Annotated in this window: 43 protein-coding genes (2 of these 43 running past the window's edge); 17 read left to right on the forward strand and 26 right to left on the reverse strand. The window is 39.7% G+C overall.

Annotation, left to right across the window (positions count from 1 at the left end):
• Positions 1–534, forward strand: the 3' end of a protein-coding gene (locus ABFX33_RS20980) for a dicarboxylate/amino acid:cation symporter (RefSeq protein WP_346088035.1). It extends 726 nt beyond the left edge of the window; only the last 534 of its 1,260 coding nucleotides appear in the window; the start codon falls outside the window, past its left edge; its stop codon occupies positions 532–534.
• Here ABFX33_RS20980 and ABFX33_RS20985 read toward each other — a convergent pair.
• Positions 531–1,490 carry a lipid A-modifier LpxR family protein gene (locus ABFX33_RS20985; protein ID WP_346088037.1) on the reverse strand — a complete coding sequence of 320 codons (960 nt, stop codon included), beginning with the start codon at positions 1,488–1,490 and terminating at the stop codon, positions 531–533. The genes ABFX33_RS20980 and ABFX33_RS20985 overlap by 4 nt on opposite strands.
• 489 nt (positions 1,491–1,979) lie before the next feature.
• Here ABFX33_RS20985 and ABFX33_RS20990 point away from each other — a divergent pair, with 489 nt between their 5' ends.
• From ABFX33_RS20990 to ABFX33_RS21005, 4 genes are all read left to right on the forward strand, one after another.
• Positions 1,980–2,387 carry a cytochrome c maturation protein CcmE domain-containing protein gene (locus ABFX33_RS20990; RefSeq protein WP_120260530.1) on the forward strand — a complete coding sequence of 136 codons (408 nt, stop codon included), beginning with the start codon at positions 1,980–1,982 and terminating at the stop codon, positions 2,385–2,387.
• 20 nt (positions 2,388–2,407) lie between these two features.
• A complete protein-coding gene (locus ABFX33_RS20995; RefSeq protein ID WP_346088038.1) occupies positions 2,408–4,867 on the forward strand; it encodes a heme lyase CcmF/NrfE family subunit in 2,460 nt (819 codons plus the stop codon).
• A complete protein-coding gene (locus ABFX33_RS21000) occupies positions 4,867–5,628 on the forward strand; it encodes a Rossmann-like and DUF2520 domain-containing protein (protein WP_257087261.1) in 762 nt (253 codons plus the stop codon). The genes ABFX33_RS20995 and ABFX33_RS21000 overlap by 1 nt, the downstream gene beginning before the upstream one ends.
• Positions 5,629–5,814: 186 nt before the next feature.
• The gene (locus tag ABFX33_RS21005; RefSeq protein ID WP_120260122.1) at positions 5,815–7,371 is read left to right on the forward strand and encodes an FMN-binding glutamate synthase family protein; all 1,557 of its coding nucleotides are present in this window, start codon (positions 5,815–5,817) and stop codon (positions 7,369–7,371) included.
• A gap of 134 nt (positions 7,372–7,505) precedes the next feature.
• Here the strand turns inward: ABFX33_RS21005 and ABFX33_RS21010 are convergent, their stop codons facing one another.
• From ABFX33_RS21010 to ABFX33_RS21020, 3 genes are all read right to left on the reverse strand, one after another.
• Complete coding sequence (locus ABFX33_RS21010) at positions 7,506–7,949, reverse strand: MarR family winged helix-turn-helix transcriptional regulator (protein ID WP_257087260.1); 444 nt, start codon at positions 7,947–7,949, stop codon at positions 7,506–7,508.
• Positions 7,950–8,236: 287 nt separating this feature from the next.
• Positions 8,237–9,013 (reverse strand): amidohydrolase, encoded by a 777-nt coding sequence (locus ABFX33_RS21015; RefSeq protein ID WP_346088040.1) that lies wholly within the window; start codon positions 9,011–9,013, stop codon positions 8,237–8,239.
• Positions 9,014–9,095: 82 nt separating this feature from the next.
• On the reverse strand, positions 9,096–10,064 hold the full coding sequence (locus ABFX33_RS21020) for a polyprenyl synthetase family protein (protein WP_346088041.1): 969 nt from the start codon (positions 10,062–10,064) through the stop codon (positions 9,096–9,098).
• A gap of 110 nt (positions 10,065–10,174) precedes the next feature.
• Between ABFX33_RS21020 and ABFX33_RS21025 the strand changes: the two genes are divergently transcribed.
• Complete coding sequence (locus ABFX33_RS21025) at positions 10,175–11,344, forward strand: glycosyltransferase family 4 protein (protein WP_346088043.1); 1,170 nt, start codon at positions 10,175–10,177, stop codon at positions 11,342–11,344.
• Positions 11,341–11,670 carry an iron-sulfur cluster assembly protein gene (locus ABFX33_RS21030; protein ID WP_120260127.1) on the forward strand — a complete coding sequence of 110 codons (330 nt, stop codon included), beginning with the start codon at positions 11,341–11,343 and terminating at the stop codon, positions 11,668–11,670. The genes ABFX33_RS21025 and ABFX33_RS21030 overlap by 4 nt, the downstream gene beginning before the upstream one ends.
• Positions 11,671–11,790: 120 nt before the next feature.
• Here the strand turns inward: ABFX33_RS21030 and ABFX33_RS21035 are convergent, their stop codons facing one another.
• A complete protein-coding gene (locus tag ABFX33_RS21035; RefSeq protein WP_223581990.1) occupies positions 11,791–13,032 on the reverse strand; it encodes a cation:proton antiporter in 1,242 nt (413 codons plus the stop codon).
• A 3-nt stretch (positions 13,033–13,035) separates the two neighbouring features.
• Positions 13,036–13,515 carry a cation:proton antiporter regulatory subunit gene (locus tag ABFX33_RS21040; protein ID WP_077438826.1) on the reverse strand — a complete coding sequence of 160 codons (480 nt, stop codon included), beginning with the start codon at positions 13,513–13,515 and terminating at the stop codon, positions 13,036–13,038.
• A gap of 483 nt (positions 13,516–13,998) precedes the next feature.
• Between ABFX33_RS21040 and ABFX33_RS21045 the strand changes: the two genes are divergently transcribed.
• Together ABFX33_RS21045 and ABFX33_RS21050 are read left to right on the forward strand one after the other, a co-directional pair.
• Entirely contained in the window at positions 13,999–17,028 is a 3,030-nt protein-coding gene (locus ABFX33_RS21045; RefSeq protein WP_346088046.1) for a SusC/RagA family TonB-linked outer membrane protein, read from the forward strand.
• 13 nt (positions 17,029–17,041) lie between these two features.
• A complete protein-coding gene (locus tag ABFX33_RS21050; protein WP_346088048.1) occupies positions 17,042–18,664 on the forward strand; it encodes a RagB/SusD family nutrient uptake outer membrane protein in 1,623 nt (540 codons plus the stop codon).
• Between the two features lie 75 nt (positions 18,665–18,739).
• Here ABFX33_RS21050 and ABFX33_RS21055 read toward each other — a convergent pair whose 3' ends face one another.
• Positions 18,740–19,519 carry an MBL fold metallo-hydrolase gene (locus ABFX33_RS21055; RefSeq protein WP_346088049.1) on the reverse strand — a complete coding sequence of 260 codons (780 nt, stop codon included), beginning with the start codon at positions 19,517–19,519 and terminating at the stop codon, positions 18,740–18,742.
• A 114-nt stretch (positions 19,520–19,633) separates the two neighbouring features.
• Between ABFX33_RS21055 and recJ the strand changes: the two genes are divergently transcribed.
• From recJ to ABFX33_RS21075, 4 genes are all read left to right on the forward strand, one after another.
• Positions 19,634–21,334: a single-stranded-DNA-specific exonuclease RecJ gene (gene recJ / locus ABFX33_RS21060; protein WP_346088051.1), complete on the forward strand. Its 1,701-nt coding sequence runs from the start codon at positions 19,634–19,636 to the stop codon at positions 21,332–21,334.
• Between the two features lie 149 nt (positions 21,335–21,483).
• The gene (gene lptB, locus ABFX33_RS21065) at positions 21,484–22,218 is read left to right on the forward strand and encodes an LPS export ABC transporter ATP-binding protein (RefSeq protein WP_120260132.1); all 735 of its coding nucleotides are present in this window, start codon (positions 21,484–21,486) and stop codon (positions 22,216–22,218) included.
• 19 nt (positions 22,219–22,237) lie between these two features.
• Positions 22,238–23,752 carry a GH3 auxin-responsive promoter family protein gene (locus ABFX33_RS21070; RefSeq protein WP_346088053.1) on the forward strand — a complete coding sequence of 505 codons (1,515 nt, stop codon included), beginning with the start codon at positions 22,238–22,240 and terminating at the stop codon, positions 23,750–23,752.
• A 539-nt stretch (positions 23,753–24,291) separates the two neighbouring features.
• On the forward strand, positions 24,292–25,362 hold the full coding sequence (locus ABFX33_RS21075; protein ID WP_120260134.1) for a branched-chain amino acid aminotransferase: 1,071 nt from the start codon (positions 24,292–24,294) through the stop codon (positions 25,360–25,362).
• 140 nt (positions 25,363–25,502) lie between these two features.
• Here the strand turns inward: ABFX33_RS21075 and miaA are convergent, their stop codons facing one another.
• From miaA to pdxA, 4 genes are all read right to left on the reverse strand, one after another.
• Entirely contained in the window at positions 25,503–26,429 is a 927-nt protein-coding gene (gene miaA, locus ABFX33_RS21080; RefSeq protein ID WP_346088054.1) for a tRNA (adenosine(37)-N6)-dimethylallyltransferase MiaA, read from the reverse strand.
• Between the two features lie 45 nt (positions 26,430–26,474).
• Positions 26,475–27,065, reverse strand: coding sequence for an IS1096 element passenger TnpR family protein (locus ABFX33_RS21085; protein WP_346088056.1), 591 nt, complete (start codon positions 27,063–27,065; stop codon positions 26,475–26,477).
• 46 nt (positions 27,066–27,111) lie between these two features.
• Positions 27,112–28,545: a CCA tRNA nucleotidyltransferase gene (locus ABFX33_RS21090; protein ID WP_346088057.1), complete on the reverse strand. Its 1,434-nt coding sequence runs from the start codon at positions 28,543–28,545 to the stop codon at positions 27,112–27,114.
• Between the two features lie 238 nt (positions 28,546–28,783).
• Positions 28,784–29,839: a 4-hydroxythreonine-4-phosphate dehydrogenase PdxA gene (gene pdxA / locus ABFX33_RS21095; RefSeq protein WP_346088058.1), complete on the reverse strand. Its 1,056-nt coding sequence runs from the start codon at positions 29,837–29,839 to the stop codon at positions 28,784–28,786.
• Positions 29,840–30,005: 166 nt separating this feature from the next.
• Here pdxA and rsmA point away from each other — a divergent pair, with 166 nt between their 5' ends.
• Genes rsmA through ABFX33_RS21110 form a run of 3 tightly spaced genes read left to right on the forward strand, consistent with a single transcriptional unit; the run spans position 30,006 to position 32,899 of the window.
• Positions 30,006–30,785, forward strand: a complete 780-nt coding sequence (gene rsmA / locus ABFX33_RS21100) for a 16S rRNA (adenine(1518)-N(6)/adenine(1519)-N(6))-dimethyltransferase RsmA (protein WP_120260139.1) — start codon at positions 30,006–30,008, stop codon at positions 30,783–30,785.
• A 1-nt stretch (position 30,786) separates the two neighbouring features.
• Positions 30,787–31,965 carry an FAD-dependent monooxygenase gene (locus ABFX33_RS21105; protein WP_346088060.1) on the forward strand — a complete coding sequence of 393 codons (1,179 nt, stop codon included), beginning with the start codon at positions 30,787–30,789 and terminating at the stop codon, positions 31,963–31,965.
• Positions 31,955–32,899, forward strand: coding sequence for an NAD(P)-dependent oxidoreductase (locus ABFX33_RS21110; RefSeq protein ID WP_346088061.1), 945 nt, complete (start codon positions 31,955–31,957; stop codon positions 32,897–32,899). Before ABFX33_RS21105 ends, ABFX33_RS21110 begins: the two co-directional genes overlap by 11 nt.
• Before the next feature lie 46 nt (positions 32,900–32,945).
• On the opposite strand, the gene ABFX33_RS21115 is transcribed toward ABFX33_RS21110, so the two are convergent.
• On the reverse strand, positions 32,946–33,812 hold the full coding sequence (locus tag ABFX33_RS21115; RefSeq protein WP_346088062.1) for a UbiA prenyltransferase family protein: 867 nt from the start codon (positions 33,810–33,812) through the stop codon (positions 32,946–32,948).
• A gap of 185 nt (positions 33,813–33,997) precedes the next feature.
• On the opposite strand from ABFX33_RS21115, the gene acs reads away from it, so the two are divergent.
• Positions 33,998–35,914: an acetate--CoA ligase gene (gene acs, locus ABFX33_RS21120; protein ID WP_223581973.1), complete on the forward strand. Its 1,917-nt coding sequence runs from the start codon at positions 33,998–34,000 to the stop codon at positions 35,912–35,914.
• 69 nt (positions 35,915–35,983) lie between these two features.
• Here the strand turns inward: acs and ABFX33_RS21125 are convergent, their stop codons facing one another.
• The 14 genes from ABFX33_RS21125 to ABFX33_RS21190 all read right to left on the reverse strand — a co-directional run.
• Complete coding sequence (locus ABFX33_RS21125; RefSeq protein ID WP_223581971.1) at positions 35,984–37,267, reverse strand: HlyD family secretion protein; 1,284 nt, start codon at positions 37,265–37,267, stop codon at positions 35,984–35,986.
• A gap of 6 nt (positions 37,268–37,273) precedes the next feature.
• The gene (locus tag ABFX33_RS21130) at positions 37,274–39,460 is read right to left on the reverse strand and encodes a peptidase domain-containing ABC transporter (protein WP_346088063.1); all 2,187 of its coding nucleotides are present in this window, start codon (positions 39,458–39,460) and stop codon (positions 37,274–37,276) included.
• A 340-nt stretch (positions 39,461–39,800) separates the two neighbouring features.
• Complete coding sequence (locus ABFX33_RS21135; protein WP_346088064.1) at positions 39,801–40,796, reverse strand: energy transducer TonB; 996 nt, start codon at positions 40,794–40,796, stop codon at positions 39,801–39,803.
• Positions 40,797–41,110: 314 nt separating this feature from the next.
• Positions 41,111–41,542 (reverse strand): nuclear transport factor 2 family protein, encoded by a 432-nt coding sequence (locus ABFX33_RS21140; RefSeq protein ID WP_346088066.1) that lies wholly within the window; start codon positions 41,540–41,542, stop codon positions 41,111–41,113.
• A 1,402-nt stretch (positions 41,543–42,944) separates the two neighbouring features.
• Entirely contained in the window at positions 42,945–44,282 is a 1,338-nt protein-coding gene (locus ABFX33_RS21145; RefSeq protein ID WP_346088067.1) for a DUF4302 domain-containing protein, read from the reverse strand.
• Between the two features lies 1 nt (position 44,283).
• Positions 44,284–45,720, reverse strand: a complete 1,437-nt coding sequence (locus tag ABFX33_RS21150) for a substrate import-associated zinc metallohydrolase lipoprotein (protein ID WP_346088068.1) — start codon at positions 45,718–45,720, stop codon at positions 44,284–44,286.
• Positions 45,721–45,731: 11 nt separating this feature from the next.
• A complete protein-coding gene (locus tag ABFX33_RS21155) occupies positions 45,732–47,231 on the reverse strand; it encodes a RagB/SusD family nutrient uptake outer membrane protein (protein ID WP_346088070.1) in 1,500 nt (499 codons plus the stop codon).
• Between the two features lie 12 nt (positions 47,232–47,243).
• The gene (locus ABFX33_RS21160; protein ID WP_346088072.1) at positions 47,244–50,873 is read right to left on the reverse strand and encodes a SusC/RagA family TonB-linked outer membrane protein; all 3,630 of its coding nucleotides are present in this window, start codon (positions 50,871–50,873) and stop codon (positions 47,244–47,246) included.
• A gap of 251 nt (positions 50,874–51,124) precedes the next feature.
• Positions 51,125–52,282 carry a FecR family protein gene (locus ABFX33_RS21165; protein ID WP_346088074.1) on the reverse strand — a complete coding sequence of 386 codons (1,158 nt, stop codon included), beginning with the start codon at positions 52,280–52,282 and terminating at the stop codon, positions 51,125–51,127.
• Between the two features lie 46 nt (positions 52,283–52,328).
• Positions 52,329–52,856 carry an RNA polymerase sigma factor gene (locus ABFX33_RS21170; protein WP_259180179.1) on the reverse strand — a complete coding sequence of 176 codons (528 nt, stop codon included), beginning with the start codon at positions 52,854–52,856 and terminating at the stop codon, positions 52,329–52,331.
• A 383-nt stretch (positions 52,857–53,239) separates the two neighbouring features.
• Positions 53,240–54,529, reverse strand: coding sequence for a DUF4302 domain-containing protein (locus tag ABFX33_RS21175; protein WP_346088076.1), 1,290 nt, complete (start codon positions 54,527–54,529; stop codon positions 53,240–53,242).
• A gap of 6 nt (positions 54,530–54,535) precedes the next feature.
• On the reverse strand, positions 54,536–55,426 hold the full coding sequence (locus ABFX33_RS21180) for a zinc-binding metallopeptidase (RefSeq protein WP_346088077.1): 891 nt from the start codon (positions 55,424–55,426) through the stop codon (positions 54,536–54,538).
• A gap of 2 nt (positions 55,427–55,428) precedes the next feature.
• Positions 55,429–57,024, reverse strand: coding sequence for a RagB/SusD family nutrient uptake outer membrane protein (locus tag ABFX33_RS21185; RefSeq protein WP_346088079.1), 1,596 nt, complete (start codon positions 57,022–57,024; stop codon positions 55,429–55,431).
• A gap of 23 nt (positions 57,025–57,047) precedes the next feature.
• Positions 57,048–57,671, reverse strand: the final stretch of a protein-coding gene (locus tag ABFX33_RS21190) for a SusC/RagA family TonB-linked outer membrane protein (protein WP_346088080.1). Its footprint extends 2,982 nt past the window's final position; the window shows 624 of its 3,606 coding nt (coding positions 2,983–3,606); its start codon lies beyond the right edge, outside the window — the gene reads right to left on this strand; its stop codon occupies positions 57,048–57,050.

Here is a 57,671-nt window from a genome sequence, read left to right on the forward strand (position 1 = left end):
CTTGCATTCGGCATCAAAGGAGTCAAACGCTACTGGCAAAACAATATCCTCCCCTCGCTGACAGCACTGAGTAGCTGCAGCAGCCTCGCCACCATGCCGGCCAACTTACTGGCTGCAAAACAAATCGGCATACCCGATACTGTTGCAAGCGTGGTCATCCCTTTGGGCACAACGCTGCATAAACATGGCTCAGCCATTGCTTGTATTTTTAAAATTTATATCGCTTTACTGTTGAGTGGAAAGGATTTTTTTGATCCAACCAACCTGATCATGGCTGTAGGGATCACCTTATTGGTCAGCATCGTGGCCGGCGGAATTCCTAATGGGGGATATATCGGCGAAATGCTGATCATATCAGTTTATCAGATGCCCACAGAAGTCATTCCCTCCATTATGATTATTGCGACATTGGTAGATCCACTAGCCACCATGCTCAATGCCACTGGCGATACCGTTGCAGCCATGTTGACCACCAGGCTAATCGGACAGAGGCTCTCCGACACGGTCGCTGAAAAAACAGTTAGCAGTGGTTAAAACCGATAGGCAAAGAATAGCTGTCCATATTGATGCCGGTGAAACACCGACTTTAGTTCCTTGGAATTGAAAATATAATTAATACCATAATTGACCTTGTGATTGGACCAACTGAACCCTATTCGGTGGCTTAGCATCCAAGGTTCAATCTGGTATAATTCGCCTATAGGATCATCTTGCCCCAGCCCTCCTTGTATCGTTGAATTATAAAAGATCCGGGCCAAACTAGGTTGATAAACAAAGTACCATTCTTTGTCGTCATTACCTCTAGCCTTTGTCAAATGCCCATGTGTAAAGGTCGATGCATGGTACGATTTAAGTTTACCTGCACGGATAGGAATTCCGACCTCCATATTTGTATTGTTCATCCCCAGAGCACCTCTACCCATTATCCCGAGATCAAATGCTCCTGCTTGATCCCGATAAATTCCTTTCAAATATTTCGCCTGCAGATCTACACCAAAGGCATTGCGCAATGCGGTATCCCAGCCCGTAGCTTCATACATTCCAAAAAGATGGTGGATAAACTTTTGTGCACCTTCACCATAAGATCGGGAACCGATCTGTCCCAATTCGACTTTAAGTTCAATCACTTGATCGGCTTTCAAAAAACGAGTCCCTGAGGCGCTCAAATAAAGGTATCCTGCAAATGGTCTGTCATATTTCTTATTCTGTCTACGATAATCTATAATACTAATACCATTGTAGATGCGCTGTCCGACTTCAAAGTCCAATACGGTATTCGAAATCTCTGAAGCCCCTCTTGGTGGTAGTGCAATACGGTAATTGACATTGATACCGTTGGTATAATATCGGTCCTGGCCAATCAATAGATAGACATCATTGTCATTTTGAAGAGAAACCTCTTGATTGCGCAACCTCACCTGCCCAAAAACCAAAAAAAATGGAAATATAACTCCATATAAGAGCAGTAAAGACCGCAAAGCAACACTCATATTAACAGGCAATTGTAAAATTCATGCGATATAAACTGCAACAAAATATTAAATCTCAACTTAAATTATTCAAAAGCATCCAAATATACCTCATTTTTTCAGGGACAACAACCTATTTAGAACAAATATAAATAATGTCGAAAAGTTGCATTATTCCTTTCTTCGCAAATCTATTTGTAATTTTGCATTCGATTAAGTGTCAGCTTTTGTCAGAATCAATGATTATAAGGGATTCATTGCGATCGATACACAAGCTTTTACTGGGAACATGAAAATCTCCGAAGGTTGGCACAATAGCATAAACAAATCATACGAATGAAACCGTCATCAGTTTTAGTTAGTTCAGATCAGCGTTCGAACAATTGCTCTTGACAGCTTCATTACCGATAAAAACAAATAATACTAATGAAACCATCATGATTTATTCAATCACATCGTGGAATGAGTAAATCTGATAGCTTCATCGCAAACAAAAAACAAATTAAACGGATGAAAAAAAGTTCCATCATTCTAATCGCTATTATTGCAGTGGCTATTGCCATGATACTTGTCATCTATACGGATTCAAGTACCTACTCGACATTTACCGAGGCAAAAGAAAAGAAAACAGAACTATATGTGGTCGGCCAGCTCAACAAAGACAAGGTACTTCATTATGACCCGAAAACAGATGCCAACAAATTCAGCTTTTTCATGTATGACAATGAAGGTACAGAATGTGAAGTTGTATTCAGAGGTGCAAAACCTCAGGACATTGAGCGTTCAGAACAAATTGTATTGACGGGCAAAATGGACGGGAATGTGTTTAGAGCGAGTAAAATATTGATGAAATGTCCATCGAAATACAACGATAAATCGGTCGTGACGGAAATCAATGCCACAGCTTTCAATAATTAATTTGTAAAATCAATTTTTCAATGGACGTTAATTACGTTGGTGAGCACCTGCTACCTGGGCAGATCGGACAATTCTTTATTGTTCTTTCCTTTGGTGCCGCACTTTTATCTTGTATCGCTTATTTTTTCGCGACTAAAAACCCTGAAGAGACTTCATGGAAAAAGATCGCCCGCATTGGATTCTGGGTGAATGCAGTCTCCGTCGTAGCAGTCGGCGCAACTTTATTTTATATTATTTACAACCACTTTTTTGAATATAATTACGCGTTTGCACACTCTTCGAGAGACTTACCTACCTATTATATCATTTCCAGTTTTTGGGAAGGACAAGAGGGTAGTTTCTGGCTCTGGATGTTCTGGCAGACCGTATTAGGGGCCATATTGCTCTTTAAAGCCAAGAGCTGGGAAACTTCCGTCATGACTTTTGTGATGCTCTGTCAAGCTTTTTTAGCCTCGATGATCATAGGGGTTGAATTACTGGGATTACGTATTGGAAGCTCCCCATTCATCCTCTTACGTGATGCGATGGATTTCCCTATACTAAAGCAAGCAAACTATTTGTCCCTAATTAAAGACGGTAACGGCTTAAATCCACTTTTACAAAATTATTGGATGGTGATTCACCCACCGACCCTATTCCTTGGTTTTGCTTCCATGATTGTTCCTTTTGCTTATGCGACTGGAGCGCTATGGACCAAACGCTACAAGGAATGGATCAGTGCCGCACTTCCGTGGGCGCTATTTGCTGTTATGATTCTTGGAGCTGGGATTATTATGGGTTCATTTTGGGCATACGAAGCACTTAACTTTGGAGGCTTCTGGGCCTGGGATCCTGTGGAAAATGCGTCTATTATTCCTTGGTTTACCTTGATCGCCGCAGTTCACGTGATGATCGCCTATAAAAACTCGGGACATTCTTATTTCACCGCGACATTCCTGGCTATGATCAGCTTTGTACTGGTGATCTATGCCTCCTACCTAACACGTAGTGGCGTCCTAGGTGAGACTTCGGTGCACTCGTTCACCGATTTAGGTATGAGTGGGCAGTTGATTTTGTTCAATGTAGCATTTTTAGTAATTATGGTCGTCTTTCTTGTCATTAAGAAGAAAGAGATGCCGATTACCGAAAAAGACGAAGAGATTTATTCGAGAGAGTTCTGGATGTTTATTGGTGCTTTGGTCCTGACTGTTGCCTGTGCACAGATCATCGCCTCCACTTCTATTCCGGTATTTAACAAAATATTCGGCACCAAGGTCGCACCTCCTTTAGATCCAATCCAACATTATAATAAATGGCAATCCGGATTCGCCGTTATTGTCATGATCATGACTGGCTTTACCCAGTTTTTAAAATACAAACGCAGCGATAGCCGTAAATTTTTGGCTTCTACTGTAGCATCTCTCGCTGTAGCCATTATCCTGACAGCAATTATTTCATATTTTACCAAAACATATACCAACCTGATCTATATCCTGATCACCTTTGCCAGCATCTTCTGTATTCTGGCGAATATCCGGGTATTGGGTGATGCAGTCAAAGGTAAATGGAAATTGGCGGGTTCTTCCGTCGCTCATATCGGTTTTGGACTATTACTTATCGGAGCTATGGTTGCCGCAGCAACAAACGAGGTTATCTCTGTCAACAATACGGGCTATATCGCTGTATCTGGCTTTGACAAAGTCGAAAAGCCGGGAGAGAACCTATTCTTAACCGAAGGAGAACCTGTACAAATGGGCGAATATAAAATCACCTATATCGGTGATAGCATTGCTGCGCCAAATACCTATTACAAAATCAAATACGAACGCGTTGATGAGGAAACAGGTAAAGTAAAAGAACAATTTGTACTACAACCTTTCGCACAAAACAATGCCAAAATGGGTGGTTTGATAGGTACTCCAGCAACCAAACATTACATCACGCATGACGTATATACGTTGATTACTGCTGCGGCAGCGGAGAGTCAGGCACAACACTCGAAAACAGCGAACGAAGAGAAAACAGGCTTTGAGGATTACGAAGAACCTGCGACCTATCAAGTCAATATCGGTGACACCTTACGTTACCGCAATGGGTATTATGTGATTGAAGGGCTCAATAAAGAGGCTCAATTGGAGAAAATCCCAAAAGGTCCTAACGACGTCATGGTCGGATTAAAAATAAAAGTGGTTGCGGCGGATAATAAACAATACGACGTACAGCCCATTTACTTGATTAAGGATGGTGGAATCTATGATTTTAATAAAGATGTCACTGATCAAGGCCTTAAATTTAGGTTTACAGGTATCAAGCCGGACAAAGATAAATTGGAAATTATGGTCTATCAAAAGCCGTTACCTGAGAAAAAATGGGTAGTCTTCAAGGCAATCAAATTTCCATACATCAACTTCTTTTGGTGTGGAACGATTATCATGACCATCGGTTTTATCATGTCCATTGTCAGAAGAAATAAGGAAGAGAAACGAAAATTAGCGAAATAATGAACATTGCCATTTTAGGGAGCGGAAATGCCGCAACACATTTTGGACAAGCGTTTCAAGCGCTAGGACACAGGATCGTTCAGATCTATAGTAAAACAAAGGCCAATGCGGATGCATTGGCCTTTGCGCTTCATTGTCCCAGCACAGATCAGCTCAGCCAACTGCAGCGTGATGCAGATCTTTATCTTATCGCTGTGTCAGACCAGGCTATTCCTGCCCTTGCAGAAACGATGCCACAAGACATCAACGGGATTGTAGTACATTGTTCAGGAGCAACGGATCTAAATATCCTGGAGCGATTTAAGAATGCTGGTGTTATCTATCCACCACAATCGCTATCCAAAAATAAAACTATTGATTTTTCGGTGATTCCATTTTGTGTTGAAGGCAATAATGAAGGCAATACGGAGATTTTACTCCAGCTTGCACGTACCTTTTCAACTCGTAGTATCTATTGCAATTCAAAGCAACGGCTAGCAATCCATCTGTCTTCGGTCATGGTCAATAACTTCTCGAATATCCTTTATCAGTTTGCCTATGAGCTATTGGAAGAGCATAATATTTCCTTTGACCTGGTCAGACCGATCATTTTAGAAACGGCAGAAAAAGTACAAAATCATGTTCCAATAACAGTTCAGACAGGTCCTGCAATCCGAGGCGATGAAGTGACACAGCAAAAACATTTGAAATTTATTAGTAATAAACCGGATTTACAGCAAATCTATCAACTTTTATCGCAACAGATTACTAAAAGAAAATAGTTTATTAGAAACAGTTATAAACTTGTCAAAACTTATTCTAGCATAGTAATTATATCCATTTACTTGGGGAACTTTAGTACATTTGCTGTGTCCAAAAGCGCATTTTGGAATGCTAATTGAGCAGTAATATATTCAATTGGACTAAACATTAAAATAGCGAATTAAAACTAAACAATCGTATTTTCTATGGAAGTTAGAAAACTCATTATTTCAATAATGGTTGTGATTAATTTAATCATTGTATCATTTGGCTTTATATTTACATCAAGCTGGTTTTGGTTGTTGATCTTTCCATTCCCATTATTATTGATCGCCCTATACCATAGTTTCCAAACCAAACATGCGATTTTGCGAAACTACCCTCTTGTTGGATACTTTCGTTATATCTTCGAATCGATCCGCCCTGAATTGAGACAGTACTTTTGGGAATCGGATATGGATGGTCGTCCATTCAACAGAAGACAGCGTTCCATTGTCTATCAACGGGCAAAAAATCAACGTGAGACCGTCGCATTTGGTATGCAGACTGATCCACAGGCAGTCGGTAACGAATGGGCTGCACATTCCGTTTTCCCTTGTCATATCGAAAATCACGATTTACGTACGACTGTTGGAAATGAATCCTGTAAAAAGCCTTATAGCTTAAGCGTTTTCAATATCTCAGCGATGAGTTATGGTGCTTTGAGTAAAACGGCTATTACTGCATTAAACAAAGGTGCCGCCTTACAAAATTTCGCGCACAACACCGGAGAAGGTGGTATCAGTGACTATCACAATAACGGTGGTGATCTGATCTGGCAGGTTGGTACAGGTTATTTCGGCTGTCGTAATTCAGAAGGTAAGTTTGATGCTGAGCTATTTCGGGAGAAATCAAACCGTGAAAATGTCAAAATGATTGAGCTCAAGCTCTCACAGGGTGCGAAACCTGGTCACGGAGGTATTTTACCAGCCGCAAAAAATACACCTGAGGTTGCAGCAATACGCCACGTTATCCCTGGTACGGACGTCATGTCTCCTCCAGCACACAGTGCATTCTCTTCACCAACAGAAATGATGCATTTCATCCAGCACATGCGGGAATTATCTGGAGGAAAACCAATCGGATTTAAAATATGTATTGGTGACAAACACGAGTTTATGGACATCTGTCATGCCATGCAGAATACGCAGATCTTCCCAGATTTTATCTCGGTCGATGGTTCTGAAGGTGGTACAGGTGCTGCTCCCTTGGAATTTACGGACAACCTGGGGATGCCGCTTTACGATGCGTTAGCTTTTGTAACCAAAACGTTGATCGCATTTGGTTTGAAAAAACACATCAAAGTGATTGTATCAAGCCGTATTGTTACAGGTTTTGATATCCTAAAAGTGATTGCATTAGGTGCTGACGCCTGCTATAGTGCACGTGGAATGATGTTCGCTTTAGGTTGTATTCAGGCCTTAAAATGTAATGAAGACGTTTGTCCAGTAGGTGTTGCAACGCAACAACCGCACCTGTACAAAGGACTGGATGTTAATGACAAGTATGTACGCGTAGCCCAATTCCATCGCAATACATTGCGCGCTACCGTTGAGATTATGGAGGCCTGTGGTTTCAAAACCTTATCCGAAGTATCCGCAGATAAGTTCTACCGCAAAGTAGATGCGATACGGACCTTAAGTTTCCAAGAAATCTATTTTGGTACGGAAGGAAAACTGGTCAATAGTCATACGGATTTTGAAAGCAAACTTTTCGAAGACTAACCTTTCGATAAATACGATATACAAGAAGCCCTCAGTCGTTGTTAACGCTGAGGGCTTCCTATTTTTTTCTTTCCCCTATTGGTCTTTCGACCTAGATAATTTCATAATCAATGTGATCAGTAATTTATTCAATACTATTTCAGATTAAATAATACACGATGTAAGGCCGTATGAGATAGAGCAATCTGATCATCGGTCAGTCCACCCAAAGCCTGTTCGATCGTATTCGTAGCTTGCTTCATCCCCTCGTCTTTCATCTTCCGGCCAATTTTGGTTAAATAGATCAAATTAGATCGTCTATCATTTTTGTCATTGACACGGATCACCAGATTAAGTCGCTCCAGATTATTGATCAGGCGCGTTACACTCGGTTTATCCCGGAATGTCCGGATAGCTAATTCCTGCTGGGTCAGTCCCTCCTCTACCCACAGATTGTACATAATGCTCCATTGCTCCGAAGTAATACTTAATCCCGCTTCCTTGAGATTACGCTGTAACCTCCGCATCACTGCTATTGAGTACTTTCCAGTCAGGAAATTATAAAAATACTCTTGCGATACTAAATCTTGGTCTAACATATAAATAATGGTTATGGTTGTTTACGCAACTTATGTTGCTAATAAATATCATGCTCAAATCAAAACAAAGAAAACTAAACTTATTTTGGCTAATATTTAGCCTAAATTACGTTTTTCTACAGTTGTGTCAAACAAATTTTATCAACATGCAATAAATAGATGTTAATAAATCATCATAAACGATTTACAGTAGACTGAATTTAGGAATAAAAAAGGAGACAAACAAAATAAATTGCTTGTCTTTATACCTAAATTATAAGAAAGATTAATCCGATTTTAAGAAAGAATTATCCGATTGTAAATGAATCTGAATCTCTTAAGAATGGGAATTTTTCCCGAGCTTCCAAGAGGTCATTCGGATTTAATGTAAAGGTATATAGATCTTCATCTTCTGGCTTATAATAGACGACATCACCTAATGGTGATATACACATTGATCCTCCAGAGTAATAGATATCGTTACCATCGTGTCCCACGCGGTTCACACCGACGACATAAGATTGGTTTTCAATGGCACGTGCCGGGATTAGTGCTCTCCAATGTGCAGAACGTTTATCTGGCCAGCTTGCTGTATAAACCAAGATATCGTAAGCCGCATTTTGATTCTTGGACCAAACCGGGAATCGGAGGTCGTAACAGATCATAGGGCAAATTTTCCAACCCTTGATATCCACTAAGATACGTTCATTACCAGGTTCAAAATATTCGCTTTCCTTAGACATGCCAAAAAGATGGCGCTTATCGTATTTTACATATTTGCCATCAGGAAACATCCATAAAAAACGGTTGTAGTATTTCCCATCCTCTTCAATGATTAATGAACCTGCAACAACACAGTTTAATGAACTTGCCATTTCAAACAGCCATCTTGTGGTAGGACCATTGGCAGGTTCGGCACATTTCTCAACGTTATTCGTGAATCCCGTATTAAACATCTCCGGTAAGATAATCAAATCTGTTTTCTCACGTAAAGATGAAAGTCGCAATGCCAGATTATTCAGATTTTTTTCAATATTTTCCCAGAATAAATATGCTTGAAATACCGTGATTTTTAAAGGATCCATGAACGTTATCTAAAATTTATTTAATTATTTAGTACAAAATAGCCATTTATTGGCAAAATACGAATTTTAATAGAATTTCTATCTACTGTTGTCTTACCAAAAGATTGTTTGCTAACAGTAATAACGCTTCTTTACGTTCATTTGGTACATCTAGCGCATCCATTTTTTCAAATGCGCGCTGCGTGTATATATCTTTTAATTCATCCGCTACTTCCCGGACCCGATACTTATCATATAAGGTCAGCATATCTTCAACTTTTGTCGGAACGGACTCCACAGTTGAATGTAATAAGTGTTGCATCGTAGGAACATCCTCCTCGGCAATAACTTCCATCAGTTTAACCAATAGAAAGGTTTTCTTATTGATCATAATATCGCCACCGACGATTTTCCCGAAGGTATCCGGATCACCATAGGCATCCAATATGTCATCTTGCAATTGGAAGGCCAAACCAACATTTTCCCCAAAATCGTAGATCAATTGTTGTTGTTGCTCGTTCGCTCCGGAAAGAATGGCGCCCAATTGTAACGCTCCGCCCAATAGTACCGATGTTTTCAAACGAATCATTTCCAGATATTCGGGCATAGATAATGATGCACGGCTTTCATAGTCCATATCCAATTGTTGGCCCTCACAGACCTCCATGGCTACTTTACTTAAAATCCGCAAAGTTGCGGGCAAATAAACCGGATTACATTTGGAGATTTCCTCATAAGCCTTCACCAATAATCCATCTCCAGAGAGAATGGCAATATTAGCATCCCATTTTTCATGGACAGTAGTTTTTCCTCTTCGTAAAGGAGCTTTATCCATCAGGTCATCATGTATCAAGGAAAAGTTATGAAAAAACTCTACAGCCTTTGCTGCCGGAATAATTTCGTCCATCTCTTGCATACCGAATAACTCGGCCGCCATCAATGTTAGCACTGGCCTAACCCTCTTGCCGCCCAAAGTCAATATATACCGTATGGGATCATATAAATTTGTTGGAGTTTCAGGAAATTGACTTGTCTCTATCGCCTCTATCACGAGCTGTTGTAAGTGTTGCATATATCTTTACGATCGAATCATGCGAATATAGCAATAATCATATAGAAATGGCAATTTTGTGCCGCCAAAGCATTCGGGGCAAAATCGTACATTTGTATAAGTCTTTTGTTATGCGCATCCTAATTATCCATACATATTATCAAACAGCAGGTGGAGAAGACACTGTCTTTCAACAGGAATTGTCACTCCTCTCGCAAGATCACCAGGTACACACCCTGACCTTTCAAAATAAAAAAGGCTGGCGAGGTGCCTTACAGACCTTAGGTTCCATCTGGAATATTTTCGCTGCGAATAGATTAAAAAAAACAATCCGGGAATTCAGACCTGATGTCGTCCATCTCCACAATACACATTATGCCGCTGGACCAATTCTACTACGTACGATCGCCAAACAAGGTATTCCGCAAGTGATGACCCTGCACAATTTTAGGTTACTTTGCCCTTCAGCAACACTCTATCATCACAATCATCTGTTTCTGGATTCGCTAAAAGAAGAATTTCCCTGGACGGCAGTTAAGGAAAAAGCATTTAATGATTCCGTTATTAAAACATTCCTACTTGCCTTTAACTACTGGTTTCACCGCAAAATAGGTACATGGCAAAAGGTCAATCGTTATATTAACCTAAGCAGCTTTGCAAAGTCGATATTTGTTGACTCGACGTTAAGAGTACCTGCAGAAAAGTTTGAAGTAAAAGCCAATTTTGTTTTCCCTTCAACTTTATCGGCAGAAAACCCGCAACCATATTTTATTTATGTTGGCAGACTGTCGGACGAAAAAGGCATATTAAATCTGATTGAGTCCGTAAAAGGAACGAATCTAGCGCTCCACATTATTGGCGGAGGGCCTCTTGAGGAGGAGGTCAAAAAAAGGATAGCAGATCATTCCAACATCAACTACCTCGGATTTAAACCCCGTTCCGAGATTTTACCACTCGTTGCCGTAGCACAAGCCCTTATCGTCCCCTCCATCTGTTTCGAGGGAATGCCAATCACAATCCTCGAGGCCTACTCCGTGGGAACTCCGGTACTCTGCTCAAACCTTGGGCCTTTACCTGAAATGATTATCCCGAATAAAACCGGGCAGACATTTGATCCACACAATAGAAACGAAATTGTAGCTTGCCTAACGCAATGGAATGCCAAACCAACCGATGAAAAAGATGAGATAAGAAAGACCTCTATGGCCTATTATTTTAGTAATTTTACTCCTGATATAAATGAGAGTAAATTATTAGCGATCTATAAAAACGCTATTGAAGATAAAAACATAAACAAATGAGTATTATTGTAATGGATAAACTGGGTTTGGCACCTCAAATCCAAGCGACACTGGAAACGATCTATGATCCTGAATTAAAACCAGCAAATATTGTCGATCTGGGACTTGTCTATGAAATTATTACCAAGGAAGATGGCATAGCAAAAATTGTCATGACACTAACGGCTCCGGGCTGTCCAGTTGCAGGAGAAATCATGAATGAAGTGCAGGAAAAAGTTGCTGGAATAGAAGGTATTAAAGAAGCCTTGGTGGAATTAACTTTTGATCCACCTTGGACCAAAGATATGATGTCTGAAGAAGCAAAGCTTGAACTTGGATTCCTGTAGACATTGTTTTAGAAAATATGAAATGCCTCCAAAAGACTATTTAGGAGGCATTCTTATGATGATGCTATTTTAGATATATCGTGCTTACTAGAGATCAGTGCGAAAAAAATAGCATTAGAATTATCCTGTACTATTATTTTCCAGATCGCTCAATTTCTTCAGCGGTTTGGCTGTATTGGCATCACTTCCAAATAGTAATTTCCATAGATTGCGGGATTCTTTGGTCAAGAGTGGCGACACGATGGAAAGGATCAAAACGTAAACCACAACAAATGATTGGATAACAGGGAGCAAAGCCCCCGCTTTCCCGATATTGGCCATGATAATCGAAAATTCTCCCCGTGCAGACAGGGTAAAACCAATGTCAAAAGATGTTTTCGGTTTCATCCCAGAAAATTTCGCGGCAAAATAACCCGAGGCGAGATTACCCATCACAGTTACTAAGGCCGCTATCGATGCCCAAAATACAGCTCCTCCCAGCGACATGATATCTATGGATAGTCCGAAGCTAAAGAAAAACATCGCCCCAAAGAAGTCTTTATAAGGTAGCACCATTGCTTCAATTTTTTTGATATACTGCGAATCCGCCAGTACCAATCCTGCCATTAATGCACCAATAGCCTCGGCAACATGTATGGTCTCCGAAAATCCGGCAACGATAAAAAGCAATGCAAAGATGACCAGTATAAATAGTTCAGAAGTTTTTTCCTTTAACAAACGGTCTATTGCAGGTACCAACTTGCGTCCCAAAACCAAAAAGGCTAAGATAAAGCCCAATGCCAATAGGGAAGTCCCTGCAACAGTCCAAAATGAGCTACTACCTGTCAATATCAATCCCGAAAGAAAGGAAATATGCATGGCAATAAAGAGATCATCAAACATGATCATTCCCATAATAACCTCTGTCTCCGGATTTGCCGTCCGTTTAAGATCAGTGAGGACCTTCGCCACAATTGCTGTCGAAGAGCTCGTCATGATCCCACAAAGGACCATCATCTCCTTAAAAGGCATATCCATCAACCAGCCAATCAACAATCCCGAGGTAAAGTTAAGCAGGACATAGATTGTTCCTCCAGTTACGATGGCTTTACCAGATTTAATAAGCCGATTGACTGAAAATTCCAGGCCCAAATAAAACAGAAGAAATAATACCCCTAGCCTGCCCATAAAATCTATAAAGGGTTTGCTTTCGGTAAATGTCAGATCCACCAACCCAATCTGCGGTGCGTGTTGACCCAAAACCATTCCTATAATAATGAAAAAAGGAATAACGGAAAACTTAAGCTTGTTGGCAATCAATCCAACAATAGCAACAAGTCCGACAGCGATTCCAATTTCCAGTATTAAGGTGTGTGATAGCATAGATTACAGTAAAATTTCCTTTAAAAGTTTGATATTGTTTTTCTTTCCAGCAATAACCAAGGTCGTTCCTGGAGTAATCAGATAAGATGGTCCGGGATTGATGACCGTTTCGTCGTCTCTAATTCCAGCAATAATGGACGCTCCAGTACGTTGTCGTACCTCCAGTTCACCAATTGTTTTTCCTGCTCCTTCCCATTTGCCCTCTAGCTTGTACCATTCGATACGCAAGTCATCCAAAGCCACTTCAATTGTTTCCAATGCCTTGGGCTTATAGGATAGACCACCTATAATACCCGCTATCTGACGTGATTCATCATCATTGAGTGTCATCACACAACGCGATTCATGTTCTTCGTCATCATAACGATACAGTTCCCGTCGACCATCATCGTGGATCACAACAACCATATTGTCACCCGCATCGGTTTCAATTTGAAATTTCTTTCCAATTCCTATCAGATCGGACTCTCTTACAATAGACATAATCTTCTATTTAAATAAATACCAATAATAACAGCGCAATGCCATTTTACCAAAAACAAATTTAACCAAAAATTCAATCTTAAACGAATCCTCGTCGTGCGACGGTAGGGAATGTGAACATGCAGATTACCCCAAAATACTAAAAAAAGACCAGAAAAACGAGTTTTTATAGGTTCTATTTTAATTCAAATGAATAAGGTCATCTGCATACCGAGGTTTTTACGCGACTGCAGGCCTGCCTCGAATCTGCAATACTTTCCAAGAACCTGAAAACACAACTACCCTTCTACCGCAAGCAATTTTCAGTCTCAAATCTTCTAGTTAAGATCAAAAAATCCATTATTCCCTTTTTTATTACAAAGATGAATTTCTATAACGTTTTCGTAGTTAGTGCAATCGTTTGTTCAAAGATGCAAAGAAACGGCTCCGCTTAATTTCTTTATACTTGCCGCCAATAAAACTAGCGAATCTAAATTACACACTATGGTCAAAAAGAGTCACCTCATTCTACTGACACCCCTAACAATTCTTTCAGTAGCAACGCCTTTTTATGTAGCAGCGCGTCCCAATAATCCTAAGACTGCCATTGCCCAAGCTGTCCCTCAACAATCCATTTCGGGAAAAGTAGTGGACGAAACTGGAAAACCTATCAGCGGAGTTACAGTATCAGAGAAAGGCAAAACAGCAGCCACCACGACTGGACAAGATGGTAGATTTACACTGGCAGTCACATCACAAAATGCCACATTGGTCTTTAATTCCATCGGATTTATTGCACAGGAATTACCAGCTTCTCAAGCCGCTGAAGTAACCCTGAAAAAATCCGAAGACATGCTGGAAGAGGTTGTCGTTGTTGGTTATGGTAAACAGAAGAAAAGCGACCTTACTGGTAGTGTTGCTACTGTGGAAGCGAAGTCCTTAGATCGGATCAACTCTCCGAATATCGTGGACAAGCTACAGGGCAAGGTTTCTGGCTTAGCCATCAATTCTGGAAATGCTAAACCAGGAGAAACTGCAGCGATAAATATACGTGGTGAAAATTCAATCTCCGCTTCCAACAGTCCATTGATAATTTTGGATGGTATCCCTTTCAGCGGATCATTAGGTGATATCTCCTCGAATACTATTGCTAGCATTTCCGTATTAAAAGATGCTTCTTCTACCGCAATCTATGGATCACGTGCGGCAAATGGCGTCATCCTAATCACTTCCAAAAAGGGTGCTGCCGGAAAAGCACGCATCAATTACAATGGTTATTTTGGATTGCAGAGTGTAGAACGTCGTTTGAAATTGATGAATGGTCCACAATACATTCAATTTATGCGTGACTATCAAGCCTCTAAAGGCAAAACAGGTGATCAGCTTAATCCCGAAAACTACCTTTTTGCGAATGTACTGGAACAATATAAGAAAGGTGAAGAAGTCAATTGGCAAAATGAAGCCTTTAACAGTGCAGCTCCCATTCACGAACATCAGCTCAGTTTTTCGGGCGGTACTGATAAATCCGATTATTATGCATCGGTAAGTTACCTCAATCAGGATGGTGTGGTTAAAAACACACCATACGAACGCTATAATGTCAATCTAAATCTCAATCAAAGCCTAAATTCATGGCTCAAACTGGGTATGACTATGCAAGCTTCACAGGGCAACCGTGATGGTATACAACCCAACTTGGAAAGCGTTGTAAAACTAGCTCCTTATAGCAAAAATCGGGATGAAAACGGTACAGCTGTCACCTATCCAATGTATGCACAAACACTATGGGGTCACCCTTTCGCCGACGAAAATGGTCAATGGGATGAAACTAGACGGACTGTCTATGCAAACTCTTGGTTAGATGTCAAACTTCCGATTGAAGGGCTAAGCTTTAAGTCTACATTTGGTACGAACTACAGAAATATCAATGAAAACTCTTATTATGGTTCAAATACCTTGACAGGTCGCGGGGTGAATGGACGGGGAGAGATAAAAAATGATCATTTCTGGGATTGGACATGGGAGAATCTCCTGACTTACGACCGCACTTTTGGTGATCATAAAATTAATGTAGTCGGGCTTTATTCCTCTCAAAAGACCAACCTCAAGACATCTAAAATGACTGGAGATGATTTTGTTTCAGACGCCGGCTACAACAACATGGCTTCTGCTTCTAAAAATCTGAAAATGGAATCCAAGCTGGAGAACACTGCGATGATCTCTTATATGGGACGGATCAACTATTCATTCAAAGATCGCTATTTATTAACTTTAACAGGCCGCTCGGATGGTTATAGCGCTTTTTCTGTTGATAATAGGTATGCCTTTTTCCCTTCTGTCGCTGGAGCATGGGTAATTTCCAAAGAAGGTAATGTACAAGATTACTTTGATTTGTTAAAACTACGAGCTTCGTATGGTAAAAATGGAAACCAAGCCGTATCTCCCTATCAGACGTATGATCGCTTGACGAACGTAGACTACATATATGGATTAGATCCTGTCAAAGGACTCGTGATGAATTTCAATGGACGAGGGAGCAATTTGACATGGGAAACGACCTCTTCCTTAAATGTCGGTTTAGATTTTGGCATTCTCAAAAATCGTCTTTCTGGAACAATTGATTATTATACCTCCAAGACAACAGATCTCTTACTGAGCGAACAGGTCCCAGTGATGAATGGTTACAATACAATTTTGAATAATATTGGTGAAACTTCCAATAAGGGATTTGAGGTCACATTGAATGCTGTTCCCATCAAAAACGACAATTTCCAATGGAATACAACGGCTAATTTTGCGTACAACAACAATAAGATAACCAAATTGCGTGCAGATGGAAAGGATGATTTGACTAATGCCTGGCTTATTGGCAAACCAATACGTATCTTTTATGATTACAAAGTAATCGGGGTATGGCAGGAAGGTGACGATATTGCAAACTCTTATCAGCCAAAAGCGAAAGCGGGTGATGCAAAATTAGCAGATTTAAATAATGATGGTAAAATAGATGCGAATGACCGCACGGTCATGGGCAACAAGATTTCACCTTACACCCTTGGCATCGGTAATGATTTTACCTACAAAAACTTCTCCCTTTCCATTTTTATGAACGGTGCCTTTGGCGGTACAAAAGTGGATGATTTTAAAAATATAGAACGTTTTTTACCGAATAACGGCGCTAATTATCTCGCAGATATGCCTTACTGGACACCAGAGAATCCAAGTACAGACATACCTTCTCCAGGTTACACGCCTGTCAACAACCATACTTATTACATCAATTCAGCCTATTGGCGGATTCGTGATTTGAGTCTGGGCTATACATTTGAAGGCGATTTTCTACAACGATTGAATCTTTCCTCTGTCAGAGCATTTATCAACGCCCGCAATATCTACACATTCTCCAAAATAAAAGGATACAATGTAGAGGCATTGGGTGTCAGTTCAACAACGGGAAATCCAACGACAACAAATATCGCCTACCCTTATCCTGTTGCCCGAACAGTCTCATTGGGATTAAATGTTCAATTTTAAACATCTCTACATCATGAAGAAAAGAAATACAACTTTATATGCATTCCTTGCCGGTATAAGCTTAATCTTTATCGGTTGCAGCAAAAACTTTTTAAACGAAGACACCAGCAGTTTTCAATCGCCAGACAATACCTACATCAATACAAAAGGTTTCGAAACTGGGTTGAATGGCCTTTACTCTTATGCACGGATGGAATTCTGGACCTGGAACGGAAGTATATTCTCTCAGGGGGCTACTCCACAGGAGGCTTTACAAGTCGGTACAGACATTGTTGCGATCAAAACCACCGGAACCGATGCAACTTTAGCACCTTTTAGCAATTACAGTCTAAATCCGGCTTCGTCGTATGTTCGCAATTATTGGAAGTATGCCTATGGTTTTATCGGAAATACCAATATTATCTTGGAAGCATTAACTAAAAACACGATCCAATGGACAGATAAAGAGAATGATCCAAAACGTGTAGAAGCTACAGCCCGTTTCTTCCGTGCCTATAGCTATCGTTATTTAGTCAACCTCTATGGAGATGTGCCTTGGGTAGATAAGGTTTCGGCAACGCCGCGTCGCGATTTTACCCGAGCACCCAAAGCTGAGATATTGGCACATATGATTGATGACCTCAAATATGCTGGAGACAACCTCCCGGACAACCCAGGAACTGTACAGGAAGGGAAATTGACAAAATGGGCCGCATTACATTACCTTGCAGAGGCCTATATTGAAGCAGGGAAGCCAGATCTGGCCGCTGAAGCAGCTAACAAAGTGATTCAAAGCGGCTATTTTAAGTTGAACGATCAACGCTTTGGAGCTGAGAAAGATAAAGCCGGCGACTATTTTCACGACATGTTTATCGAAAACAATCAAAATCGCTCATCCGGCAATCAAGAAACCATTTGGGCAATCCAATTGGAATACAATACGCAAGGAGGTGGAGACAATTATACGGACTGGAGCAAACGCGCATGGGTTCCTTTTTATTCCCAACAAAAAGGTTTTGTTCTTGCCGACTCACTTGGCGGAAGGGGGCTTGGTCACGTACGTCCTTACCAATGGTGGTTGGATAGTTATGAAAAACAAGATGTTAGAAATTCTCCTTACAATATCAAACGAGACTGGTATTATAATGATCCTTCCGTTCTTGAACTTTACGGTAAGAAGATTGAGCTAACCGATGCAATCATCGCTTCGGGCAATGTATTTCCAACCATTACCAAATTTTTCTATGGAAAAACGGCTGCAAACCCTGCATTTGAAGGCAATATGAAAGATCGGGTCAAAATACGATTGGCAGAAACCTATCTTTTACTGGCTGAGGCATACATGCGAGCGAATAAACCCGACCTTGCAAAAGATGCCATCAATGCTGTACGTGCCCGTGCCAAAGCTTCTCCAATAAATACCTCGGCAATCAACGAAGATTTTATATTGGATGAACGTGCAAGAGAGCTTATGGGCGAAGAAATGCGGAGAATGACATTATCTCGTTTCGGGGCCGATGTTTTCCTACGCCGTGTACAAGCGCTTAACCCACAATCTAAAGACGTGGTCAAGAAAGAATTTATTCTTTGGCCTATTCCACAGGAAGTCATCGACAGCAATACTGGCGCTGCTTTCCCGCAGAATGCCGGATATTAACTCTTACATCAAAGCCTCATAGATCCGAAAGTCTATGAGGCTTTTTTGTTGGCATATCATCCACTTCCGCCCGCACTACTGTGCTTCAACCAGTTTATAACTTCCATCGGGCCGCAGTTGGCTACGGCCAATGGTTATATTTTTGGAGTGATAGAATAAAAAGGTCCAACCTTCTGGAGCTCCTTCTCCCCAATAAGCTTGCCGTAGCTCCTTCGAGCGTCGACCATCATAATCATATTTAGCCACATAATTATGAAAAATTTCCTCAGGCTCAGGTAGTACATCGCCCCCGAAAAAATAATGTTCTCCTCCAGTGTGGATGTGAAACGCTTGGTGATGTGGCGTATGTCCACCATTAAGAGCATAACTGATTTCAGTATTTACCTGCCCCGCTCCTTCTACCAATACTAAGTTCCCACTTCGTTGGACAACATCAAAAATTTCTGTACGGTAAGAGCTCGAAATCCCAGAATAAGCATCCTCCCATTCTCCCCTTTGCACAATATATTCAGCTTCGGGAAATGCAATGCGAGGGGAACCACCTTCCATACTTACCATACCACCGGCATGATCCTTATGCAGGTGCGACATTAACACGTATTTCACATCATCTGGCTCATAACCCAATTTGCGGATATTGTTGTGCAACTCCAGCACACCACGGTCATCGGTATGCCCCAAACCTGTATCACAGATCACAAGACCTGATTCTGTTTTGATCAAAAAAGGATGGACATGGATAAACATGGATCCCGGACGGTCTTTCGGGTCATCCACGGATGGATCAAAGGGAACGAATTTTCTACTTTTATCGACAGAAAAAGAACCTTCATATAGAGAATAAGCCTGCACCATATTTAAAACATTGGGAATATGCACGTTAAGCGACAGGCGGTCAATACCAGGTTTAGGAATTAGGTAAGTCCAGCCTTAAAACGTATATTTACACTTAAAATATTGTGCAAAGATATGCAAAAAAGGTGGGTACTAAAATCTAAAACTGATGTCAAAATAACCAACAAACTGCGCGAGGAATTAAATATCAACGCTGTGTTAGCGGAATTGCTCGTCAACAGGGGAATTGGAAGTTTTGACGAAGCGAAACAGTTTTTTAGGCCACAATTGTCAGACTTGCACGATCCTTTTTTGATGAAGGATATGGAAAAAGCCATATCTAGAATCATCCAGGCTATCGGTAACAAAGAAAAGATCCTGATCTATGGTGATTACGATGTCGATGGCACCACAGCAGTTGCTGTAGTCTACAGTTTTTTCAGAGAATTTCATAGTCAACTGGAGTTTTATATTCCGGATCGTTATGCGGAAGGTTATGGCATATCTACCCAGGGCATTGATTATGCTGCTGCCAATGGCTTTTCTTTAATTATTGCATTAGACTGTGGAATAAAGGCCATTGATAAAATTGACTATGCCAACACGAAGGGGATAGACTTTATCATTGGCGACCACCATCTCCCAGGTGAAGAACTCCCAAAGGCTTTCGCTGTCTTAGATCCCAAACGTGTAGATTGTGATTATCCCTACAAGGAACTTTCTGGTTGCGGTATAGGCTTCAAAATCATTCAGGCGTTCATCCTGACCAACGGAATGGATATCAATGCTTGTTATCAGTTTTTAGATCTGGTTGCAGTGAGTATAGCATCAGATATCGTCCCAATCACTGGTGAGAATAGAATCTTAAGCCATTTTGGGTTGATTAAGCTCAACACCAATCCCTGCGTGGGATTAAAAGCATTGATTGACCTATCCAATAATAGAACAAAGATTTTTACGGTCAACGACATTGTGTTCCAGATCGGCCCGCGCATCAATGCCGCCGGCCGCATTGACCACGCTAAGGATGCCGTCAAATTATTAATTTCAAAATCCCTACAGGAAGCGAAAGACTTTAGTTCGAGCATTGATGATCAAAACAATGTCCGCAAGGATTTTGACCTCAAAATAACCGAAGAGGCTCTGGCGCTCATTGAAGAAAATGTTGTTCTCAAGAGTCGAAAATCTACGGTATTATACAAATCAGACTGGCATAAAGGTGTAATCGGAATTGTCGCTTCACGATTGACTGAGAAATATTACCGTCCCACTATTATATTAACGGAAACGAATGGCCATATAGCGGGCTCTTGTCGATCAGTAATCGGATTTGATCTATATGAAGCGTTAAACGAATGTGCTGATTTACTTGAACAATTTGGAGGGCACAAATATGCCGCTGGACTGACCATGTCACTGGACAATGTAAGCTTGTTCCAAGATCGATTTGAAGAAGTCGTGGCTCGTAGGATCAGTCCCGAAATGCTGACACAAGAAATTCAGATCGATGCCAAGCTCCATCTGAAGGATATAGACGCTAAATTTTTCCGCATACTCCAACAGTTTGAACCTTTTGGCCCACAAAATGAGTCACCAATTTTCTTGAGTAAGAAAGTGAGTTCAGTAGGGCCGGCTTTCCCTGTAGGTACAAATCATTTAAAAATGACAGTTGTTCAGGAAGACTCGCCATCTTTTGATTGCATCGGTTTCGGATTAGCAGAACATATTGATCATATCAATTCGGGGCAGAGTTTTGATATCTGTTATAGCATTGAAGAGAATGTGTGGCGCAATAAGAGAAACTTACAGCTTAACATCAAGGGAATTCGATATTAGCGTTTTAGCGTCTAAATACTTAATACTAAGAAGATATTAAATATATTTACCATAGATTTGCATTCAAATGCTCCAACGGTAAATTCAACATTATTTGGCATTTTGCGGAATAAGTAGAGCAGAAACTAGTGACAAGATAAATCAAGAAGATGATTTTAAAGGCAGAACATCTCATAAAAAAATATAAACAACGTACTGTTGTTAACAACGTATCCTTTCATGTTGAACAAGGAGAGATTGTCGGATTATTGGGGCCAAATGGTGCTGGTAAAACGACCTCTTTTTATATGATTGTAGGTTTGATCAAACCCAATGACGGAAAGGTATTTTTAGATGATCAAGAGATCACGCAAGATGCGATGTATCAACGTGCGCAGCGTGGAATAGGTTATTTGGCACAGGAAGCTTCTGTTTTCCGCAAGTTATCCGTAGAAAACAATATCCTCGCAGTATTAGAGATCCACTACCCCAATAAAGAAGAACGTATGGCAAAGTTGGAAGAATTGCTATCCGAATTCAGCTTGCATCGTGTCCGTAAAAACAGAGGTGATCTTTTGTCAGGGGGTGAGCGTCGACGTACGGAAATCGCTCGAGCATTGGCAGCAAATCCATCGTTTATCCTATTGGATGAGCCATTTGCAGGAGTTGACCCTATTGCCGTAGAGGAAATTCAAACAATTGTTGCTAAACTCAAAACACGTAATATTGGTATCTTAATCACCGACCACAACGTACAGGAAACTTTATCCATTACGGATAGGGCCTACCTTTTGACCGAGGGAAAGATTATGCTTACAGGTACACCTGAAGAAATCGCGGATAATGAACTGGCACGGAAATTCTATCTTGGTCGCCATTTTGAATTAAGAAGGAAAAAATTTTAAAGTATAACGAATACCCTCTATGGCCTTATTAAACTCCATTTTTACTTGGTTCATGAAAAAAAGGATTCACCAAATCGAGCTTTTCATGAAATATCCCCACGATGTACAAGAGGAATGGTTCCAAAGTTTAATTTCTACTGCCGAAGCGACGGAATGGGGAAAAAAATACGACTACACGAGCATACTCACCCCAGAAATCTTCAAAGAGCGTGTGCCTATACAGGATTATGACGATATCAAAGGTTATGTAGATCGGATGATCAAAGGTGAGCAGAATATTCTGTGGCCTTCGGATATCAAATGGTTTGCAAAATCATCTGGAACAACCTCTGATCGCAGCAAATTTATACCGGTGAGCGAAGAGGCCTTAGAAGAATGTCACTTCCAGGGAGGAAAGGACATGTTGACGATATACTGTCACAATAGACCTGAAAACCGTGTTTTTACCGGAAAGTCTGTTGTCATCGGTGGCTCATCACAGATCAACAACTTCAGCCCAGACTCCTATTATGGAGATCTATCTTCCATCCTGATCCGCAACCTTCCATTTTGGGCGGAATTCAAACGAACCCCCAACATGGAGGTGACTTTAAATCCCAATTTTGAAGAGAAAATTGAGCAGATCGCGCAAATTACCATCAAAGAAAATGTCACTAGTCTGGCTGGTGTACCAACCTGGAATATTGTGATGGCCAAACGTGTATTGGAAATCACAGGCAAAAACAATCTATTGGAAGTATGGCCAAACCTTGAATTTTATGGTCATGGAGGTGTGAGTTTCAAGCCCTACCGCGAGCAGTTCCAAAAACTGATTCCTTCAGATAAGATGTACTATCTAGAAAACTACAATGCCTCAGAAGGGTATTTTGGGCTACAGGATGAATCGGACTCTGAAGATCTTTTGCTCATGCTGGATTATGGGATATATTACGAATTCCTTCCCACAGAACGTATGCATGAGGAAAACCCGACAACCCTGCGTTTGGATCAGGTAGAAATCGGCAAGAACTATGCGCTGATCATTTCCACCAATGCCGGATTATGGCGTTATAAAATAGGCGATACAATCAAGTTTACGTCTTTGTCTCCCTACCGTTTTCAGATATCGGGACGTACAAAACAATATATCAATACATTTGGTGAAGAAGTGATCGTGGACAATGCCGAGCAAGCACTTGCTGAAGCAAGCAAGCTGACAAATGCGCGTATAAAAGATTATACCGCAGGACCCGTATATTTTAGGGATGCCGAAGCGGGAGCACACGAATGGGTCATTGAATTTGACCAGCAACCCAACGATTTTAAACGTTTTTGTGAAATATTGGATGCCAAGTTGAGAGAAATCAATTCAGATTACGACGCAAAACGATTCAAGAACATGGCACTTCGACCGCCAATTGTTCATAATGCACCATCAGATACTTTTTATAAGTGGATGAAGTCGAGAGGTAAATTGGGTGGACAGAATAAAGTCCCTCGATTGAGCAATAATAGAGAATATCTTGACCCGCTTTTAAAGATTTTGCAAGATTGACCGCACGTCTATTCTTGTGGAGATTAGCCAAGATTTTATGATATCTTGGCTAATCCTGTTTTTTAGGGTTTAATTGCAGTTTTATACAAAAACACAAAAAAACCAAGGATAAAATTCACAGAAATACCTTTCTTTTGAATTTCAACATCACGCTGTAACAATTCGCGAGTTTCACCCGATGTTACTTCATTGCTTTTGTTAAGACGGTGAGTCAATTCCATACTAAGTTTATTTTATGATAAGTGATTTTATAGCGTAAGCGACCCAATGCCCATCTATGGTCGCAGTCTTTATTTCCAAACTTTATGCCACAAATACATGAACCGTATTAATTAACACAAAATTAATACAATTAATTAAAAACAGGTTACCCCTATAAATTTTGTCGGTTTATTTTTCATTTTCATAGGTATAGTGTAGTAAATCGGAGAATGACTGTCCGAAATAAAAGGCATTTTTCCGAACGGGAAATTATCATAGCAAAGTGCAATTTATATTTCAATTTTTCCTAACTTAGCCTAAGTAATATAAAAAATAAGATGAACGCGACAGAGAACTATTCAATTCGCGTAGAGCCAACTCAAAATTCAAGACTCTCGCAAGTAGATTTCGACAATCTAAAATTCGGAAAGATATTATCCGACCACATGCTGGTCGCAGACTATGATGATGGTGAATGGAAAGATGTCAGCATCGTCCCTTACGGAGATATCAGTATCAGTCCTTCTATGTCAGCTTTACATTATGGTCAAGCAATCTTTGAAGGTATTAAAGCCTATAAATTCGCAGATGGTACAGTGAGTATCTTTCGTCCAGACAGGAACTGGGAAAGATTCAACAAATCTGCAGCACGCCTTCAGATGCCTGAGGTTCCTGAGGAAATTTTTATGGATGGTCTGAACAAACTATTGGATATTGATCGCAATTGGGTTCCTGCTAAAGAAGGTTCTTCTTTGTATATACGTCCATTTATGTTCGCTACTGAAGCCGCATTGGGCGTACATCCATCCAAATCATACAAGTTTATCATTATCACGGGCCCAGTTGGTGCTTACTATAGTAAACCGATTAGCTTAAAAGTTGAAACGTACTATACACGTGCTGCTGAAGGTGGTGTTGGGTTCTCGAAAAATGCCGGTAATTATGCGTTGTCGCTTTATCCGACCCAATTGGCTAACGATGAAGGCTACGATCAAATTATGTGGACTGATGCTTCAGAACACAAATATATCGAAGAAGCAGGTACCGCAAACCTAATTTTCCGTATTGGTGATACCATTATCACGCCACATGGCGATACGATCTTACATGGTGTAACCCGTCGTACAATTATGGAATTGGCAGAGAAATGGGGGTATAAAACTGAACAACGGAAAGTATCCGTACAGGAACTTATCGATGGTATTAAAGCAGGTACAGTTACTGAGGCATTTGCTGCAGGAACAGCTGCAACGATCACCGACATTAGCCGGATCGGTTTTGAAGGTCAAGACTACAATTTACCTCCAGTTGAGGGCCGTGAGTTCTCCAATAGAGTTTTACATTATCTGAATGAATTGCGTTATGGTAAAGTAGCAGATCCATTTGGATGGAATTACTTGGTAAAATAAACGGGTAATTGCAATAGAAAAAGCAGTTGGTAATCGCCAACTGCTTTTTTTATTTGTATTGATCACAAAGAATCTTCAGTTAATTTTTATAGCTGTAGGTCCTCGTGAGAGCATGAAGCTTTTATTGCATCAGATGCTGCTTAACTCATTGCGTCCCCGTCAAGTAGCTTAGCGTTTATGAAATCAATAATCGTCCCTGTTTCATCAGGCTGAAACCACAAAGTATTGCCATATTTTTTAAACCAAGTAATCTGCCGCTTTGCGTAGCGTCTTGAATTTTGCTGGATTCTCTCCACAGCTTCTTCCAAAGAGATATTTCCATCGAGGTAATCAAACAATTCCGCGTAGCCTACCGTCAACAAGGCTGGTTTGCTCCTAAAAGGAACTAATGACTTCACTTCCTCCAACAATCCCATTTCCATCATCCGTTCCACCCGAAGATTAATCCGTTCGTACAACCGCGAGCGTTCCATATTCAATCCGATCGTCAGGATATCAAATGGTCTCTTACTTAGGTCTTTTTTGTGATAAAAGGACATGGGTTTACCTGTTGCCTCAAATACTTCCAAGGCGCGAACGACACGCTGTGGATTATCGATATCTGCGATTTGATAATAGGCTGGATCAATTATTTTTAATCGCTCCTTCATCTGTTCAAGCCCCAACTGTGCCATTTCATTGTTGAGTCTCTCGCGTACCTCATCTCCTGCTTTAGGTAGATCATCCAAGCCTTCGCAGAGCGCACGGACAAATAGCCCAGACCCTCCTACCATAACAACCACATCATGTTGTCGGAATAGTTCATCCAACTTGTCTAAGGCTTCCCGTTCAAAATCTCCCGCGGAATAATCTTGGGTAATGGAATGTGAATTTATAAAATGGTGCTGGGCACTAGCCAGTTCTTCTGAATCCGGCTTTGCTGTACCAATCGTCATCTCGCGATAGAACTGCCGGGAATCGGCAGAAATAATTTCGGTCTTAAAATATTGAGCTAATGAAATAGCCATTGCAGTTTTTCCAACAGCAGTCGGACCTACAATGGCTATCAGTGTTTTCTTTTTTGCCATAATATTTGCTTCAAATGCTCAAATATGCATTGAAAGCATGTTCAATTAATATTCGTCTTCGTAGCCGCTAGATCCCTCGCGCTCTTCCTCGCCTTCCCCCTCTTCGTCTTCATCTTCGCTATCAAAGCCATCTAGTTCATCCTCGTCATCTACACCATATTGTGTATCATCCTCCTCAACATATTCATCCTCCTCAACAGCATCGGATACCGGGAAATTAGCAGCAGTCATTGTTTTAGGTACTTGACCAACAGACTTGAATAAGGCCGGATAGTCTTTACCCGCTTCCTCTTTCAAAATCTTGATCAGCTCCACTTGAAAATCATATGGGCGGTCAAAATTATAGACGTAATAAAACTTTTGGTGAGGATCATCAATAAACTTGCTCAGGCGAATATTCTCCATCAACAAAACTTCAACATCTTTTTTTCGCTGGGTCGGTTTAAACGCTATTTCCGTCCCTTTTTTCCATTGATCATTGCTCACGTAAAAAGAGGAAGAAGTATCCGTCGCATAACCTGTCGTTTTGTGGATTTCCTCGTGCATGTCTAAAAATGTACTTTTCGAAGGCATATCAATTTCACGATATACATCTTCATAATCTTCAAAAGTAACTCTAAATCTATAAATTGCCATCTTCTATGTATTCTTCTTTTTAGCAGTTTAAAATTAATACTATATTTTAAGAATTGGAAATTTCCAACTGGATTTCTTGTTTGACCTCCAAGCCCATGCCTACTGCTTTTTTCACTAAATATTGATAAGCTTCAATCCGGGAATTTGGAATCTCGCCTTCCAAAATAGCCTCGCGGATCAAGTTTTTTAACTGTCCAACAGCACGTCCGGGCGTTAATCCGAAAAGTATCATAATATCTTCACCACTGATCGGCGGCTGCCAATTTCGGATCTTGTCACGTTCCTCTACATCCTTTAGTTTCTGCTTGACAAGTTCAAAATTTTGGCGATACTTTTTCTTTTTAAACTCATTCTTCGTTGTCACATCGGCGTGGCACAGCATCATTAATGCATCAATGTCATCACCTGCTTCAAATAATAAACGTCTGACAGCAGAATCTGTAACAATATCCTGAGCAAGGACAATCGGACGAAGATGCAATTGTACAAGTTTCTGTACAAATTTCATCTTTTCGTGTAACGGCAATTTTAGTTCAGCAAAAAGCTTCGGTACCATACGTGCACCTCGGTCTTCATGCCCATGAAATGTCCAGCCTAATTTCTTATCAAAACGTTTTGTCGCAGGTTTGGCGATATCGTGCATAATAGCAGCCCAACGCAACCAGAGATCATCTGACAATTCACACACATTATCCAATACTTCCAATGTGTGGTAGAAATTATCTTTATGTCCTTTTCCATCAATAATATCAACTCCATGCAGGTTGTACATAGCCGGAAAAATCAATTCTAATAGACCCGTATCAAAAAGGTATTTAAAACCCACTGAAGGTTTAGGTGAAAGAATGATCTTATTGATCTCATCGATAATCCGTTCCTTTGAAATGATCTTAATACGTTCTTTTGTATCAGTAATTGCTGTAATGGCCTCAATGTCAATCTTGAAATTTAGCTGGGTTGCAAACCGGATCGCACGCATCATACGTAAGGGATCATCCGAGAAAGTTTCAATTGGATCGAGAGGTGTCCGGATAATACGGTGTTCGAGATCCTTTACACCATCGAAGGGGTCTACCAAAGTACCGTAATCGGCTTTATTCAACGAAAAGGCCATGGCATTGATGGTAAAATCACGACGGTTTTGATCATCGGTCAATGTGCCATCCTCTACGATCGGTTTCCGGGAGTTCGCTCGGTAAGATTCCCTCCGCGCACCCACAAACTCTACATTCAAACCCTCAAAAACGAGCATTGCAGTTCCAAAATTCTTATAGACCGCCACTTTCGTATGAAGCCTTTCACCTAGTAACGTTGCAAATTCAATACCACTTCCCACTACAACAATATCCACATCGTTCTTGAATGGACGCTTCATAATGTAATCGCGCACATACCCCCCAATGACATAACACTCCGTATTTGTCTGCTCGGCGAGCTCTTTGATGATAGAAAATATTGGATGTTGTAAATTATCGCACATAGTTAGAACAGCAGGTAAAAAACCAAACAGTTTGCAAAAGTAATACTTTTTTTTAGTATTAAGTATGGAGATATAAGAATTGAGATTTTGATCTTACAAGCTGTAAGCCGATACGATTTCTGTTTTATCTTATCACTGGAGAATCATTATGATCCTTAATGAAGGATAGGATTCTCGTCATCTGCCTAACTTGATTTATATAACTTTATAGATCAAAAAATCATCAACTATTACAACCCTAATCTCGATCTTTGGACAATTTGCGGAATGCCAATGGATTTTTTAGCAATTCTGCCTGTTCCCTTCTGCGTTTTACAATATGGACTGCAGTGAAAATTGCTTCCACAAATGAGCTTGGTGAAGCCAGGTTTTTTCCAGCAATATCGTAACCTGTACCATGATCCGGTGAAGTACGTACTATAGATAGTCCTGCAGTGTAATTGACACCAGCACCTTTCGCGATATGCTTAAATGGAATTAACCCTTGATCGTGGTACATAGCCAATACCGCATCAAACTTTTCATAAGCTCCTTTTGCAAAAAAACCATCCGCCGGATAAGGGCCAAAACAAAAGATCCCTTGTTCATTTGCTTTTTCTACGGTTGGTCGAATAATCTGGTCATCCTCCGTACCGATAATCCCGTGATCTCCAGCATGTGGGTTAAGCCCTAAAACAGCTATTTTGGGCTTTTCTACCCAGAAATCCTTTTTCAAAGACTCATTCATGAGGATCAACTTTTTCAGTATCGCTTCTTCGGTGATATTCGCAGCCACATCATGTAGTGGAATATGTCCTGTCACTACACCAATGCGTAGTTCATCACAGACCATAAACATCAACACATCATCAGCTTCAACTTTAGCCTGTAAATATTCGGTATGACCAGGAAATTGGAATCCCTCCTGTTGAATATTATGCTTATTGATCGGCGCAGTCACTAAAGCATCTATTTTACCGGCTTTCAAATCCTCAATCGCTCTTTCCAAAGACAAAAAAGCATATTTTCCGCCAATTTCGTTCTCCTCTCCCAAAGAGATCTTGACATCTTCCTGCCAGCAATTGATCATATTCGCCCTTTTAGAATGGGCCTGTTCAGCATCATTGATTACATTAAAACTAAAATCGTTTATTCCTACCGCTTTCCGATGAAAAGAGGCAACTTTTGTATTTCCATAAACAATTGGTGTAAAAAAATCGCACATACGTTGATCTACCAGTGACTTGATAACTACTTCAAGTCCAATACCATTAATATCCCCTACGGTAATTCCGATTTTTAGTTTATCACTCATCCTTTTTAAATGCTTTGAATCAAAAATAGGGATTTTTTTTTAGTATTGCGTAGTTAGATATGCGTATTGAGATTTTGGTCAGAGAAGCCTATGGCTTGCAAACTGTCTCTACTTTTTAATTTTGACTTTTTACTTTATAAAGCTTTTTAATTTCTAATTTTGCATCATGAGTACAGTTAGAGCAAAAAAACATCTAGGACAGCATTTTTTAAACGATAAGAATGCCGCACAACGTATTGTAGAGGCATTGGATCCTAAATTGGGTTTCAGCCAAGTACTCGAAGTTGGTCCGGGAATGGGTGTCCTCTCTGACTTTCTATTACAGAAAGAAGAATATGAGACCTATCTGATCGATGTTGATGAGGAATCGATTGCCTATTTGGATGATAAATACCCACAATTGGGGAAAAGATTAATCCATGGCGATTTTCTAAACCTTGATTTTTCGCAATATTTTGGCGAAAAGATGGCTGTCATCGGCAACTTTCCTTATAATATTTCCTCTCAGATTCTCTTCAAAATTCTGGACGAACGTCAACGTGTTGTTCAAATGACAGGGATGTTTCAAAAAGAAGTCGCTGAGCGCTGTACAGCGAAAGCAGGCAGTAAAGAATATGGAATTCTGAGTGTGTTTTTACAAGCTTACTATAAAGTAGAATACCTCTTTACCGTAAAGGCTGGCGCTTTTAATCCGCCGCCTAAGGTACTGTCGGGTGTCATCCGTATGACCCGCAATGACCGCGAGCAACTGGCTTGTGATGAGAAGTTGTTTTGGCGTGTCGTCAAAGCAGGGTTCAATCAACGTCGCAAAACTTTACGCAATTCCCTCTCAGGGGTTGTCCCGAAAGATAAAATGTCAGATAATCCGCTTTATGAGCTGCGAGCCGAACGGTTAACTGTAGACGATTTTGTCAGCTTGACTAACGAGATCGCGAATTGCCTTTGATATGAATTTTGCAGATAACACTTTTATTATTGTTGGCGGTGGGATCGCTGGATTATGTGCCGCGATAGGCCTTCAAAAATTGGGTCTTAAAGCCCATGTTTATGAAAGTGTAGCTGAACTTAAAGGTATAGGTGCAGGTTTTGGACTCGCTGCCAATGCCATGCAGGCCCTAGATCATCTGGGATTAAAAGATGAAATCAGTCAAATTGGACATTATCTGGGTTCCTATAATGTGTTGGATCAAAAAGGAAATATTCTGGTCGAACCGAATACCAAATCCATCAGCAAAAAATACAATCAGGACAATTTTGCCATACATCGGGCGGACCTGCACCAGTTTCTTTTATCAAAAATTCCCGATAGTCAGGTTCACCTTGGCAAACGCGCGACTTCCTTTGAACGGTTAGGGGAACAAGTCTGTGTTCATTTTACCGACGGAAGCCAAGCTGTAGGAGCTGCATTACTTATTGCCGATGGTGTACATTCACGATTACGTCAACAATTGATACCGGCCTCAAGCCCCCGTTATTCAGGTTATACCTGCTGGCGGGCAACAATAGATAACAGCAGTATCCAACTCAAAAAAAGCACTGAAACCTGGGGTTCAAAAGGTAGATTTGGAATGACACCCCTTGTTGGCAATCGTGTATATTGGTATGCCTGCATCAACAGCATACAGCAAAATCCGACGCTAAAAAACTGGACCACAGCAGAATTATTGAACAACTTCAAGGAATACCACGATCCTATTCCAACGATTCTGTCCGAGACCAAGGATACCGAACTGATCTGGAACGACATTATAGATATCGCACCATTACAACAGCTTGCTTTTGACAATATCCTTTTGCTCGGAGATGCTGGTCACGCCACTACCCCCAATTTAGGACAGGGCGCCTGTCAAGCAATAGAAGATGTTGCGGTGTTGCTGGATGAGCTGAAAACAGCCGCATCCATTCAACAAGCCTTCTCGCGATTTGAAACGCGTCGATTGGATCGCGTCAACTATATCAGTAATACTTCCTGGCAGATTGGCAAAATCGCCCAATGGGAAAATCCCCTTTTGATTGGCATGCGCAATTTTTTTATGAAAATAATGCCCAACGGGCTCAAACAGCAACAATTAAACAAACTATTGTCAGTAGATTTTATGCAAATTAACCGTAATCATGAAGACTAATATTTTGATTGTCGATGACATCCACGAAATTATGTTGGAGAAATTTGCGCAGGCGGGTATCGCTTATGATTACCGCCCCGATATCGACCGTGCAGAAACCGAAAAGATCGTTGCTAACTACTCCGGAATGGTCATTCGTTCGAAATTTCAGGTAGATAAGCCGTTTTTTGACTTTGCATCCAACCTCCGTTTTATCGCACGTGCTGGAGCAGGAATGGACAATATCGACGATGAAATTGCCATTCAAAAGCAGGTTACCTTGATTCCCGCCAATGAGGGAAACCGAGATGCAGTGGGCGAACATATGATCGGAATGTTATTGAGTCTGATGAACAATCTCAACCGCAGTGATCAACAAGTGAGAGCTGGTCAATGGTTGCGTGAAGCCAACCGTGGTTATGAGCTTAAAGGTCGTACTGTTGGTTTGATCGGTTATGGCCATAATGGTATGGCGATGGCCAAAAAGCTTTCTGGTTTTGACGTGAAGGTACTGGCTTACGACAAATACCGGACGAATTATACTGACGAGTATGCAGAAGAAGCAAGCATGGAAAATATTTACGAACAAGCCAATATTATTAGTTTCCATATCCCATTGACTGCCGAGACAAAGGGAATGATCGATGATGCGTATTTATCGAAGTTTAACAAACCTATCTTTTTCCTGTTGGGTGCCAGAGGTGAGATTGTACAAGTTCCGGCCGTACTAAACGGTCTTGATAAGGGCCGTATCCTGGGAGCAGCTTTTGATGTACTCCCTGTTGAAAAATTCCCCAAACTTGGGGAACAGACCTGGTATCCCGACCTTATCAGTAGGGATAACGTCATTTTATCGCCCCATGTAGCGGGCTGGACTTTTGAAAGCTATTACAAATTATCAGAAGTTGCTGCAGATAAGATTATCGCATTTTTAAAGCAGCAGGGCAAATATTAAAAAATAAAAACTTTAATCCATCATCGGATGATGAAAGCAATATTACCTAGTAAATACTAAATAAGACTACGATCAAAAATTGGAGCACCAGACTACCATCCAATAAGTAGGCATAGTGGTAGTGATCTTTCGTTTTGAAGACAGCCAGCTTTAGGAGTGCATAAATCAGTATATTGGTTAAGATCAGCCCCAATTTGATCCATAACAGATAAGGAGCGATAAGGATTAAGAGACTATGTAACAGCAATAAAGTATAGGTAAGTCTTTTTGCCTTTTGCTCCCCTAACATATTGGGCAATGTCCTCAAATGATAGTAGGAATCCTGTTGAATATCGCGTATATCAAAAGGTAGTGTGCAAATAATCAAAAATATAAATTTTAGCACACAAAGTGCAACAAGTACCCAAGAGTCTATCCTGTCCCCGATATTGAGCAATTCGACATAAGGAAGCACGACACTACTGCATACCCAAACCAAGGCGATATGGAAGATTTTCGCTCCAGGAACTTGCCGAAGCCCAACTTTGCGATCATGAAAAGTAAACAGCGGCATCCCATACAACAAGCTCAAGATTCCAATAAAACCTAGGAATAAGAACGAATAAATATGGATGTGCAACAAACAGTAACCAAGAATAATTAATGCGATGACATTATTTAGCCACATCACCCACTCGTGATTAAATATCCAGCGCGTGCGGGCAAATTTTGATTCTTTTGGGTTTTGGGGTTTAGACCACCATAAGCTAAAGTTGTAGAGCAATAATGTTGCTGCCCCCTCAACCAAGACAATAGACCAATTGATCGGACGTTCAAATATGATATAGGTCAGTGCACATTGAGCCATGGCGGCCAATGCAATCAAAATATTCGTATAAATGCTGATATAGAATATCTTTCTTAGAAACAACATCTGTGTTTAATCTTGCTGCAATATAACAATCTTGATAGATAAAAGTAGTTTAACATTATATTAAACATCAAATTGTTGATAAAATGGGCAAAAACCGCTAAATTGTACACCGAAATTGAGCTATTAAAAACAATTTCGCAACGATAACTTTATAAATTAAAATAATTCATAATAATCCTATAACAATGAGCCTACAAATAAAATCATTTGAAGAATATCAAAGTGAATATAAGCGAAGTGTAGAACAACCTGAGGAGTTTTGGGCGAGCATAGCGGATCATTTTTTCTGGAAGAGAAAATGGAATAAAGTGCTAAACTGGAACTTTGAGGAACCTAATATCAAATGGTTTGATGGTGCAAAATTAAATATTACCGAAAACTGCCTGGACCGTCATATTTATGCGAATGGCGATAAACCAGCGATTATCTGGGAGCCAAATGACCCAAATGAAGCACATCGTATCCTTTCCTATAAACAATTGTTGCAGAAGGTTGAACAATTTGCTAATGTATTAAAGAATAACAATATCAAAAAGGGTGACCGTGTCTGCATTTATTTACCGATGGTTCCTGAATTGGTGATTGCGGTATTGGCCTGTGCCCGTATAGGCGCTATCCACTCGGTTGTCTTTGGTGGATTCTCGGCACGTTCCATCGCCGATCGTATCGTGGATGCGGAATGCAAATTGATCGTTACTTCCGATGGCAGCTACCGTGGTAATAAAACCATTGGACTTAAAAATATTGTTGATGATGCTTTGATGCAATGTGATACTGTAGAGAAAGTCATTGTATTAACACGTACACGTACACCGGTATCCATGATCAAAGGCCGTGATGTATGGTGGGAAGATGAGATCAAGAAAGTGGAAACCCAAGGCAATCCAGCCTGCCCAGCAGAAGAAATGGATGCTGAGGATACCCTGTTTATCCTTTACACGTCTGGATCTACAGGTAAACCTAAAGGAGTTGTACATACCTGTGGTGGCTATATGGTCTACACGGGATACACCTTTATGAATACCTTCCAGTATCAACCAAATGATGTATTTTTCTGTACAGCTGACATCGGTTGGATTACTGGCCATAGCTATATTGTCTACGGGCCACTATCCCAAGGTGCCACTTCATTGATGTTTGAAGGTATCCCAACATTCCCAGATGCCAGCCGTTATTGGGATATTGTTGACAAATTTAAAGTCAATATCATTTACACGTCCCCTACAGCGCTACGTTCATTAATGGCTTTTGGCGATCAGTTTGTAGATAAAAACGATCTTTCCTCACTACGTGTACTAGGTTCAGTAGGCGAACCTATCAATGAAGAAGCATGGAACTGGTTTAATGAAAAGGTCGGTAAAAAGAACTGTCCTGTCGTTGATACTTATTGGCAAACGGAGAATGGTGGTCACCTGATCACTTCTTTAGCTGGTGTTACACCAGAAAAAGCAAGTTATGCGATGTTCCCAATGCCTGGTGTACAACCGGCGTTGATGGACGAAAATGGAAAAGAAATCGAGGGCAATGATGTCACCGGAAATCTATGTATCAAATTCCCTTGGCCGGGTATGCTACGGACGACCTGGGGCGACCATGATCGCTGTAGACAAACGTACTTCTCCACTTACAAAGACATGTATTTTACGGGCGATGGCTGTTACCGCAGTCCAGAAGGATATTACAAAATCACAGGCCGTGTGGACGATGTATTGAATGTATCTGGACACCGTATCGGTACTGCGGAGGTAGAGAACGCGATCAATATGCATGCTGACGTTGTGGAATCTGCTATCGTCGGTTATCCACATCCGGTAAAAGGCCAGGGTATCTATGCTTACGTTATCGCTAATCACCACACGGATGCAGAAGCAACCAAGAAAGATATCATGGAAACTGTTTCGCGCATTATTGGTCCTATTGCCAAACCAGATATTATCCAGTTTGTCAATGACCTTCCAAAGACACGTTCCGGAAAGATCATGCGCCGTATTCTACGCAAGATTGCGGAGGGAGATATCAGTAATTTAGGTGACACATCTACTTTGCAGGATCCGACAGTAGTCGAAGGTATCATACAAGGTGCTGAAGGCCTGAAAAAATAGTTCCACAAGAACCTTTAACAAAGAAAGCCCTGCAATATATTTTTGACAGGGCTTTTTGTTGCAATTCCATCAGTTTTTAAACCTCAAATTTTTTGTCAGATTGTTCCAGATACGTCTAAAAATAGATTTATCTTCGGTAATGATCTCACCATCTCCAAATAACCCAGGTTTAAGTTGGATCAATGGATTGCTACCCGTCGTATCAAGACCAACAGTCGTAAAGAACACACTGTCCCGAATCGGAATATCTGAAATATATTCCACCTTCCCTCTTAAATAACCGTATTCTTCAAAGGGATATCCGTTCACTTTAATCAAAACTTTTTGACCTTTCTTCACTTTCGCTGAAGCAGTTTGGGGCAATAATACCTCGCCATAATATTTTTCACTTTTGGGATTGATATAGAATAATTTTTGTCCGACGGCAACCTGTTGATTTATCTGTAAGAATTCTCCATAAATTAGCTTTCCACTGACGGGGCTCGTCATGACATATTGTTTTTTCCAGTTCTCCGCTTCACTGATAAAGCTATTTAATGCTTGTATAAATTTTTTCTGTTCTTCTCCGATCTGATTTTCAATTTCCGCCAGTTCCTTATTTTTAGACAGGATATTTCCTTCATAACTGATCAAACTATTTTCCATTTGGGGAATAATCTGGCGTTTTGCCAACAACAGCGCTTCCTTTTCCTGAAGTTCGGCAGGACTGATCACCTTCTTTTCAGCCAGTAATTTGTACTTTTCGTATTCTTTCTCTGCCAGATCAAGTTGCTGCTTCTGCAATTCAAAAGACTGACTATTCTTTTTATATTGTTCATTCACATTCGTAACTTCTTGATTGATCACCGACCGACGCTTTTGGTATATTCCTTGATCCCGGGCGGAGACATAACTCAGATAGGAAAGATAGAAGTTTTGATAAGCACCTTGTAGTTCTCCTAAATTGAGATTCTTTGGCTCGATCAATGCCTCCAGATTATAAGTGGCATTCGGTTGTTGACGTATTTGTTGAAGCTTATCCAAAAGCACCACAATCTGATCATGATCTGCTGTGCTCTCTAAATAGGCTAATGGTCCACCTGCTTCTACCCAGTCACCGTCTTTCTTTAAAAGTTTCACCAGACTTCCATTGACCTTAGCAGAAAGGACTTTGGGAGCATCTGTTGTATTAAATCTAATCTTACTATCCACAGTTTCAGGATAACGTATAAATACAGACATCCCCAGAATAAGCAATACTGTCAACAGGATAAATGTTATCCCTCTTCTTAAAAGCCAAGATGGCGGTTTGGCGATAATATCCTGTAAATCTTCTGAATGGATATCTGATTCTATAATCGATGATTCTTTCATAGCTATTTAATTCCCCAATTCCAATTGGTTTCTTACTAATTCGAAATATTTCCCTTTTGACGCCGTAAGTTCAGTGTGCGTTCCCTGCTCAACAACATTTCCCTTTTCCAATACGATAATATTATCGGCATTTTTGACGGTGCTAAGTCTGTGGGCAACAACAATTACTGTTCTTTTTTGAAAGAAACGGTCAAGGTTTTCAATAATTACCTTTTCATTATTGGCATCGAGCGAATTGGTCGCTTCATCCAAAAATATAAATTGAGGTTCCTTGTACACTGCCCGGGCAATCATCAGACGTTGTCGTTGTCCCTGACTCACTCCTTTACCTGCTGTACCAATTTTGGTCGCCAAACCAAAGGGTTGCTCCGCGATAAATTCATTTAGATTAGCAATTTCAATCGCAGTATCCAACCGCTGCTGGTCTGGAAACTCTTCGTTGACAGTAATATTACGTTCTATTGTATCTGCATATACATAGTTATCCTGTAACACTGCTCCGCATTTATCTCGCCAAAGAGAGAAATCAAACTGCTCTAATCGTTTTCCACCGATAAGAATTTCCCCCTCTTCGTATTCATAAAACCGTAATAGTAATTTTAGAATAGTGGTTTTCCCACTTCCACTGGTTCCTACAATGGCTGTGGTTTTACCGGCGGGAAAATTCAAGTTCAGACGATTGAAAATCGGTTCGTTTCCAGCACCGTAGTAGCGAAAAGTCAGATTACGGATCTCGATATCCTTTTTCTCTGGCAAATTGTCCAGATAATCCTTTTTCACATCTTCCTCGTCTTCCGTTTCATAAATTTCATTAAGCCGTTCCATACTGATCTTAGCGTCCTGAAAAGATTGCATAAAACCGAGTAACGATTCCACTGGGCTACTGACCATTCCTACGATATATTGAACAGCCATCATCCCCCCAAGTGTCATATCACCATCAATAACTGCCTTAGCACTGATAAAGGTGATAATTATACCTTTTGTCTGATTGATGGCCATAGAACCAATAGATTGGTATTGGGACAGTGCCAAGCTTTTTACTTTAAATTTAAAGAGCCTTGCCTGCAAGGCCTCCCAGCCCCAACGTTTTTGTTTCTGCGCATTATTTAATTTTATGTCTTTGATACTCTGGATCATCTCGACCATATAAGTCTGATTTTCAGATGATATCTTAAACCGCTTATTGTCCAATTCGCGTCTATACTTCATAAAAAACAGGATCCATAGCGTATAAAGTATAGTTGCCGCAAAGAATACCAAAAATATGATTTTGTTATAAACAATAAGCAGAGCCCCAAAGATCAGCATATTCACTATGGAAAACAGTGTATTCAATGTACTCCCCGTCAGGAAAGATTCGATTCGTTGTTGATCGGCCATGCGCTGCATCAGATCTCCATGTGTTTTTATATCAAAGAAGTTCATCGGTAACTTCATGATTTTTATAAGTAGATCCGTCAGAATCGAGATATTTACTCGTGTACTGATATGCAGCAAAATCCAGGATCGAATAAATGATACGGCAGTACTACCGACAAACAGCATTAATTGAGCGATCAGTATCAGGTTGATAAAGCTGATATTTTTGGTATTAATTCCTATATCAACGACAGACTGTGTCAGGAATGGGGTGACCAATTGCAAAATGGTTCCCAATACCATCCCTAATATCAGTTGGGTAAAAAGACGTTTATACTTATAAAAATATCTAAACATCTTCCCCCATTTTAAGGATAGGTCGGGCTCCTCCTCATCAAGTTGGTAAAACTCAGGGCCTGGGCTCAAGACCAGTGAAAGACCAGAATGCAGTTCTTTTGCCGAGTACCAGTTTTGCACAAATTCCTTACTGTCATAAGTAACAAGTCCAAGTGCAGGATCCGAAATGTAATATTTATCCCGTTTTACTTTATATAGTACCACAAAATGGTTCTGGTTCCAATGCAAAATACAAGGAAGTTCAATTTCCTGAAGCTGTTCTAGTGTCAATCTAACGCCATAGGTTCGAAAACCAAGTTTTTCAGCAGCTTCACTTATTCCCAACAAGTTAACTCCGGTATTTTTTGTCTGACAGAGTTTACGAATTTTATGGATAGATACAGACTGGCCGTAGTATTTAAAGATCATACGAAGGCAAGTGGCACCACAGTCCATCACATCCATTTGTTTATAATTGGGAAATTTAGAAATCACGGTTAAGTTATTATTGATATAAAACAAAACAGCACTTAAGAATTAGCAAAACATATGTTTAGATAAAAACAATATATTGATACTAAAAAGCATCATAAGCACTACGATAAATATAAACTTTTTTTCATAATTATCGTTTAGCAAAATACTTTTTAGGATAAATTGGAAAGAGAACAGAGATATCAATAATTTAAGTGACATATCTACTTTGGCTAGATCCGACAGTAGTCGAAAGTATTATACAGGAGGCTGAAGGCCTGAAAAAATAGTTCTGCGAGAACCTTTAACAAAGAAAGCCTCCCAATGGGAGGCTTTTTAGCTTTAAATGAGTTTCTGATTTTTATCTCATTAAATTCAATCGTATTGGCAGTGTATATGCAACACGTACAGGCTTCCCTCGTCGCATTCCCGGTTTCCATTTCCCTAGTTTTTTCACAACACGTATACCTGCTTCCCCAGTACCAAAACCCAAATCCTGTTTGACTTTAATATCCTCGACCTGGCCAACTTTATTAATAACAAAACCTATCTCCAAAATACCGCTTACACCATTTTTCATTGCCTCTTTTGGGTAGTCAAAATTATTAGCAACAAAAGTCATCATCTTGTATGTTCCTCCCGGATACTCTGGATTGACTTTATATGTTGTTGAATCATATTGAATAATAGCGCCATCCTCTTTTATTAAAGTACCTGATAATAACCGATCCTGATTATAGTTTTCTACAAAGGAATCTTGTCCGGCCCTTCCTTTCCACTCTCCCTCACGTAAATTATTAACAATTTCACCTTCTTCATACTCCTCTTTTCCTTCTACATTAAAGCGAATACGTCCATTTCCATTCTCCAATGTCTTGTTCTGAAGAGAATCATAATATACAATGTAGATCGGTTTTTTAACCTGCAACTTCTTTTTGTAAAGTTCACTGGGATAAAAAACCATCATTTTCAACTTATTATTGGGATATAAGTAAAATGCAGAATCTACGAGTTCTCCTTCATCGGTAAAATTCTCTAGGCTCTTTAATGTACCATTTTCATAGAATTCATATTTTTTACCTTGAAATTGGAATGGGTTACGTGCATTCTTACTGACACCGTTGAGTTTGATAGAGTCGTTACGCAGATAATACTCCTCAATTCGATAGATTTTATCTTTGCCCTTGGCATCCACATGGACTGTCCTTAAAAAATAGGCAGAATCTTTTTGTTCTGTTTCATCACCATCTTTTTTATGATATGTGGTAAAGGCGATTTGTGCTGAAAGACTCAATCCACACAGATTGAATAGAAGAAAACAAATAAGTTTGACTGACAAATGCAGATAATATTTCATAATAGTTCTTAATATCCGCGCAATTTAATAAATCTCTTAAGTAAATTAGAAATTGACAGGTTAAATAATCATTACCTATATTCAACATAACTACAATTAAAGAAGCTATGTTTTCCACACAATGTTAATAACTATGTTTAAAACCCAAAAACATGACAACCCAATCTTTTCCTCGAACTTAACTATCTCCAATAACGCGGTAGGTCGATTTAAGCTTTAGGCTTATTGAAGTCTTTATATCAGTTAACAAAAAAAAATAGCCACATCATCACGACGTGGCCAAAAATAAACATATGAATTTAATTAAACAGTTGCTATTTGTATGAGTTTACCGAACTCGCGACCTTCCAGCTACCGGCTTCATTTACCAAGGTAACCAGATCGGTTTTGGTAAATGTTTCGAACTTCATCGTAATCCGCGCCACCATATAATTTTCGGACTCCTCTAGGATCTCTGTATTGGTACTACAGTTTAGTTTTTCACCTTTTTGTTTTTTCAAAAAAGAAATGACCTCTGAACGTGTATTGGTACGTCTAGTTTCGCCTTGAATCTTTTGGCTGAAATCGGAAGCGAATAGTTGCTCAACACCACCCGATATACCTTCTGTCATGACAGATACATAGCTATCAATAGCTAAGTCTGCAGTGGATAGGTTCAATGTTTTACCAGGGTTACCTGCAGCCATTGTAAATGTTGATACTGCCATCAAAGCTGCTGCTGCAAATGTCTTTACTAAAGTTTTCATAATCGTTTCTACTTTATATTGTTAGTTTTTTATTGTCTCTTTCCTAGTAGTCGTAGGGATGTTGATTTTGTTGCAACATTTCCTTCAACTTTCATTCTTTAATTTTTTTCTTATTGGCAATGAAGCTATCATGAGCAAAAGGTCCGATCTTTTTATTAGTAAGTTGATATAGCTCATGATGGTTTCTGATTCAAAATTAAGACAACGCAGCCTACGATTTTATTACATTTAGACTAACAAGAGGAAAAAGTCGGCGAATGAGGGGGATCGGACGGTAAAAGATAATGGCCGTAGAAAAATTGCATTACATTTAATTCGAGGTGAATTTCTTGTTAAGCGACCTTAATACCTTGATGATCAAGATGACTGTCATTTCCGAGGAAATCATTTCGACAGCATGGCATCCATAACGAATAGCGAAGTAAAGTGTAAGATTACACTCCGAATGCTCGATTTCGCGCTCCAACTTTGACATTTCCCCGAGTATCTGAACGATTTAGTCCTGTAGCGAAACCAATCCGACGGACCGGAGTTTAACATTTTCACAGGCCAGAATGAATTAGTTGCCCGTCAGAATGAACAAGTCTCCTGTTTGTATGGCACTGACTGGAGGATTGTTCGCTTAGATAGGCGTCGAAATGAAACAGACAGAAGAGAAAACGATTCCGCCGGACGGCGAAATGAAAATTCCCCCTGACAAAATACCACCAACCTAGGGCGAAACAATCTAGAAACAGGGGCGTATCAACATCTTGTTCCGCAAAATGACACCGCCATAGTGCAATTTGAAGCATTTTCACGCCGTAGTCATCCAAACCATCTTAAAAACAAGTTTTCCACATCGTTATTAACACAATGTGGAAAACTCAGAATACGATGCACTAGACTCTCGTTAAAAACCACCCTGCAAAATCATCGATTTTATCTTTATGAATCAATTTAAACAAAATAGTTACTCAAATAAACGTCAATAAAACTAAATTGGTTAAGTGTGTTAGATATGACAAAACAACGTACTATTCACATATAAAAAAAGCCGATTTAGACTTCGCTATATTGCTTGTTTATGGAAAAGAAATAGCATATGATTTTACTAAGGAATCTCCTGAAATAGAGGCATGTTTACTCGAAAGAAACAATAAAAACAGACCGCGATAAATGGAAAGAAGACATTACACTGTTTTAGAAAAATGCAATGATCTTCTGGAAAATAAAAAATTCTGACAATAATAACAACTAGCAGAAATATTGTTTCTCAAACTTATTGTACGACACCCTTAATTAATCACTTACTGAGATCTTGGTTACCTTTACAAAAAACGCCAAGACTACAATTGATATAGTCTTGGCGATTTCTCCATTATAATTCTAATTTATCCACAATTAGCAGAAACAATATCCATTATTGGATCTGCAACTTACCATACAGCATATTTGTCGGATTAGCGACAGACCGGATTGCCGCTACCGGAAGTTTTACATTGGAATCCGAACTGAAGACCCAATCAAACTTAAATTCCAGTTCTTTTGAACCATCTCCGAATAGATCATCAACAGGTTTTACCTGTGTTGCCCTTGTACTCCAATTATTTCCACCATCAATACCAGTGCGTTTCAAATAAATTCGATCTGCTTCCCGTCTATAGGTATAAGTTGCCGAAGCAATAAACGTTGAGGTTCCAGACGTATAATTGATATAGAAGATGGCTGAACTGCTATTTGTCATTGTAAAGTACATATTGTTAATCGTACGTCCACTTGCCTTGAACAGTTCGTTTACCCGATCAAAAATAGCGACGTTTGCATCTACACCATTGACTTTACCTCTGCTAACCATCTTTTTAAACGGTTTACTATTTCCAAAGGCATCCGACACGCTATAAAGTGCGGGAGACGTCTGGCTTTTCAATGTTATCGCGGTATTGTCCGTACTTTCACCCTCAATCGCACTTCCCTTTATCACAAAGCTTCTGATCTGTTTATCCACAATCTTAACGGGCTTAACCAAATTGTAAGATGAAGAGGTTGTGTAATAAGAAGTCTGATAGACACTATCAATTCCACCGGAAGAATTAACGTAGACAAAATTAGCCATCTTACCAACATAATCTATTTCAAGGCTGATCTTTCCCCCGCCGGCATTATCAAAGTAAGTAAAGCCGTAGTTATTGTTCAAGAGATTTGTAAAATCAGTATTGAATTTGTTCAATCCCCCATTTAAATAGCTTTCTTGTTCTTCTTTTGAAAGCCTGATCAATGTAAAAGGCTGACGGTATTTTTTACCCGTAAAGAATAGTGTATCCGCATTGTGTCGTTCATAAAGAAACTCAATATCACTTTTAAATCCTGATCCGGCGGCACCGCCGGCATCTGGAGCCGGATCCTGCATAATCGTAATATAATTGTAGGTATCAAAAATCAGCGTTGGTGTAAATAGAGGCGAAACACGATAGGTGGATGATTTTAATTCATTCCCAGAAGAAGTCGAGTAATCACTCAACATATCCACGGTCTGATCATTTTTAAAATTAAAATAGAATCCAAATCCACCTTTTGCTCCGGTAGAAAATCCCCCCTTCCAACCATTGGGTGCATTGACCAATTCATTTCTGATAAAAGTAAGCGTATCGGAAATACGCTCTTCTGGTTTTTGTCCAAACACATTCTCGACATCGTCCTTCTTACATGCTACAGCAAAAAGAAGACAACCCGCCAAAAAATTCAAAAATATCCTGTTCATATTATTTAAGTTCTATTGGTCCATAAAAATAATTTGCTGTAGCTCCCTTTTCATAAAATCCACCGTAGGTGCGGTATAGTGGATCAGTTGAACTGATTCCAGATGGAAGCCAATCAGCAATAAAAATCCTATTTGTAAAATATGGCAGTAGAAATCGTTCAAAATGATCTTTGAAATATACAGTACCACCATTGCCATGTGCCGTCGTGGTACCTTCCGGCATACGTTTACTAAAAATCACTTCTCCATTACTAGTATTTGATTTAAGATCGAAATCATAATCTGCAAACAACGTAGAAGTCTGTGCGTTATTTAAGTAAGTAACACGAAGTGTCATGATATTATCCGATGAAAAACGCAGCTGTAATGTCTGTGGATAACGTCTATTTCCTGAAGGCTCCTGTGTAGAAACAGCATTTTTAAAGTTGTTCCAGACCGTTTTGAATGTTGAAGATATCCCATATTTGTCATAAATTGGAGAATTCGGATCAAAAGTAATTGTAGCAACTTTATTGGTATTGATCCAATTGGCCAAAGTTTGTGTCAAGTCATTTGGATCTTTTGCATTATATAATGTTTTGAAAGCATTCTGAACTTCGGTTTGTAATACCCGAAAGTCAACATCAAAAGCATCTTTGAAATAACGAACCACAATTTCTTCTTTTTTGCGCAATTTCTGCTGGGCAGCTAGTGGTGCTGAAACGACATAATTATCAAACCAGACCTGTCCTTCGACCAAAAGATGAGCAGTCATCTCCGCAAAATCTTCTGAATACTGTCCCCGGGCGTAACGGCTTACAAAACCCAAAGATTTCGCTACCGCATCTGTATTGGACGAGTTCGTCCAATCTGCATAATAATCACCTTTAGTCACAGCCTCAAAATCTGATGGAATAGGCACATTCTGATTTAGAATATGGGTAAATTCATGATGTATTGTTCTTAATTTACGACGTACACCATTATCTCCTTCTACTGTTGCAGAATTGAAGCTATTAACTCCATATAGTGTCACCTTCCGCCCTCCATCAGCTGTACCTAAGGTAACAGATCCATTTGTATTGTAAGAAACCGAGCCATATAATAGGTACTGTTTAGGAGCAAGTGTTTTGATAAATTTATTCCCTGCAACCTTTTGATAAGGTTTCAGATAAAGGTTTAATACTGCCTCCATCATCGGTTTAACTTTATCTATGGCAACCGGGGCAATATCTTTGGAGACATCAGTCAAGTTACGATCAAAACGGTAAATCACTTCTATATTAAAGGGATCCGTCAATTCGCTCATCAGCCATTGATCCACTTCACTGTTTCCCTCGGGATCAGTGTTAAAACTATTCATGTCAACATCCAGCTTATCACTATCTTTAGAACAGGATGTAATTGTCATTATTGCAAGCACACAGCCTGTAATAATATATTGGAAATATCTTTTCATAACATCAATATCTATCTTGGGTTAGCAGGAATTCCAGTATTAATAGCATCTTGAGGAATTTGAAATACTCGTCTTGGATCATTTTTATCCAATGTTTGGAATGTTTCGTTTCCACTTGCTTCTATAAAATTGTGTTTTACAGTCAAGCCATGTCTTAGAATATCCATCCAGCGAATTCCTTCCTGCATAAATGCAATACGTTTTATTTCAAGAATAGCCATGATCACCGCATCTTTATCCGATAAATTACTTATGCCAGCATTAGTCTGAAAATAATCCTTAATTTTCGGAATAGTCAAGGTGTGCGCTGTAGGGTTATACGCATCTATATTGGCTGTACCAAAGTCATTGAGATCCTTTAAAGCCAAATCATAACTTCCTTTTTGCACATATGCCTCAGCACGATTCAATAATACCTCATCGGCAGTTAAAAGCGGTGCCATAATGTAAGGATACCCAGTTCCCGCTTGAAAGTTTGTGTAATAGAATAATTCATTAAACTTGTTTGTCGTATAGTTTGGTGCTGTATATACCCCAAATTTATTGATCAATTTAGCACCATAGACTGTATTACCGGTATAGATATTTTTTACCGTCTCCCCAAAACTATAGCGCGCATTTCCAGCCCCACTACCGCGCTGAAAAACGGAATATGTATTCGCTAATAGCAGATTCCATGACTTGCTTGCCTTTGTATACTCTTGCCGATATTCCGCATAGGATCTCGGATTTAAATCCGTTACATACTGACGGATATTTCCTTTGAAATTGCCATCTGGATAAACAGCTGAGGCATATTGAATCGCTTTATCCCAGTTACCTTTGAAGAGGTAAAAACGTGTTGCGAAAGCAAATGCTGCCTGTTGCGTAAAATGGTAATGAGGAACTTCGTATTTTGCGCCTTTTAATAGTGATAAACCTTGCTCAAGGTCTTTTTCTATCTGTGCGTAAGTTGATTCTACGGTCCCACGCTCATAAACCGGTCTGGTCGTTGTCTCAGGCTTTAGCGGGTATGGAATTCCTAAGCCCGAATTGTCTCCTCCAATATGATATGGATTGCTAAAGAAAATGGATAGCATAAAAATTGAATATGCTCTGGCTACCAAAGCTTCGCCTTTATATTGGTCCGCGGCGGCACCGAAATTCTCTTTTTCTATCGCAGCCAAGGCTTCATTAGTAACAGCTACTGCACGGTAGCAAGCATTCCAGTACTCAGTTGGCGAACCATTTCCTGTCTCTTGTACGACATTCCAATTGTAAAGACTGATAAAAGGCTCATTATTATGGCCAGCCAAAGCTGCACTTTTATCTTCAGCGTTATCCGAAGCTGTTTCCGCAAACGTATAATAATTCCTATCCGGATAGGCTGTCACCAAAAGCTGTGAAAGCTTCTCCACGGTGTTAATCTGCGTACGCATATCAGGTTCTTCTTCGAGGTATTTGTTACAGCTTGTATTCAACACCGAGAGACCTAATGTTAAGAGTATAATTTGTTTATAGTTTCTTTTCATCTTGTTCATTTTTTAGAATCCCAATTTCACGGCCAATGTGTACTGTCTAGGAATTGGCATCGCTACACCACCATTATTAAAAAACTCGGGGTCAGCACCATTCAGTTTTTTATCAGAATATAGTAGGGCTATATTATTTCCCACCAGCGAAATCTGCGCTGTACTGAATCGCAGCTTTGACACCAAAGTTTTGGGCAACTCATAGGATATGGCTACATTTTTTAAACGAATAAAATCGCCCTTGGCAACCCGCTGATCGGAGTAGTTGTATACATTATACGGATAGATCGCATCTGTTGTTGATCCATTCGGTCTATATATCCTGTTATCTGCCGTGAACTTATCCAATATCGCTGGGATATTGGTCACCCTTTCATCTCCGGGCATTTGCCAGCGGTTGATCATATCCTTTGACATGGAATTCATATCAGAATAGGTCGCGGAGAAAGTTGGCTGTAACCGCACATAATTGCCTGTTGCAAATGTGAAGAGTGTCGATAAGGTGAAAGCCTTGTACGAAAAATTATTATAAAATCCACCAGTAAATGTCGGATCTACCGGACCGTGATATTTCAGGTATTTAACATCGGTCGTGTTCTGCAGATAAATATAAGGCTCATTCCGTTCTCCATTTACACCAACGTATGTTGGATAACCATATTGGGGATTTAACCCATCAAATTGGAGTGAAAACAATCCGCGCTGCGCATATCCTTTCATTGGAGCCCCTTCAGCACGAACGAGATTCCAGATGTTCGGGTTTACCTCAAGCTCCGTGATCTTGTTCGTATTATAAGCAAAATTAAACTGGGTTCGCCATTTAAATGACTCTCTTCTTATAGGAGTTCCCGCGATGGTAAACTCGAAACCCGAAGACTTCATTTTTCCATAATTCGCATATTTGGTATTTTGGCCACCGATTCCCGAAGTTTTCAAATTACCCAAAAGATCGAAGATATTTCTTCTATAGTAATCCATGGTGATATTCACCTTGTCATTGAACAAACCGATATCAGTACCGACATTGAATTCATACAATTTCTCCCATGTAAGCTGACTATTGGCTAAACTGGAAATATTGATTGATGTCTCCTTTTCATTCTCGTAAGGGCGGTAGGTAATCCGATTATAATATAATGTTGTAGAATTGGAAGCATCGCCCATATTGGCCACTAAACCATAAGTACCTCTCAGACGTAAGGAACTGAACACATCACTTTTATTGAAGAAGTCTTCCTGATCTATGTTCCACGCTCCTGAGATGTTCCAGGTTGGCAACCATCGCACATTACTTGTCGATCCCATTTTATTGGAGCCATCGTATCGAACGGTCGCATTGATAGAATATTTTTCAGCAAAACTGTAGGCCCCACGTAGCATAAAAGCGACGTTTCGATCTTTCCCATGATTCATACCAAAATAAGCATCACCGGTTTCGATCATTTTTTTGAAATATTTATAATTCGGATTCACCAATCCACCGTTTGCAAATTGATATCCTACCCCGTCATAATCCGAATTTTGACGATCAGCCATTCTGATCTCCATTGAGCCAAATAAATTAAGACGATGGTCTTTGTTAAATTGTTTATCGAATTCTAAATTATGTCTGAAATAGTAATTTTTGATATCGTTATTGGTTGTATTGAAGAAACCCCCATTAGGCAAAATAACAACGGATGGGTCGTTTGGAAAATCAGGATCTTTATACAAGAAATTATTACCATCATTGACGATTGTATTTGCATTTGCACGAAACGTCGAGGCCATATTGGAGTTCTCCAAGACGGAATGATTTCTTTCAGAAAGCGCGTAACGATAAGCCGCATCAATCGAGTAAACCAAAGATGGCATGATCCGATACTTGATACCACCTTGTATCTTCAAATCAATCATTCGCAGCTGCATATAATTTGTATTCAACTCGTTAATAATGTTGAAAGGAGCATAGTTTCGGGTAAAATATTCTAAACTACCATCTTCATTATATGGTGTTATCAACCTACTGGTATTTAATGCATACGAATAAGGATTGATATCAAAATCTCTTGAGTAAGAACCGTAAACTGGATCCGATTGACGCGTCAATGTACCCGGTGCTTTCTGATCCCGAATTGAACCATTGATCAATAGTTCCGCTGAAAATTTATCTGAGAATTTAACGTTTTGGCGTATATTCCCTGTAAAACGTTTCACATTGTCGACTAAAGTCTGTCCATTATCTCCTGTGTAACTTGTCGAAATATAGGTCTGTGCTTTGCTCGATCCCGAAGTGATACTCAATGAATGTTCTTGTAGTAATGAATTCTTAAAAAGCACATCAAACCAATCCGTATTGGCTTTGGTGTATCTTTCTAAAAATTTAAGTCTTTCGCCCCGAGTGTTTTTCAATGCAAAATAATCCGTATTTTCATCATAAACATACATTTGATTATACATTTTTGTAAAAACACCCCCATTTGCAGCATTGGCGACCGCAGCGTGGTCCAGATAGCCTTTATTTTCCATTTCCAGCAAAACAGACATCTGTTCGGCCGAATTCATGATATCAAACTGACTATAGCTCGGCTTTAAATAAGTCGTAAATGTTCCAGAATAATTTACTTTCGCTTTACCTTCGGTATTCACCCCTCTTTTTGTATTGACCACAATGACACCATTCATGGCACGTGCACCATACATCGCTGTTGCCGCTGCATCTTTTAGAATGGTAAAGGAGGCAATATCATCCGGATTCAAGCCCGCCACCGATGACCCTAGTAAGGTATTGGCATCTCCCGAAGAAAGGGCCTCATTGGAAATATTGACCACATCTTCCAAGATAATTCCATCAACGACCCACAAAGGCTTATTATCTCCAGACAATGAAGTCGCTCCCCTGACGCGAACTTTAGGTGCAGCCCCAAAGGTTCCGGAAACGTTCTGAACAGAAACTCCGGCTGCCTGCCCCTCTAACATTCTCGTAATATCGGGGACACCGCTCCGTTCAGCATCCTTTGCATTTATTTTGGAGGATGCTCCCGTGAACAATTTACGATCGATATTTTGGTAACCAGTAGCGACAACATCAACAACATCTAGCTGGTTGTCTAAGGACGTTAAAACTATAGGAACATTTGCCCGGCCATTTACAGCGACTTCCATTTCGGTAAATCCGACATATCTGACAATTAATGTGGCAGTACTGGGGGCATTGATCTTAAATCGTCCCTGTTCATCGGTTTGAGTAGAAACTGAAGTTCCTTTTACAGTTACTGTAGCACCACTCAGTCCTTTTCCGTCTTTATCCCTAACTGTGCCAGTAATAGCTTGCTGTAACGATGCAGTGGATGTATTTGAATTGGTAGATTTTAAATTACTGTTGACAGAGATTGTATTGGCAATAATCTTATAGTCAATATTATTATTTTTCAATACAGCGTTGAGAGCTTCCTCAACAGTGGCGTTCTTGACATTGACCGAAATTCTCGCTTTCGAATTCAGATTTTCACTGTACAATACGCGCAGATGAGACTGCTTGGAGATTGCAGATAATGCCTCTTCAATGCGTGCATTTCGCATGTTTAAGGTGACTTTCTGGGCAGTGCCTTTAGCATGTACACCTGTAACAAATGCGAATAGAAGACATGTACTAATTTTCATAATACGCAGGGGTTTACAAAAACGTGGATCTTGAGGGATCAAGGACCACCTTTTGCTAAATGGTAAGTTATTCATACATTTACACTTTGTGGTTAATTGGGGTTTAATTGTTCACTTTTTAATTTAGGACCTGATAATCACATTTTCTGAACAGGGATGCGCTAACATTCCTGTTCTCTTTTCTAAGGTCTTTTGGATAGGTATTAATTTGTCATAAGCAGCCGGTTTGGGTTTAGTTCAGGATTATATTTCTAGCTTTTCGTTTCTATAATCAATTGTTTTCCATCCACTTCAAATTTGAGGTTACTTACATAGGATAACATTTCCAGCACTTGCGATAATTTAACATCTCGCTCGATACTTCCGGTATACTCCTTATCCAGCTGTACATTTCCCCTGAATTTCACATCCAGATCATACCATCTCGATAATTGATGTGCGATATCTACGATCGTTTCCTTCTTGAAATAAAACTCGTTATTGTGCCAGGACAGATCGCGTTGCAAATCCGCCTCTCCCTTGATCAGATTATCCCTTGAAGACCATACATATTCTCCGGGTGATAATTCCACATGCTGGTTATTTCTTATTACTTCAACTTTTCCTTCTGCGAGCGTTGTACGAACCTGCTCAGAATAAGAATTCACATTAAAATGTGTCCCTAACACTTTGATTTCATTCCCTTTGGACTCAACAATAAAGGGTTGATTCGGATTGTGTGCAACTTCAAAATAAGCCTCGCCGTCCAGAAAGACCCGGCGTTCTGTTTTTGAAAATTGCGCAGGAAATTTCAGTTGAGAAAGTGCATTGACCCAAACTCTTGTACCATCAGCCAACGTCATTTTATAGAAACTCGCCTTTGGGACAATTAATGAATTATATTGTACAGGAATAGCTTGATCTGTGCCTTTAACGATCAATTCATTGCTATTGCCAATAAGATTATTGTTTTTAGTCAGTGTTTTCGTAGAATCGTTATTCAGTGGGATTTTTGTTCCGTCAGCCAGCACTAAGATTGCCCCACTTGTCGCTGGCGCAATATCTTGTTTCTGTATAGCAACAACAGGTCTTTCTTTTGGGATATTAGCCGTCAATTCTGTTCGCCATAGTGCAAAACATCCAATTAAAAATGTAAGGGAAGCGGCAATTCCCAAAGACCACTTTCTGATTGATTTTACTCCAGTACGATTTTTATTATTTAGTTTGTCCCAAGCCTTATTCGCATCCAATTTGCGAACAATGGACAAATCTTCCTCTATATTCGTTGCTTGGCGAAAAGATTCCAAAAATTGTTTATTCTGCGGACTAGCATTTAACCAATCATCAAACTGGTTTTGCTCTTCTTCGGTCAAGTTACCACTCAGGAACTTCCGAAGTATTTTTGCAATATGTCCTGTGTTTTCTTTCATATATTACATTAAAGAAACGCAAGACTAAAAAAGGGGTGACAAGAATTTAAATATTTTTTAACAAAAAAATAACAAGCGGGATAAATTCAGGGTTTAGGCGTTTTAGCAGCATTTTCATACCGCGTTGTTTTTGAGTTTTCACGGTGTTAATGCTAATTTGGAGTTCTTTAGTGATCTCCAGATTAGACAGACCTTCAAGGTATCCTAACCGAAAGACCTGCTGACAAGAGGCTGGCATTTGTTCAATAATTTTATAGATCTCCTGAATGAGCTCACTATGAATCATATTCAATTCAAGCGCCGTATTATCCTCTTCAGTAAAACCCACTACATTCCAATACTTCTGACGCACCTTTTCATGGCGTATGTGATTATAGCAGGCAAAACGTACCGAACTATACAGATAATTTTTTATTGCAATCTCATTATCACTGACTTGGTCCGTATGTTTAAAATAGGCGATAAACGCATCTTGCACCAGGTCCTCTGCGATCGTAAGATCACCTAATATCTTCCACGCAAAATGACATAGCCCATTGTAATGTGTTTTGAATAATACTTCTTCCTTCTGCATAGTTAGATTACTTCCTCTCCCAGCTATTGTATTCTATAGGTGGATATTTTAGGACATATATGTACATCTTATGAGGATGTTTAATAATTGTGCTATAAAAATGGCTAATATTTTTTATTATTTACAAGAAAAATATTTCAAAAGGAATATTTTTTCATTTTTCCCCTGGGATCACATCGCTCATATTTATTATAAAACGAAAAAGGAACCGCCTTGAGGTGATTAAAAACAAAATATTAGCGAATAGTGAAATATTAAGAGAGATGACAATATTTTTGGATTTTATTGTCACAAAATATTAACGAGACAAAAAGAATCCTCAACAATTTGTTGAGGATTCTTCAATTTAAATCTAAAATTTTTGTTTAGATAAATAGCTATACTTAATTGTTCAATGGATCATCAATATCATCCAACGTCAATTTAAATGTATTACTAGGAATTCCAATATCTGTTAACGTAATAGTTGTCGGTTTCATCGCATCTTCAGAAGTAATCTTAAATGTTCTTCTGTTAAATGGTGTAGCTAACGTATTTATTCCTCCGTTCCAATAAGCACCGGTGAAATTTCCGATCCCATACCCTTCTAGTTCAATATAGACTTGATCTTCAGTTTCTTCCACGGGATCAAGGAAAAAGGTGATACCACCAAAAACGGCTCCATTCTGTAAAACAAAAATAAGCCCTGTATTCCCCTGAATACTACCGATATAAGCATTATTGACAATAATTCCATTTTTATCTAATGAAACTTTAGCAGCATTCCAGTAGGTTTTACCCAATGTTCCGGTATTTTTATAGGACATAGACCATAAGTTATTTACGAACCAACGGTTAAGCGGTGTTGGAGCCGGAATTATCTTCAAAGTCTTATCCTTATCCGTATAATACCCATATGGATACGCATTTGTTGGCGCAACATAATCAACACGTTCTACCGATTTCCCTGCTATCGTATACGGCTGATAGAATTCCAAACCACCTGGAACTACTCGAAACGATATATCTTTTGCTGAAGGATCATTTGGATTACTAAATACACGCATTTTCGGATCGAAACCTAGCTCGACAACTTTGTTTCCAGCTGTTTCTAATTGATAAATCTCAAACTCCTTAAATTTGATTGCGGCTTCTTGATAAGATGCAGACATACTCTCAAACTCAGTTCCCTTTAAAGGTAACATCACTAAATGGCTCCCACTTTTCTTTCCTTTCAACACCACTGAATCCGCTGTCGCTTTAAGTACTATAAACTCAAAATCACCACGCATACCACTATCATCTGCTCCAATCCCGCCGTTATCCTTTCCAGGCTCTGAAAACCAGTGAATGTTCTTATTGTAACCGTCAAATGAAAGCACCGGACCTGATTCCGGGTTGACCGAATAGGTACTTGTTTTAAAACCGGAAAAAGGATCAGAAGCGACAATTACTTCTTCCTTAGATATAAATTTACTGAAGATTGTATAACCGCCAAATTCCTGGTTGTTGCTTGGATAAAACTTCATCATCCATCCGGCTTTGTTTGCCTGTAAGACCGTATATGCTTGCTGCACGGCTTCAGTCATACGGACTGTCGCATTAGCATCAAATATTCTATCCTCGTCCCGTTTACATGAAGTAGCCAATAAAAACGGAAGTAAGATTAAGATCATTAAATATTTCAATTTCATAATTTCTTATTTTAAAGATGTCTGATCAAAGTTGGGTAAATCCGCTTGTCTAGCTAAAATCTCATCACGTAGCTCATCCAAATTAATATTCCATACATTTTGGAAATAAGTACGTACGATATCAAGTTTTGCTTCGATCAATGCTTTACCTTCTGCTCCGCCACTACTTATGCGTTGGTTCCATTGTGCTGGTGACAAGGTAATGTAATATGAATAAGTCTCTACAAAATCCTCGTTTGGCTCTTTTGAAGCATAAGGAGAAACAAAACCCGCCGCCGCGGCATCGGAATCAATTTCATAGATATCACTCCATGAATCGGAGACATAACTGGCTCCAGTAATCTGTTCAAAAGAAGCGGGATATCCCTTAGTTTGGTGTAAAATATGACCAAATTCATGGTGCATGGTATGAAAATAATATTCATTGAGAAAAGCGACATCTTTCCCCGTTTCCTCGTTCAATTCATTCAACAAATAAAGGGTGATCTTAACACCGCCTTCCGCTGTACCCAATACAAATGTTCCATTATTTCGATACGCAGGCGAGCCAATGTAGTTTAATAACTTAGGGAAATATTTTTTGATAAAGTCCTTACTCCCTGTAATTTTATCATAGGGTTCAATACCGAGATAATACAATAATTTGGTCATTCGGACAGAGCTTTCATAGCTCGCTGGACTCAAATTATAATTTAAATCCGACTCCTTTTCAACAAACTTATAAAGTATAGCAATATTATAATCCTTTGTATATTTTTGTTGAATATAATTATCTAATTCATTGCGTTCTGCCTTCTTATCTACAAATATGCTATCCGGGCTCAATTTTTCTTCAGAGCATGAAAATAAGAGCACCGAAAAAAACAACAATACATTAATCTTATTTAATATTTTCATAATTATCTTGGATTAGGGGTTAAACCTGCGGCAATAACTTCAGATGGTATTTGTAAAGCTGCTCTCTTATCCCGTGCAATCAATTTTGTTTCTGTCTCCACAGAAGCCACTGCACCAGATGAACTCAACACACGTCTTTCTACTTCAATACCATAGCGTTTAACATCAAACCACCTCAAGCCCATATGCAATGTTTCTACACGTCGTAAAAAGAGTAGCGCATGGAGCATATTTTCCTGCGTACCAGCCTCAAAAGAAATCATCTTAGGATCCAATTTTTTCTTAGCTGTGGGTATTCTGGCAGAAGAATAATTTATCCCGTTCGCCCACGTATTAATTGTAGCTACATTAAAAGTTGCCGGAGGTCTTACCAATGCATTGTCCACCCATCGCTTCATATCCACGACTGCTTCATCATAACGTTTGAGATGAATAAGTGCTTCGGCTCTTACCAACATTGTTTCTTCCGTTGTAAATGGCGCATACGCTCCACGTGCATATCCAATTCCCGCCACAGGATCCGTATACTCAAACATATAAGAAACACGGGGGAATAATACCTTATCTAAATTTGTTCCTGCATAAACAAAAGCACGTAATACATAACCAGTGGAAGCTAATTGTCCATAAGGTCCGGCTGCCATTGTTGTTTCTGTGTCCCCTAGTAGTGCACCATGTGAGTATCTCGATCCAAAAGAATATGGCCCAAATATTACGCCATGCTGTGTCCCTGCAGTTGCTACCATCAGATTAGACTTTTCTTCACTTTTGTTATAGGATATTGCTCCATTTGGGAATCCTCTAGTCCCCACAGCCTCAGCGGCGATCCTAGCGTAATTTCGTTGTAAACTTACTGGATTGACACCTATAGCTGCATTTGAGAAACTGACAGCTTTCTCCCAGTCCTGCATGTATAATGCAATTCGTGCTCTTAAAGCATTGGCAGCTCTGGAATTCATATGATATTTGGGGGTAGATCCAAAGGAAGAGTCGTCTATTAATGGAATAGCCTCATCTAAATCCTTGATCAGATGATCGTATACCTCCTGTACTGTATTACGCTGGTATTTTGGATCCAGCACAACCTCAGGTTCTGTCATATACGTGACACCTAAATCTGTTGCTGCATTTTCTTTAGTATAATGCTGTGCAAACAAATTAACAAGTATAAAATGATTGTATGCTCGTACTGCCAAAGCCTCTCCCCGTTGTGGGCTCAAACTGCTGGGATTTCCCATTTCTTGTATTGCTTGTAAGGAGGCATTCGCACTTGCGATTGCTGTATAGCAGGCTTCCCAAACATCTTTAGGCACCTCATCCTGATTGTCAGTGATTTCCTTCCATCGAAACAACTCCTCCATAAAACGTTCTCCATTTGGATTGGTAGGGCCATAATCATCCACATTATCAGATGATAGCTCTGCACTCACTAAATAAGCTGTTTGTGGATATGCGGATACCAATAATTTGTCAATTTTTGCTTCGGTATCGAGTTTTGCACGATTGTCGGGCATTTCATCAAGGAATTTATTGCAAGACGACAAATTCACTCCACAGATCAGTGCAATTGTTATATATATTCTATTATTTCTTTTCATTTTAATTAGATCTAAAATTTCGCTTAAAGTCCTAAACGTAAAGTCAACGTGTATTGTCTTGCTATAGGAGCGGCAACACCACCCGCATTGACAAACTCAGGATCCTGTCCATTTAGCTTTTTATCCGCATACAACAGGAACAAATTGGTCGCGTTAAAACGTAAACCTAAGGAATTTATCTTCCACGCTCTTATCAAATCTTTCGGAAACTCATAGCTCAAAGACACATCTTTCATTCGAATAAAATCGCCTTTAGCAGTTCGTACAGAGGAATAGTTATATGCGCTATAAGCATATCTTAAGTTATTACCATACGCCCTATTCTGTCCGGTGGTAGCAATAATAGGTACATTTGTAAATGCCTCGTCTCCTGCTACCATCCAACGATCCGCAAATTCTTTGGTTGATGCCGTTAAGTCGGAATATTGGTTAGAAAAAACCGGGTTCAAACGCACCACATTACCGAAGGAATAAGTCATAAATACATTTAAACTAAAATTCTTATAACTAAATGTATTTCCAAAACCACCTGTATGAATAGGATCTGTAGGGCCTTCATATTTTAGAAAGCCTATTTTATCCCGTTCCTGAAAATTAATACTGGTAACCGTTTCCTGATTCTCGGTATTTAGGAAAATAGGTAAGCC

This window comes from Sphingobacterium ginsenosidimutans, assembly GCF_039536865.1.
Taxonomy (GTDB): domain Bacteria; phylum Bacteroidota; class Bacteroidia; order Sphingobacteriales; family Sphingobacteriaceae; genus Sphingobacterium; species Sphingobacterium detergens.

What these genes read in the sequence shown, in the direction of transcription:
- ABFX33_RS20985 (WP_346088037.1), bottom strand. Translation starts at nt 1,490, where the DNA reads ATGAGTGTTGCTTTGCGGTCTTTACTGCTCTTATATGGAGTTATATTT.
- ABFX33_RS20990 (WP_120260530.1), top strand. Translation starts at nt 1,980, where the DNA reads ATGAAAAAAAGTTCCATCATTCTAATCGCTATTATTGCAGTGGCTATT.
- ABFX33_RS20995 (WP_346088038.1), top strand. Translation starts at nt 2,408, where the DNA reads ATGGACGTTAATTACGTTGGTGAGCACCTGCTACCTGGGCAGATCGGA.
- ABFX33_RS21000 (WP_257087261.1), top strand. Translation starts at nt 4,867, where the DNA reads ATGAACATTGCCATTTTAGGGAGCGGAAATGCCGCAACACATTTTGGA.
- ABFX33_RS21005 (WP_120260122.1), top strand. Translation starts at nt 5,815, where the DNA reads ATGGAAGTTAGAAAACTCATTATTTCAATAATGGTTGTGATTAATTTA.
- ABFX33_RS21010 (WP_257087260.1), bottom strand. Translation starts at nt 7,949, where the DNA reads ATGTTAGACCAAGATTTAGTATCGCAAGAGTATTTTTATAATTTCCTG.
- ABFX33_RS21015 (WP_346088040.1), bottom strand. Translation starts at nt 9,013, where the DNA reads ATGGATCCTTTAAAAATCACGGTATTTCAAGCATATTTATTCTGGGAA.
- ABFX33_RS21020 (WP_346088041.1), bottom strand. Translation starts at nt 10,064, where the DNA reads ATGCAACACTTACAACAGCTCGTGATAGAGGCGATAGAGACAAGTCAA.
- ABFX33_RS21025 (WP_346088043.1), top strand. Translation starts at nt 10,175, where the DNA reads ATGCGCATCCTAATTATCCATACATATTATCAAACAGCAGGTGGAGAA.
- ABFX33_RS21030 (WP_120260127.1), top strand. Translation starts at nt 11,341, where the DNA reads ATGAGTATTATTGTAATGGATAAACTGGGTTTGGCACCTCAAATCCAA.
- ABFX33_RS21035 (WP_223581990.1), bottom strand. Translation starts at nt 13,032, where the DNA reads ATGCTATCACACACCTTAATACTGGAAATTGGAATCGCTGTCGGACTT.
- ABFX33_RS21040 (WP_077438826.1), bottom strand. Translation starts at nt 13,515, where the DNA reads ATGTCTATTGTAAGAGAGTCCGATCTGATAGGAATTGGAAAGAAATTT.
- ABFX33_RS21045 (WP_346088046.1), top strand. Translation starts at nt 13,999, where the DNA reads ATGGTCAAAAAGAGTCACCTCATTCTACTGACACCCCTAACAATTCTT.
- ABFX33_RS21050 (WP_346088048.1), top strand. Translation starts at nt 17,042, where the DNA reads ATGAAGAAAAGAAATACAACTTTATATGCATTCCTTGCCGGTATAAGC.
- ABFX33_RS21055 (WP_346088049.1), bottom strand. Translation starts at nt 19,519, where the DNA reads ATGGTGCAGGCTTATTCTCTATATGAAGGTTCTTTTTCTGTCGATAAA.
- recJ (WP_346088051.1), top strand. Translation starts at nt 19,634, where the DNA reads ATGCAAAAAAGGTGGGTACTAAAATCTAAAACTGATGTCAAAATAACC.
- lptB (WP_120260132.1), top strand. Translation starts at nt 21,484, where the DNA reads ATGATTTTAAAGGCAGAACATCTCATAAAAAAATATAAACAACGTACT.
- ABFX33_RS21070 (WP_346088053.1), top strand. Translation starts at nt 22,238, where the DNA reads ATGGCCTTATTAAACTCCATTTTTACTTGGTTCATGAAAAAAAGGATT.
- ABFX33_RS21075 (WP_120260134.1), top strand. Translation starts at nt 24,292, where the DNA reads ATGAACGCGACAGAGAACTATTCAATTCGCGTAGAGCCAACTCAAAAT.
- miaA (WP_346088054.1), bottom strand. Translation starts at nt 26,429, where the DNA reads ATGGCAAAAAAGAAAACACTGATAGCCATTGTAGGTCCGACTGCTGTT.
- ABFX33_RS21085 (WP_346088056.1), bottom strand. Translation starts at nt 27,065, where the DNA reads ATGGCAATTTATAGATTTAGAGTTACTTTTGAAGATTATGAAGATGTA.
- ABFX33_RS21090 (WP_346088057.1), bottom strand. Translation starts at nt 28,545, where the DNA reads ATGTGCGATAATTTACAACATCCAATATTTTCTATCATCAAAGAGCTC.
- pdxA (WP_346088058.1), bottom strand. Translation starts at nt 29,839, where the DNA reads ATGAGTGATAAACTAAAAATCGGAATTACCGTAGGGGATATTAATGGT.
- rsmA (WP_120260139.1), top strand. Translation starts at nt 30,006, where the DNA reads ATGAGTACAGTTAGAGCAAAAAAACATCTAGGACAGCATTTTTTAAAC.
- ABFX33_RS21105 (WP_346088060.1), top strand. Translation starts at nt 30,787, where the DNA reads ATGAATTTTGCAGATAACACTTTTATTATTGTTGGCGGTGGGATCGCT.
- ABFX33_RS21110 (WP_346088061.1), top strand. Translation starts at nt 31,955, where the DNA reads ATGAAGACTAATATTTTGATTGTCGATGACATCCACGAAATTATGTTG.
- ABFX33_RS21115 (WP_346088062.1), bottom strand. Translation starts at nt 33,812, where the DNA reads ATGTTGTTTCTAAGAAAGATATTCTATATCAGCATTTATACGAATATT.
- acs (WP_223581973.1), top strand. Translation starts at nt 33,998, where the DNA reads ATGAGCCTACAAATAAAATCATTTGAAGAATATCAAAGTGAATATAAG.
- ABFX33_RS21125 (WP_223581971.1), bottom strand. Translation starts at nt 37,267, where the DNA reads ATGAAAGAATCATCGATTATAGAATCAGATATCCATTCAGAAGATTTA.
- ABFX33_RS21135 (WP_346088064.1), bottom strand. Translation starts at nt 40,796, where the DNA reads ATGAAATATTATCTGCATTTGTCAGTCAAACTTATTTGTTTTCTTCTA.
- ABFX33_RS21140 (WP_346088066.1), bottom strand. Translation starts at nt 41,542, where the DNA reads ATGAAAACTTTAGTAAAGACATTTGCAGCAGCAGCTTTGATGGCAGTA.
- ABFX33_RS21145 (WP_346088067.1), bottom strand. Translation starts at nt 44,282, where the DNA reads ATGAACAGGATATTTTTGAATTTTTTGGCGGGTTGTCTTCTTTTTGCT.
- ABFX33_RS21150 (WP_346088068.1), bottom strand. Translation starts at nt 45,720, where the DNA reads ATGAAAAGATATTTCCAATATATTATTACAGGCTGTGTGCTTGCAATA.
- ABFX33_RS21155 (WP_346088070.1), bottom strand. Translation starts at nt 47,231, where the DNA reads ATGAAAAGAAACTATAAACAAATTATACTCTTAACATTAGGTCTCTCG.
- ABFX33_RS21160 (WP_346088072.1), bottom strand. Translation starts at nt 50,873, where the DNA reads ATGAAAATTAGTACATGTCTTCTATTCGCATTTGTTACAGGTGTACAT.
- ABFX33_RS21165 (WP_346088074.1), bottom strand. Translation starts at nt 52,282, where the DNA reads ATGAAAGAAAACACAGGACATATTGCAAAAATACTTCGGAAGTTCCTG.
- ABFX33_RS21170 (WP_259180179.1), bottom strand. Translation starts at nt 52,856, where the DNA reads ATGCAGAAGGAAGAAGTATTATTCAAAACACATTACAATGGGCTATGT.
- ABFX33_RS21175 (WP_346088076.1), bottom strand. Translation starts at nt 54,529, where the DNA reads ATGAAATTGAAATATTTAATGATCTTAATCTTACTTCCGTTTTTATTG.
- ABFX33_RS21180 (WP_346088077.1), bottom strand. Translation starts at nt 55,426, where the DNA reads ATGAAAATATTAAATAAGATTAATGTATTGTTGTTTTTTTCGGTGCTC.
- ABFX33_RS21185 (WP_346088079.1), bottom strand. Translation starts at nt 57,024, where the DNA reads ATGAAAAGAAATAATAGAATATATATAACAATTGCACTGATCTGTGGA.